Here is a 57,671-nt window from a genome sequence, read left to right as displayed (position 1 = left end):
ACTTAGGTGTCTCCTTGTTGGATGCGATGGAGGAAAAGATTACAGGCTTTTCCGTTCGACCTGATAATCTATGGTTAACTGATCAGAATAAGCTATCCGTCATCAACTATTGGGATGCAGATGAACTCCAAGAGCAGGGTGCCATTGGTCTTTGCCGCTTAATGATCCAGTTACTTACGGGGAGCGCATCGATATCCGATACGTTCGAGGTTATGCATACGAGCCTGGAGCGCGCTTCACTTCCAAGCGCAACTACAGAGCAAAAATTAGCTTTGATTCGCCTCATCAAATTTATTTGCCATGGGCAATCCTCGATCTCATCGCTCGTTTTCGGTCTTCGGAGCTTACCTCCCTCCGCACCAGGCAACAAAAGTGCGAAGGTAACAGCTCCGCCCGTAACAGAGTCAGAGTCAGAGTTAGAGGCAGTGCCTGTTGAGTCACAGCCGGATTCGCATCGTTCGCGTCTTGAAAATGATAACCTAACACGTTCCACGCGTTCAGCTAAACTAATTGCACTAAGTTCCGTTTCGGCGCTAGTTATAGGTGTCTTTGCCGTATGGTATCTATGGCCAGAGCCGAAAGTCGTAGAAACCGTCGTCATCATCTCCCCAACTCCTACGAGTACGCCAATTGTGAGTGTTAGTCCCAGCGCCACGGTCACTGCGAAGCTAACGAGTACAAACGAAACGCCAGAGAAGACCGTCGTACCGAACCTCGTTGGCCAAACGCAACAGGTAGCGGAGCAGATGGCCCTAGCTGCTGGACTCCACTACAACTTCGTCATTGAAACTAGCACACAGGCTAAAGGGACCGTAACAAAGCAGGAACCTAAAGCTGGTACGAACAGCTTGAAGGAGGATAATGTGACGTTTTGGGTGAGCAAGGGGGCACAGTAGTGAATGACACGTAGGTAAAACGGGGGCGCGTGAGTGACATGTGTCGCGGGCATGACGCGAGTGGCACGGTGCGTGGACGATTACCTCAAACCATACTCATCAGCACGCTCGAAAACTAGTTTCTTGCTCCCATGGGGCAGTCAGCTAGCTGCTAACTCTACTTCGGACTCCAAGTTCCGGTTTAACTGGAAAACATACAGTTAATTCTACTTATATCTACGCTTATTTACATTTAGATGGAAAAACTCCAGCTAATTTTCGGGTTTCTGCATATTTCGCAGGAGATGCCTGAAAATAACTGGAGTTTTTCCAGTTAATTCTCAAAAAGGTGGAGAATCGAAGGAAATAGATGGAGTTTTTCCATCTATTTCAACTTCGACGCAGCATGATGGCGCAGGCCCCCCCGTACCTCCACCTCTCACCTCATCATAACTACTCTTCCCACTCCTCACACTAACTCCACCATTCACCTCAACATAACTACTCTGCCATTCCTCACATTACCTCCATCTCTCACCTCATCATAACAACTCTTCTCACTCCTCACACTACCTCCACCATTCACCTCAACATAACTACTCTTATCACTCCTCACATTACCTCAGTCTCTCACCTCAACATAAACACTCTTCCCATTCCTCGCATTACCTCCACCATTCACCTCATCATAACTACTCTTCTCTCTCATCACATTACCTCCACCATTCACCTCAATATAACTACTTTTCTTATCCCTCACATTACCTCCACCATTCACCTCACTTTAATAAATTTCCCCATACCTCACCTTCTTCTTCATCTTACCCCCTATCCATCTACTACCGCTCATTCCACATCCAATCCCAAAGAAGATCATTCCGCCCCTTTTCGCATTCAAAATACTTTAACCACCACCCACATAAAAAAAGAGCAGTTCAAGTAGAAAACTACTTGAACTGCTCTTTCCTATTAAGCGTGGAAATCTTGACCTGAACGAACTTCTTTCACATAGCCTGCGCGAATAACGAAGTCACCGAAGTGCTCTTCACCTTGACGCTCTTTGGCGTAGTGAGGAATGATCGTTTGCAAAGAATCCAAGATCTCGGATTCACCGATGTTTTCTTTGTACAATTTATTCAAGCGGTTTCCTGCGAATCCGCCACCTAGGTACATGTTGTACTTCCCAGCCGCTTTACCGATGAAGGCAAGCTCAGCTAGCATAGGTCGTGCGCAACCATTCGGGCAACCCGTCATCCGGATTGTAATTTCTTGCTCACGAAGGCCTACACCTTCAAGAATAGCCTCGACTTTCGTAATCAAGGAAGGCAGGTAACGCTCCGATTCTGCCATAGCGAGTCCGCAAGTCGGGAACGCTACGCAAGCCATGGAGTTTCTGCGCAATGCGGAATAGTGAAGACCATCCGTAATGCCGTGCTCTTTGATCAGTTCTTCGATTTTCTTCTTTCTCTGAGCGCTTACGTTGCCGATGATCAAGTTCTGATTCGACGTGAGTCGGAAATCACCAGTGTGGATCTTAGCAATTTCACGAAGACCTGTCATCAAACGGTAATCCCCATCGTCCATGACCCGGCCGTTCTGAATGAACATCGTGAAATGCCATTTCCCGTTGCTGCCCTTCACCCATCCATAACGATCTCCGTTGGATTCAAAATGGAACGTACGAGCTGGTTCAAGGTTCCAACCTAGACGCGTTTGTAGTTCATTCACGAACCACTCAATACCACGATCATCGATGGTGTATTTGAAACGAGCATGCTTACGAACGGAACGATCACCGTAATCACGTTGAATCATGACCGTTTTCTCAGCTAGATCAACAGCTTGCTCTGGCTTAATGAAGCCGATCACTTGACCAACCTGCGGATACGTCTTGACATCGCCGTGAGACATCCCCATACCGCCACCGACGGATACGTTAAAGCCTACCAAGCGGCCTTCTTCAATAATCGCAATGTAGCCAAGATCCTGCGAGTAGACGTCTACATCGTTGGATGGCGGAACTGCGATACCGATTTTGAACTTCCGTGGCAAATAGACCGGCCCGTAAATCGGCTCTTGCTCTTCAGCGTCACGGATATCCACGATCTTCTCACCATCAAGCCAAATTTCATGATAAGCTCTCGTACGCGGATCCAAGTGATTGGAGATGCGATTCGCCCACTCATAAACCTCGCCATGAACCTCGGATTGGTATGGATTCGGGTTACACATCACGTTACGATTCACGTCGCCGCATGCAGCAAGCGTGCTTAGCATGGAGGCATTAACTTCTTGAATCGTTTTCTTCATGTTCCATTTGATTACACCATGCAATTGGAAGGATTGACGCGTCGTAAGACGAATCGTCCCATTCGCATACTTCTGAGCTACACGATCCATCATCAACCATTGGTCTGATGTCACAATTCCACCTGCAGCACGAACGCGCAGCATGAACTGGTACGCAGGCTCTAGCTTCTGTTTCGCACGTTCGTTACGAAGGTCACGGTCATCCTGCATGTAACTGCCATGGAATTTCATCAAACGGTTATCATCCTCGGGGATGGAACCAGTGATGCGATTCTCAAGCGTTTCTTCTAAACTTCCGCGCAGGTAGTTACTGCGAATTTTTATTTGTTCAACATCACTATGCGGTGCACTATTCTTCGATAGTAAATTATTTTCTGACATCTTGAGCTTTCTCCTCTCGCGATCGCGGGGATCCCGGTTTAATAAACATCCCGTTGATAACGTTTTTGCTGTTGCATGTTAGCCAAATATTGCACGGCTTCTTCGTTGTTTAATCCGCCCTCTTGCTCAAGAATCGTAAGCAAAGCAGCATTCACATCGTGAGCCATTTTCTTCTCGTCACCGCAAATGTACACAACAGCACCTTCTTGCAGCCATTGATAAACCTCGCGACTGTTCTCTAGCATGCGGTTCTGTACGTATACTTTTTGATCCGTATCACGGGAGAAGGCTACGTCTAATTTCGTAAGAACGCCATCTTTCAACCAACGCTGCCATTCAACTTGATACAAGAAGTCTGTAGCGAAGTGCTGATCCCCATAGAATAACCATGTTTTTCCTTCTGCACCCGTCTCTTCTCTCTCTGCAAGGAAAGAACGGAATGGCGCTACGCCAGTACCAGGTCCAATCATGATAATTGGTGTTTCTGGGTTCTCAGGCAGCTTGAAGTTCGGGTTGCTTTGGATGTAGACTGGCAACGCTGCGCCCGATTGTGCGCGCTCAGCAAGGTGAACGGAGCAAACACCATAACGGTTGCGTCCATTGGCTTCATAGCGAACAGCACGTACTGTGATATGCACTTCATCCGGTGAAGCTTTGGATGAGCTCGCAATCGAGTACAAACGTGCAGGCAATTTACGAAGCACGGCTACGAATTGGCTAGCAGACACACCTTGTAAGGAGAAATCTTGCACCAAATCAAGTAAGTCCCGACCTGCAAGGTATGATTTCAATTCGGATTCATTACCTGCAGCAACTAAAGCATGTAATTTATCGTTTGAAGTAAGCTTTGCAACTTGCTCTAACAAAGGCTTCGTCAATGTAGTGATTTCGTAGTAACGCGTAAGCGCTTCTTGTAACGGACGCTCTTCACCATTCTTGTTAACGGCAACCGGCGTGCTTGCATTCCAATCCATCGCTTGAATCAATTCAGTGACAAGACGCGGATGATTCTCTGGGAATACGCCTAAGCTATCGCCTGGTTCGTATTGAAGATTGGAGCCCTCTAAGGAGATTTCCACATGACGCGTTTCACGATCGGAGCCGCGGCCATTCAAGTTCAAGTTCTCAAGCACTTCTGCTTGGAACGGGTTCGTTCTAGAGTATTCCGACTCGGAGGAAACTGCACTTCCTACTACGACTGCTGCGCCACCAACAGAGGCACTCGCGGATGAAACGTTTAAAGCATTAAGCACGCTAGACACCCAAGCTGCAGCAGGCTCATCAAAGTCAACATCGCAATCAACACGCTCTGTTAATGATTTACCGCCAAGCTCTTGCAAACGCTTATCAAAATCCTTGCCCGTTTGGCAGAAGAACTCATAAGACGTATCACCCAAGGAGAGAACAGAGTAACGAAGTTCTTCCAATTGAGGCGCTCTTTTGCTATGAAGGAATTCGTAGAATGAGATCGCATTATCAGGCGGATCTCCTTCACCATGTGTACTTACAATCATGAGTAGGTTTTGAACCTTTTTCAGATTGTTCGGTTTAAAGTCGCTCATCGAGGAAAGTGTTACTTGGAACGATTGTTCTTCTAGCTTTTTAGCCAGTTTTTTAGCTAATCCATGAGAATTACCTGTTTGTGATCCGAAAAGAACGGTTACTTCTTTAGAAATGGCAGGTTGACTAGCCACAGCCGTTGGTACGGAAGTCGCAGGCGCTGCCGAAGAATTTGTCGATCCTTGTTGAGCCGTTAGATAGCCACTCAGCCAAATACGTTGAGTATCCGTTAACGTTGGTAGGACGCGGTTGAGCAATTCAACTTGCTCTTGGTTAAAAGGACTGTTTAAGACTTGAAGTTCCAACAAAATCCACCTCATCAGCATGTATTGATAAGCTTTGCTATTTTTCGCACTATTTTTACTCTCCATTGAAACCTATCATACGTGCGCACCATAGGTCAATTAGAATCATCTTATGAGACTTATAAGGGTTATTGATATATGGTTAAATGAGCACTTTTCATGCAAAAAATGACCCCAAAATGGGGTCATTTCAACATTTCTGACAGATATTAACCTTTCACAGCTGACCCTACGGTCATCGCCTTCTCAACTTGCTCACTAAAGAGCACATAAACGAGTACCGTTGGCAAGCTGGCAATCGTCATCGCCGCCCCCATTGCGCCCCAGTTCGTTGTAAACTGGCCTTGGAAGAACAGCAAGCCAAGCGGTAAGGTTTTCAATGATTCTTTGGTTATCAAAATGAGTGCCATTGTGAATTCATTCCAGGAGGATAAGAATACGAAAATGACCATTGTCGCCATTGCCGGCTTAATAATTGGTAAAATAATGGTATAAAAAGTTCGATAAATGCTAGCACCATCCATACAGGCGGATTCTTCGAGCTCCACGGGGATGGAACGAAAGAAACCATAGAACACCATACTTGAGAACGAGATATTGAATGCAATGTATGGAACAATGAGTGCACCGTACGTGTTAGCTAAATGGAAATCGCGAACAAGAATCGCTAGAGGGATCATGATGACTTGGACCGGAATGAACATCCCGATGACCACATAGATGCGCGCCACTTCCTTGAAGCGCCATTGCATACGAGCAACCGCATAAGAAAACGTTACGGAAAGGACAATCGTACCAACGACCGTACAAGCTGCCACGAGCAAGCTGTTGCTGAAGTACTGCGGTACATTAAATTTGGACCAAGCATCCACATAATTTTCGAAGCGAAAATGCGTTGGAATCCCGAAAGGATTCGTAACGAAAATTTCATTGTTATTTTTTAGCGAATAAAAAATCATCCACAATAAAGGATACACCGACAACCCCGCATACACCCATAAAAGGATGCCAAGGAGCGGATTTTTTTTGCGTAATTTGAGTAGGCCGTTCATTTGTCATCCTCCTTAAAGTTTTCGTAAGAAAACTGGCTTCGTAATCATTAGCTTAAAAGGTAATACGTTCACGTGCGATGAGTTTGTTAATAGCTAATGTTACGATCAAACATTCAATCACAAGGAACGCTGCAGCTGCACTGCCATAGCCAAACTCACCTACACGGAAAGCTGAACGGTACATGAGGTATGTCAATGTGTATGTCGAGTTACCTGGCCCGCCGCCCGTCATGATAAACATGTTAGCAAAAGCATTTAGACCTCCTGTGATCGCGAGGACTAGACAAAATTTGTAAGTCTCAGCCAGCATCGGAATCGTGATCTTCATATGTGCTTTGAATTTGGAAGCGCCGTCGATACGAGCAGCCTCTAAGTACTGTTCTGGCACGGACTTCACAGCTGCTAGTAGTAGAGCGAACTGGTAGCCCATGTACTGCCAAGCGTTCACGAAGGCAATGGCGAAGATAGCTGTTTTGCTGTTGGTCAACCAATCTTGTCGATACGATATACCGAGTGCTTCGAACACCTTGTTGATTAAGCCATACTCGCTGTTATACATCGCCAGCCAAAGCTGACAAACAACGGTAATGGAGAGTACGACTGGTATAAAGTAGGAAATACGTAGAATCTTACTCCCTTTGAAGCCCTCTGCTACGGCAAACGCGAGTACGGTCCCGATCCCAATTTGCACAAAGGCTAGGATGCCTGCAAACACTAGTCCGTTATAGAGGGACGTATAAAAAATACTGTCTTGAAACAATCGCGTGTAGTTGTCTAGAAAAATAAACGTGCCCTCGCTCAAGCCATCCCATTCGAAGGTACTGCGGTAAAAGGTTTGTAAAATCGGATAAAACACGATCACTGTATACAAAAGGAGTGCCGGCAGCGTGAACAGCATAATCGCTACTTTATTTCCCATGAATTTGCGCATGTCATCACTTCCCTTGTAGAGTAGAAGACTCACCTTAGGACGAGACGTTCCACGGTGAGTCTTCCATGTCATAGAATCATATTTACTTCGCTGTTACTGCTGCTTTATTTAAATCTTTCACGAATTGATCGGACGTATAATTACCTGTCATTAGGTTTTGTGTTGCATCTTCTAGCGCTGCTTTGAACTTCGGATTGGACAAGCCCCATGAGAAAGCGGTTGTGCTTGTGATTTTTGGAATATCCTTGGAAAGCTGATCCATCATCGGTGGGAACTGCTTCACAATCGGTTTGTCTACCTTCGTTGCTACGATCGGATTGCTGCGGTTCGTGAACTTGTACTCCGCATATTTCAAGGAAATGAACGATGCTACTTTTGCTGCTAGCTCTTTATCCTTCGTGTTTGCGGAAACGGCGTATCCACCAGGACCACCACTTCCACTGAACGCTGTTTTACCTTTTTCATAAGCGGCTGCATCGGCTGCTGGCAAGTACATGTAGCCGGCTTTGTCGCCAAGCGCTTTTGTTGCTGCTTCAATTTCCCATTGACCATTGATGAACATCGCTGCTTTACCTTCATGGTAAAGAGCCGCTGCCTGATCATAGTTCAAGTTCGTTGCGCCTTTTGGAAGCATGCCTGCTTTTACAAGCTCGATGATTTTGTCAGCAGCTGTTTTGTAAGCTGCGTCTTCTGCTTTCGCCGTGCCTTTATCCAACTTGTTGATACCGCCTGGTTCAGCACGAGTAACGAACATGTCATACAACGCCACGCAAGGCCATTTCTCTTTGGCGAAAATGGAGAGCGGTGTCACACCTTTCGCATTGAACGTTTTAACAGCCGTCATCATTTCTTCATAGGTTGTTGGCACTTTCACGCCGTTTTGTTGGAACAAATCCTTGTTGTAATACAACAAGGCGACTTCGTTCCCAGCATAAGGGAATGCGTAGGTGTGACCATCATCCGTAACCAGCGTATTCATGGCGCTTGGCTGCATTTTGTCCTTGAAGCCGAACTTCGTTACATACTCATCCAACATCAGGATGTTATTGGACTTTTTGAAGGTATCAATGATATCTAGTCCTGCTTGGAAAATATCTGGAAGGTTGCCAGTCGCTGCATACGTCTTCAACTTCTGACCATCATCTTGTGCTTGGATATCCAACTCAAGCTCTACATTTGGCATTTCCTTTTTCAATTCAGCCACAGCATAGTCATAAGGTGTTTTCGTATCTTCATCCGCATACTGCGCATAAATTCTTAGTTTTACTGGTTTCGCATCTGCCTTAGCCGGTGCTGTCGTTGCTGCAGCTGGTGCCGCGCTGGTTGTTTCTTTTGGTGTGTCTGTGGAACCGCAAGCTGCAAGGCTAGTCGCAGCGAGTAAGCTTACGAGAGTAACTGCCATCTTTTTCATTTGTAGACCTCCCAGAAATTCTTGTGCGTTTCTCCTCTTTACATCCTCAGTATAGAAGGAAAAACCCTCAGTGATAATGGAATAACTGAGGGCTTCTTGTAAAATCCGCACATTCATGTGCAGTCGTTATAGGCGATTATTCTCATACTCACTGGGTGAATAGCCGAAAAATTTCTTAAAGATTTTGCTAAAATAACTAGGATCGTTGACCCCAATCTGCTCCGCAATATCCGCCAAGCGAATGTTTCCCTTGCCAAGTAATTCCTTCGCTTTATGCATGCGAACATGCGTCACGTAATCCGTTACGGTCATGCCGATCTCCTTTTTAAATACCGCACGCAAATAACTTGGGTTAATAAACACCTGTTGGGCAATCTGATCCAATTGGAGCTCTGAATCCATATATTGTCCCTCGATGTACTCTTTGGCTGATTGCGCAATTTTGGAGGATCTCGTCTTCTTGTGCCTGTTCGTATATTGAATCGCCTTAGCGAAAAGTTCCTTAATCCATGCCGATGTGCTCTCTATTGAACCCAAACGTTTGATTTCACTATACGGATAAAAGGCTTCGCCGAAGCAGTCCTCAATGGGATGCCCCATCTCCGTGACGTAGGACAAACAAACAGAAATGAGTCCCATGGAAATCACATAGGTATACTCCAAAGATAGCCTTTGCTCACGGATAGATTGGAAAACTTCTTCCAGTTTATCTTCTACCTTCTCCGCATTATGCATGCGTAAGAGCACGAGCAGCTCCTCATTGACTTCCGTCGGGTAGAGTGCCTGCTTGCCAGAATCAAGCACACTGGAACCGTAGGCGATCACACGGTCGTTACCTAATACGAACTTGTTTTGCAAAGCCTCTAACGCTTCTAAATAGGAAGTTCGAATGCCTGTATACCCAGCGTGACTGCGGCCGACGCCAATGGTGATCGTAAATTTCAAGTATTTTTTGATCAAAAAAATGAGCTTTTCATACCCCTCTAGCGCTGGAACCTCAAGATCCTTCCCGCCTTGGTGCTCAACCAGACAAATAATTCGCCCTTCTGGCCCGTTGAAAATGAGATGATGCCCCGTTTCCTCCAGAGCTTCATTCAAAATGTTCGTAACGGCGTATTTCCACAGTAAGCGTTCGCTCACTTGGTTCCATTTGACATCCATATGGTCGATCTCAATACACGCCACAACAAACAGTGAGGAGGCAAACGACTCCCCTAATTGCTGCAATTTCAGAGTCGTTTCCTCCGGGGAATGATGATATTCGCTGCTTAGCAAATGGTTCAAGTAACTTTCCTTCATCAATTGTTGATTTTCTTTCAGTGTGGATCTTTCTTCCCGTGCTTTTTCATGCTCCTTCTGCAGCTTAAGCAGTGTTAAGACGAGTTCATCCTTGGAGAAGGGCTTGAGGATATAATCCTCCACACCGAGTTTAAGCGCCTTTCGCGCATAATCGAATTCATTATGACCTGTAATGAGGACCACACTTGTAGCGGGATAGTGCTCCTTTAACTGCTCAGTGAGACTTAAACCATCCATAAAAGGCATTGTAATATCTACAAGCGCTATATCAGGATGATGCAATTGGGCTTGCTCCAGAGCTTCGATCCCGTTCTTGGCTTCGGCACAGAGCTCAAAGCCATAAGCCTCCCAATCTAACGCTGAACGCAAATATTCGCGGAAAATGGATTCATCATCCACGATTAATATTTTTTGCATGCTCTACTCCTCCTCACGTTCAAAAGGCAACCATAGCGTAACTTCTGTGCCTTGTCCCTGTTCACTTGTTATTTGCAAGCCATATTCGTCTCCATAATACAGCTGGATGCGGTCATTCACATTCTTGAAGCCATATCCCACTGCTTCCTGTGGAGATTCTGTCTTTTTCACAATAGCCATAAGCCGATCTGAATCCATGCCCACACCATCATCTGCGACAATGATTTTTATTTTGGAATCGACAATTTCGCCTGTTACCTTTAGAAGCCCAAGGCTTCCTTTCGTTTTGAGCCCATGATAAATGGCATTCTCGACTAGCGGTTGAATGGTCAGCTTCGGAATTTGACCGCTTAGCACATCGTTATGAATATCAAACTCATACGTAAATACATCGGAATAGCGAATTCGCTGGATGGATAAATAGTCTTTCACATTGCGAATTTCTTCTTCAATCGTGATCGTTTCACGGCCTTTACTAAGCGCTGCGCGATAGAAATCCGCCAATGCTTTCGTTGTCCGCTGCACATCACGGGTTCGTCCCATTTCAGACAGCGTATAGATGACGTCCAACGTATTATAGAGGAAATGAGGCTTAATCTGTGCTTGAATGAGGGCAAGCTCGTATTCACGCTTCTTCTTTTGCTCCCAATTAATATTGGTCAATAGCTCTTGAATCCGCCGGATCATGGCATTAAAGCCAGAGGACAGCATCCCGATCTCATCCTCCGAATTCACTTGGAATTCGATATCCAAGCTGCCTTCCTTGACCTTTTTCATATATTTCGTGAGCCCCATAATGGGCTTGGCGATTAGCTGGGAAAGCATGCCCGCTCCTAGTAGGGCAAAAAACAAACAGACGATTCCTAGCAGTACAATGAGGAATGTAATTTTGCGCGTATCTGCCGTTAACGAAGCTAGAGGTGCCATCGAGATTAATTTCCAACCAAAGCTAGGTACATCAGAGCTTACGACGAGTGTTTTCTCATATTCGAAGGAAGTAGGTACAGACGAATGCTTACTTGATGTGATCCAGCGCTTCATCTCAGGAATCGCTACTTCCTGAAGCACATCCTCTGGATGTTGAGAAGACGTAACGACACCTTCATCATCCACAATAAAGTAGCTTCCGGCTTGGATCGAACCTATTTTCTGATAGATCGCGGATAAGGAGCTTTCCTTGATATTAAGCACAAGCAGGCCTAGCTTCTGTCCCGTATAAATGTTCACGATTCGTTTCCCCAACGTCATCACTGTCTCCTGCGAACCATTGGTTAAATAATCCCTGCGCTGCATGGGGAACCAAATATTATTTCCGCTCGACGCATCAATTTGCTTTAACAAGGGACTTGAAGGTATCCATTCCCGATTCCGCTCCATGAGTAAATTAGAGCCATAAATCCGATTATTCGTATCTATGAATGCGGCTGACTGCACATCAGGAAAAACAAGCAAGGCAAAGCTAAGCTGATTCGTAATCTGCGTGTACATCTGCAGGCTCGTTTCTGGAGCGGCTAAGGATTGCGGGTCTTCCACGATCACCTTATTGAGATTGATCGTTAACATATTCGCACAGCTCTCCACATTCGTTAACATGCCGGTGATGCGGGTTATAATGAGGGAGGAGTTGTCCGACACATTTTTGATCGTTTTCTTGACGATAGCATTCGTATACACTTGGTTCGAAACGAAACCCAGCACAAACAAGGGCACGAAGATAAGCGGAAAATAAATGAGAATAATTTTATATCGGATGCGTTGGTTTCGAAACCAATTTGTAGGAATCAACTTCTGAAGTATCCTCATATAGATGTGGCCTCCCCTTTGCGAAAACAAAAAATCCCCTACACTGCAACGTCAGGAGCTCCCTGTCCGTTACATTGTAAAGGATTCATACCTTTTTTTAAACTCACCTCTCATGGTGAGCATTTAACTTGTGCTTTCTAAACTGTTATCGTGGAATAAGCTAATCTGTCTAGCTTGAATTTCTAACAGTAAAAACATGAGAAATTCCTTACTCAGCTTCATTCGGCTTGCATTTATATAGGCATCAACAAGCGTGTCATTGGAGATGGCTTTCAAATTATCGCGATCATTCATTATGCAACAACCATTTCGGGTTTTCTTCTAGCATCGACATCATTTTTTTCATCGATTGTTGGATTTGTTCATCGGAGGGCAAGCATATATTGCCATAAGATTGTTGTACAACATCCGTTAACACCGAATCAAAAATGCCATTAAACTGCTCTGATTTCACATGAACCCCTCCTAATTTTCATTTATTTGGAAATTTCTATTTCTATCTTATCTTGAAGCGCGCAAAAAAACAGCGCATTTATTTTTGCATCTCTTACATCTTTTTTTTCTATATTATGTAATTTTGCTTGCATTCTGGGGTATGTTCAGAAAGATTGACGTCGCGGGTTTGCGTGGGAAAGTGCGTGAGTAAGTGCGCGAGTTAGTCGAAATAATCGACTTACTCATCTCCAAGAGCCTTGCCGTGCTCGAGTTAGTCAATTGCATCGACTTACTCACCTCCAAGAGCCTTGCCGCGCTCGAGTTAGTCGAAATAATCGACTTACTCACCTCCAAGAGCCTATGTCCCGCTAGAGTTAGTCGAAATAATCGACTTACTCATCTCCACATTCCCTCGCTCGTACGCGAGCGCTCACCTCATTTTCGCCCAAATTAAAAACGCCGCCAGCCCCGTCAAAACGGAGATAGCGGCGTATGCCTACAAGTTAATTGGTGCTAAGTTCCTTACATTTACTCACGATGATGTTGATGATGCTCGACAATACTCGATGCTTCCATCAATTCACGCATTACGTCTGAACGCAACTGTTGATTCGTGAATTCACCTTTTACATATAGATGTCCCTTCTCACTGGAAGTATAACGTGGCGGAAGTTTGTTCAGTGCGATTGCCAATATATCTTCTTGGCACGTTAAACAAACACACTTCAATTCATAGTTTTTCCGAAATTCTTCGAACAACTGCGTGACCACGGTTTCCATTGCATTGACGACAGCCATGTTGTAACTCTCCCTTTTTGAACCTTCATTAAGTCTATTATACTCGATAAACTTAGAATGACAAAGATAGGGAAGTGGCAGATTCGACGCGAAGTTGGTAGATACCTGAGCCAAGCTCAATTGATACATCCCCATCTACTTCTTGGGCACCTTTGAGGCCCGTTATAGCTGTTAACTTTTGCCCCTGGCAGGTCACTGCCGTAAGTGTCGTCCCACGTAGGATCGCTTCCCCGCTAGTATTCGGTGGAAGCTGGAACGTGTAGCTGACGGCTCCATCATCTTCGATGCGCCATTCACTTCGAACCTCCCCGTAATTCGTGACGAGGGATGCCTTGGCATACGTGAGACCAGAATCTGTTCGAGGTCGGAAGATGACTCTTTTGTACCCTGGCTGCTGATCATCCGAGTCCAAGCCTGCTACTTTCCGATATAACCAGTCGCCAATAGAGCCGTAAGCATAATGATTATAGGAATTCATATTATCGCTCCAGAACGTACCATCCGGTTTGATGCCATCCCAGTGCTCCCAAATCGTGGTTGCGCCTTGATGGATCGGATACAACCAGGAAGGATAATCTTCTTGCAGAACAAGCTTGACTGCCACATCATGATAGCCATTCTCAGACAGCACATGACACAGATATGGTGTGCCAACAAAGCCTGTCGTCAGATGATAATTTTGCTCCTTTACATAAGCAGCTAAAGTCGCTGCTAAGCGCTCTTTGGTTTGCCCCTGCACAAGGCCGAACATCAACGGAAGCACATGCGCAGTCTGTGTGTGTCCAGCTAACCTGCCGCTTGGCGTCACAAACTCCGCTGTAAATGCCTCCACAATACGCGCAAAGAGTGTTGAATATTCAGCAACATCTGCTGTGTGTCCAAGTACTTCAGCCGTTTTGACCAAAAGCGAAGTGGAATATGCATAGAAGCATGTCGCAATTAAATCTTTTGGCGTTGCCCCGATATAACTGCCCTCTTTGGCATCAAGCCCTAACCAATCGCCGAAGTGGAAGCCCGTTTGCCACAAATATTCATTCTCACCCTGCTGACGGATGTAAGAAATCCACCCTTTCATACTGTCGTACTGCTCTTCTAGAACTCGCTTATCCCCATAAACTTGATAGAGTGTCCATGGACAAATCACCGCCGCGTCTCCCCATGCTGCAGATGAATGGTCACTCTCTTTCAAGACGTGCGGGATCACGAAAGGCACCCCTCCATCCTCGCGTTGGTCCGCTTTCAAATCTCGCAACCATTTACTAAAAAAGAGGGCGACATCATAATTAAAGGCAGCTGTACGAATGAACACCTGCGCATCCCCCGTCCAACCTAATCTCTCATCACGCTGCGGACAGTCAGTCGGCACATCGAGGAAATTGCCGCGCTGCCCCCACACGATATTACGCTGCAGTTGGTTCAAGAGCGAGTTCGAACATTCAAACGACCCCTTTGCTGCCATATCCGTATGGATAACCAGCCCTGTGAAACAAGTTGCATCAAAAGCCACGTCCTGTGGCCATCCAACTACTTTGACATAGCGGAAGCCTTGGAAGGAGAAATGTGGTGCATACGTTTCCTCCTCTCGCCCGCTGCACACATAGATGACCTGCTGCTTCGCCGAACGCAGATTTCCAATATAGAAATTACCTTGTGCATCAAGCACTTCCGCATGCAACAATTCAATGCGTGTACCCGCAGGTAAGCTTAACCGCAGCTGCACTTTCCCTACCATATTTTGCCCAAAATCAAGCACGGTTTCCCCTGCCGGGGTTTCTAGGACAGTGACAGGGTTTACCAGCTCCGTTACGCGAGATGGCTCATTCTCCTGCATGACAAGTGTTTCCTTACTTTCATTAAGTTCAACTACCGGAACCCAAGACGTGTCTTCATAACTCGGCAGACTCCAACCTGTAAGCTCTAATCCAGCATCGTAAATTTCGCCGTGATACAGTTCTGACATCCGGACAGCTCCGAGCGAAGCTCGCCAGGAGGAATCGCTGATTACAACTTCTTCAGATCCGTCCTCGTAGACAATATGCATTTGCATGAGCAGCGCTCTGACGCTTCCATAAATATTCCGCTGATGCGTCCACGCTAAATTGCCCTTGTACCACCCATTCGCCAAAACCGCGCCAATCGTATGCTGCGTCCCAATCGTCAGACTGTTTGTTACATCGTAGGTCTGTACCTGCAAGCGATGCTTATAACTGGTCCAGCCTGGTGTCATCTCCCAATCGCCAACTCTCGAACCATTGAGCTCCAGCTCATATACACCGTGACTTGTCGCATAGATTGTCGCTTTGCGAATCTGTCCACGTAAAGTAAAGGTTTTGCGAAGATAGTAAGCTTCTTCTGCATCTGGATCTAATCTCGTCGGATCAGGTGTAATCCACTCCGCTTGCCAATCTGAGATCTGAAGCTGCCCCATTTCCCAGAAAGCGATTTCACTCCAAGGCGATTCAACACCCGACTGATTCCATACTTTAACACGGTAGAAATAACGAGTCCTCGGGCGTAACACAGGTCCTTCATACCCAATAAGGACAGATTGATCCGAAGTAATCCTGCCTGTATCCCAGATCAAACATGCTGAATCGAAGTTACTTTCTTCCATGCTCACCTGCAGGTGATAAGCAGCTTGCAGGGTTGCGTTAACGTCAGTTTCAATTTGCCAAGTGAAGCGTGGTTTAGCGATGTCCAATCCGACTGGATTGACGCGGTATTCACAATGCAAGGTTGAAATTCGAATGGCATTCATGGGCTTATCCTCCTAGATATATGAACCATCTTGTTAGCTATTTGTGCCGTTTGGGGCACCTTTACATCTAATTGTAAAGTATCTAGTTGTTTGATTGTACGGTGTATCCAGACATCTATATAGGTTAAAGGCGACAATATCACTTTTATATTGCGATACCCTTAATTTCCATGTATAACTCGAATAGTATAAAGTTATATCGAACTCATTGATCAGATAGGAAGGCGATTATTATGCTGCAAAAAACACATAGTGTTGCTGGAATGATTGCTGCGGAGATCGTGCTCATTCATGGCGATATCAGCTTTTTCACCTGGGATGCCGCAGGCTCTTTATTACTCGGTTGTTTGGCGGGCACCTTAGCCGACGTAGATAAACCTGGCTCCACCATGGCCAAGGTTCTCTTCCCGTTATCTGCTTTGCTTCATGTTTTAAAAATTAAGCATCGAACGTTGACGCACTCTTTGCTTTTTATGGCGTTGCTTGCGGTGATCAGTTTACCTCTGAACCCTTTGTATTTCTGGGTATTCATCCTTTCCTATGCCTCACACGCTCTAATTGACCTTCTGAATGATCGTGGTGTCCAGCTTTTCTGGCCAATCCCGCTCAAAATACGTCTGCTACCCAAATGGATTGCCATCGACACGGGTTCAGCGAGTGAAACTGTATTTCGTTGGTTTCTACTGGTGGCTTGCCTTGCACTTCCGTTCTGGAACTATGTGCTGCCGTATCTGCCTTATTCACTTACATAAGAATCAAAAAAAATCGCTTATTTGGCTGACCAAATAGCGATTTTTCTTATTTAAACTATTGCATAGGTATCGATAGCTGAAAGTATATGAAGCCATCTTCTACCTTAACCTCGATCGTCCCCCGATAATACTCAACACGTTCCTTTACCACTGGCAGGCCAAGCCCTTGATGTCCACCCTCTAATTTGGTGCTATAGCCGATCGCGAATATATCCGTATCATCCTCAAGATGAAATCCGGGATTCACCCGATTTTTCACGGAAATCTTCACATGATTCGATTCCTTCCAGCCGGTTACAGATACCTCTCGCTCTTCGATTGGAAATTTACTCGCTTCGTCAAATGCATTATCAATCAGATTCCCGATAATTTTCACGAGATCTACTGATTTCACCCCGAGTGATAACCCATCAAGACCCTTGAATTCATAGCTAAAGGCAACTTTGGTTCGCATCGCTAATGTAATTTTGGATTGAATTAATGCGGCAATAGCAGGCTGTCCAATTTTTATAATGTCATTGACCTCATTGATTTCCTCAATTAATTCCTCCATGTAACGCATTTGATCTTCTTTTTTCCCATTCGATAATAACGCATACAGGGTTTGTACGTGATTGAGAAAATCGTGTCGCTGACTGCGAATCGTCGCAAACATGAGATCCACATTTTGAATATACATCTCTTGTGTGTTCTGAACAGCTGTTTCGCGTGATTTTGAAAAGAATCCAAATACCAAAATAACCAGAATACAGCTACATACGGTAAAGAGCACGATAACTAGTAAGACACGTACAAGCTGGCTAGATAAGGTCTTTTGAATGGATTGATAGTCCGAAACGATTGTGATCACGTAGGGGATTTCTCGCTGGACTTCCGTTACTTTCTCTTTAATTGGCACATATACAAATGTCTTTAAAATCGGCTTTCCATTGTAGCTTTCAACTACACTTATAGGCTCTTTATTCGCAATGGAAAGCTGATAATTGGCGAAATCATTCACATTGATAATGTTATAAGTACCGAACATCAGCGGACGATCATAGACAGAGACGAAAGTTTCACCGTTCGCGCCTCTATATTCCTTTGGCCTTGTGCCAAAGGTTTTCCCATTAAGCCCTGAAATTTCTAAAATATCGGGGGTTGACGCAAGTATCTTTTTCACAATCGTATCCGAACCAACAATATCCTTGAATTTCTGAATTTTATCCGCATTCACAAACGCACAAATGATATAATTCGTCGTTCCATCGTAATAATAGCCAAATTTACTGACATCGCTGGAGCCAGAAGCTGGTACTTCATAAATACCTGTCCAGAAATTAGGCAGCTTATAGCCTTCAGGTATGGTTACGTTGTGGAATCTCAGTAGTTGATCAAATGCTGTATACCAATAGCCAAATGACTTTGTGCTAGTTATCGAAAGCTCCTTGGGTTCAGATGATTTGCCAACCATGATGTCATCGCCAATATCACTTCGCTTCATGAGTGAAAATCCATCTACATTTGTTTCTCCCGCAAGTGCAACTAACTGTTCATTCGTTACCTTGTCGATATCTGGATCAAGCTTGTTCAGAGCAATGAGAGCAGCAGAGCGCAATTGCTCCCCGATCAAATCCTCGACGAAGAAGGCCCCCGCTTCCGACTGCTCAATCGATGTTCGAATTTGGTCCGCCGTAGACGCCATCTGCTCGGATAGCGACTTGGTTAGCAGTGATTTCGTATACCAATAGTAGGACGTATTGTTCGTAACTAACAACAAAATAACAATAATAAAAGTGATATAAATAATTCTAGCGTTAATTCTCATGTATGTACTCACACTTTCCTTATTTTGTATGCTATAAATTACAAGTAAGCCGAAATTTTTTTTCTTACGATTTGTCGAATACCACAGAAACTGCTGTCACGCTATGTTAGTATAGTAGCTGAACAATATGTTGTCTATCAATTAAAAGTCAATAATTCTTTTATTTGGTTAAATTACTCAATCATTCACAAAAGACTAGAAAATGGGGGAACACTCATATGTCAGCAACTGCTTTAATTACCGGTGCTTCATCCGGAATTGGCGAAGCTTTCGCCCGGAGATTGGCTGCTCAAGGAAATCAACTCATTCTCGTAGCCCGCTCCAAAGACAAATTAGACGAACTAGCCAACGAACTTTCCCGTACATATGCTGTAGCAGTAGATGTCATTGCGATTGACTTAACGAGTACCGATGCTGCTGCTGAAGTGTACAAGATGACCCAGACGCTTGGCCGGCATGTGGATCTGCTTATCAACAATGCTGGTTTTGGTTTGAGCGGGGAGTTTCTAGCTCATTCCTCCGACAAATATCATCAACAGATCACATTAAATATTACTGCTCTTGTGGAGTTAACGCATCTCTATTTACCTGCCATGGTGCAAAAAGGGAATGGTGCCATCATCAATGTAGCCTCCTTATTAGCCTTCTTCCCGTTTCCGTATTGCTCCGTATACAGTGCAACCAAGGCTTTCGTCCTGTCTTTCACAGAATCCTTATGGGAAGAATATCGACATAAAGGCGTTAAGCTTCTGGCGTTGTGCCCAGGTCCTACGGATACGAAGTTTTTTGATACCGCGAAGGAAGTTGAAACGAAGAACAAGCGGACACCTGAACAAGTTGTCGAGACGGCGATGAAAGCGCTTGGCAAACAATCCTCTTACGTTCTTGATGGTGGCAACAATGCGTTCACCGCCCTGCTTGCACGGCTGCTTCCAAGGAAAACCATCCTCAAGATGTTCGGGTCTGCCATTCGCAAATCGATGCATCAGAAATCGTCCTAAGCTCGGTCATCACAAATAATTCCTTATGCCGATTGCTTTACTTGTCTCATAGACTTTAGTAGTATAGCTAATATCGAATGAAACGAGGTGCTTTTCTTTTGTCCAATGATGAAATCATTTTGACCCCTGAGGGTTTGCGCAGTTTAGAGCTAGAACTTGAAGATTTGAAAACAGTGAAGCGTAAGGAATTAGCAGAACGTATCAAATTGGCGATCTCCTACGGCGATCTGAAGGAAAACAGCGAATATCATTCTGCGAAGAATGACCAGTCTTTCATGGAAACTCGCGTTCTAACGATTGAACGGATGCTCAAAAAGGCGAAGGTCGTGAAGAATACCGGCACATCCAAAGTACAAGTGGGTTCCACCGTTGTATTGAATGATGTGGAATTTGCCGAGAAAATCGAGTACAAAATTGTTGGGTCTCAAGAAGCAAATGTCAACGAAAATAAAATTTCGTATGAAAGTCCGCTTGGCATCTCCCTCATGAATAAGTCGGTTGGTGATGTAATTAGCGTGAACGCACCCATGGGCATCATCAGCTACGAGCTTCTAGAGATTCGCATTTAACGACATAACGAAAAAAGCAGTCTGTAACTAGAAACTCTAGTTATAGACTGCTTTTTGTCATTTTTCAGCTTGAAGGACGGCTAGCGCCCTTTCCATCTTCGCTATGTACGCGGAATCCGAACTGGAGCACATCCATTTCACTTGTGCCTTGCCCGTGCCCAACAGCTGGTCGCTGTCCTGTAACACCTGCATTAAGTGATTCACAGTACCTTTGCTTCCATCTACAATTTGAATGTGGCTCGGTAGGATCTGACTTAAAATCCCGCTATAAAACGGATAATGTGTACAACCCAGTACGACGGTACCGTAAGCATTCAAATCGAAAGGCGCCAATTTGCCCTTAAAATAGTCGATAATCTGAGGCCCTTCCATGATGAGATTTTCACAAAATTCCACAAGCTCTGGAAGTGGAACTGAATCTACCATCCCCATATCATCAATGCGAGATACGAGCTCTCTGTATTTCGCTTGCTGCAGCGTAAGCTGCGTGGCGAATACAAGCACTCTTTTGCCTGATGAGCGATTCATCTCTAGGGCTGGCTTGACAGCAGGCTCCATCCCAATAATGGGGATCTTATAGAGGTTACGTAATTCGGCTATCGCAATGCTCGTCGCTGTATTACAAGCGATCACTAGCGCCTTAACATCTTCCTGAATAATCGCATCAACGGATTCCTTGACGAAGGCTAGAACCTCATCTTTCGATTTAACACCATAGGGAACATGCGCTGTATCTGCAAAATAAATAAAATCTTCATGAGGCATTCTCTTCATGGCTTCGTTCAGAACCGTGATTCCACCTAGACCTGAATCAAAAAAAGCAATTTTCATCCTATTCACCCTATTTATTAGCGTTCTGTCTTAAAGTAGTCCTGCTGTGATAAGGCCGTTACGCACGCCTTCTTCATCCACATGTGTTGTAACATGATCAGCAAATGGCAATAAATCTTTATGGGAATTGCCCATCGCAATGCCGAAGCCGACATAGGAAAGCATCTCCATATCATTCAAACCGTCTCCGAAAGCAACCGCGTCCTCCGGCTTCAAGCCGACCAACTCCAGCATCGCGGCGATGCCTTGCGCTTTGGAACCGCCAGCAGGCAACACATCCATCGCATGCTCGTGCCAACGAATAAGCTTAAACTCCGATAGCAGTCCTTCATACAAATGTTCGTCCTTCGCTTCACAGTGAAGGAAAATTTGATAAATATCGTTTGATTTCCAAAAATGCGGATCATAGCTTGGCAAATCAACCTTTAACGAGGATACAGAGCTATGTACAAATGGATGATCCTGCGCATCTGTCGCAAACGCATGCTCGCCCTCAAATACAAGAGAATGCTGGTGAGTGGCAGCTAGCTCAACTAAAGCTTCGATAGCACTCTTTGCGATGACACGGTGGTAAAGTGGCTCGCCTTTGTAAACGGCATATCCGCCATTTAAGCATACATAGGAATCAATGCCAAGCAGCTCAGCCAGTGGCTTGATGAAATAGGGAGCTCGTCCCGTTGCTATCACGGGTTCAATCCCGCTTGCCTTCAGTTCGTGAATAGCCTTAACGGTACTTGCAGGCACCTGCTTATCCTCGTTAATTAACGTACCATCAATATCAAAAAAAACAATTTTGTACACAGTAGGGTTCTCCTTCGCATTCGGAAGCAACAGCTGCCGCTTCTTCTCTCTTTCTCTCAATTAAACACCAAATGCCCGGAAAAAACAAAGAAAAAAGAGAATCCCTTGGGCTTCTCTCCCACTTTGCCTATACAATACTATCAATGATGCCATAGGTTAACGCCTCTTCTGGACTGATATACCAGTTCCGTTGATGCTCTTTCACCCGTGCCAATTCCTCGGCTTGCAGATTCGTTTTGGCCAAAATACATTCATCATAGATGTTCTGCAGCCTCTGCGTTTCATCCACTCGATTCTTCAAATGCTCCAAATGACCATCAATATGTGTGGAAACGGAATGATACATGAAGGTACTCAGCCTGCCTGCGTGTCTTTTGTGCCCGCTAACTGCGATCAACAGACTCATACTTGCGGCAAGTCCGTACACGTAGGTGTGAACGGGTGTTTTGCTGTTCTCGATCACATTGATAAGACCAAAGCCATCGTATACGCTGCCTCCGTTACTATTGATAATCAGGTCGATGGGCACGCGTTTAAAATCCTTTTCCTTCTTGTCTTTGTCATCGTCAAATTGATTAATTTTCATAATTTGTTCGACAATCAGCTTCACAGAGGTCTTATTGATGCCATCGAATAGATAAAGGGTTCTGTCACTCATAACATGCCTCCTGTCCGTATGGCCTTGTATTACAGTAGTCTATTCTCAGTCTGGAAACTTTGTAACTCTTTGCTCGCTGTTTTCAGATTTTTGGGCGAAAAGAGTTGGTGACGCGGCCGAAATATCCCTTCGGGCACTCAATGGAAAACAGACTACGCGATACGAACCCGGCTTGAACGAACTAGTTGATTGGCAACGAATCAGTAGCATTATCCGTAGCTCCGGAACGCTTTCCGTTAGACTGCCCCTTATATGCAAAGAAACTCGTATCCGTCCTCGTCAGCTGTTTCGTTCCGTCCCCCCCATTCAATGAATCCTTCCGACTCGTACACGCATTCCGAATAGGACATCCTCCTTCCCCTCAAACGACTGAAACTCCACCCTCCAATTCAGTTAAACCCTAGGCACTTAACTAGCTCCCCCTACCAAACACCAGCTACCGCTACTCCTCTCATAAAACTCTCCTCAGTCTCGCAAAGGGGAACGTGGATACGCTAATCGAGCATTTGGGGCCGATTCTGGACGTGAGAGGAACGTCGATGCGCTAATTCTGCTTTTTCGTCTGGTTTTGGCCATATTCGATTAGAATAGGACATCCTCGTTCCCCTTGACATCACATTTTGCAGCAATTGCGCCAAATAGAGCACCGTCGTTCCTCCTCCCATGCTACAAGAGGAGTTGATAGCTGCGTGCGCGTTCCTTACCGCTCGCTACAACTAAAAGTTGCCTATCACACAACTCATGTAACAAAGTTCTAGCGTGTCTTTTGCTTACTTTCAGGTGTTCGGATAGTTCTGGAGCTGTGAACGGACGGAGTTTCCTGCGAGCGAAACGTATAACTTCGCTTTCGAGCCAAGGGAGTGTCGGCGGTACATCGGTGGCAATGAACTTACCAATAAGAGAAAGAATGAGTTGTTGACACTGTTTTGGCGCTTCGACAATGGACGGGTATGCGATGGGGAGAACTAACCATCCATCTAGAGCAAGGTGAGCATGGCGGATGCATAAGTCTTTGAATCGCCATATTTCAAGATCTCGCGCATGTGAACTGTAGCCTTGGATTTCAATCGCAGCCCTAGCATCTCCTGGCATATAGGCAAAATCCAAATAGCGATAGCCATTCGCGAAATCACGAACCTCCCATTGGGGATATAGAGCGTTGAAGTTACCAACCTTCGGATACCAAATCGTACGCAAAAATTCCATTTCTGCATGTCCCAATCCTCGTTCTAAGCGTTCCCGTCTGCGCCGGTTCGTCTCCTCTGCAGTTTGTTTTGCCATAAATGCTTCGAATGCCTGTTCAAATTTCATCTCATCTTTCTCTCCTAATATGGACACAAAACAAAACACCGTTCCCACCATGATCACTGAAAGGACTAGCTTCTCAGTAACCATGAAAAAAACGGCGTGTGCTTCACGACCCATTTCATATTATTTGATTTAGTACACTAGGTTATGGCGGCAACATGCTAGTAATAAATGACGTAAGAAACCTTTATTCCTCTTCGGGAGGAACTTGATAATTTGCTAGAGAAACCCTAAGCTCGTCCGTAACATGGACACCCTCCGCCTCTAACAAAAACCGCTGTAACTGCGCACCCTCATCATCCTGGATCGCAATTTCGCCCCGAACGTTGAGGACTCTGTGCCAGGGGAGACGGTGTTTTTTACTCATAGCGTGCAAAATTCGCACAACTTGCCGTGCTGCCCTAGGACTCCCAGCATGCCGCGCGATCTGGCCGTATGTCATTACTTGGCCTTCGGGAATGGAGCGAATAACCTGGAGTACTCTCTCTGTAAATGGTGTCATTGTACCGGGAGGAACTTGATGCATACTGGCTGTGACATCTCAAGAACGCTACCGGTTGGAACTAACTTACCAGTCGCTTCATCCCGTGCAAAACTTACAATATTGTCGGAGTCTTTATTGGCTACAAGGACGAATCTTCCGTCCGGGGAAATCCCGAAGTTACGCGGGTGCTTCCCTAGCGTTGGTGCATGTTCAACGACAGATAGTTCGCCCGTTTGGTCGTTAATCGCATAAACAACGATGCTATCGTGGCCACGATTGGAACCATATAGGAAACGTCCGTCATGGGATATGTGGATGTCAGCGCAAGCATTTTCGCCATCGTAGGAGTCAGGTAGAGTTGTAATTGTTTGGATTTCAGTTAACTGGCCACGTTCCTCATCATAGTTGAAAGCAGTAACTGTGGAACCCAGTTCATTAATCACATAGCCATACTTGTAGGCCGGATGGAAAGCAAAATGACGTGGTCCAGATCCAGGCGTTATCGACACTTCCCCATGTGGAATGAGACGCTTCGCGGTGAGATCCAGCTTGTATAGAATAATTTTATCAAGACCTAAATCACAGGCACCTATGTAGCGATTATTACGATCTACGAAAACAGAATGCGCACGCGGCCGATCCTGTACGGGAAGCAGACTCGCACCATGATGCTGCTGAATATCGGCGGAAGTTCCTAATTGACCATCGACTAGAATTGGGGTTAATCCGACCATACCACCATGATAACTAGTCACCATCACCACTTCATTTGTGTTGTCCAACTGAATATGGCACGTTGTCGCGGGAAGGGTGATTTCTTTGTTAAGTAACATTAATTCGCCTGTCTCGAGATTAATCGTGTAGGCACTGGCTGCGCCACATTTCTGACCCTCCGTACCAACACCTTCACCAAGTGCGTATAGTCTTGAATTGACGGAATCGACAGCTAGAAAGGTTGGGTTTTGCAAGCCCGTTACGTTGTGCGTAAGCGTTAGACTCCCTGAGTCTACGTCATATTGTGCCGTATATACGCCTGGATTCTTCGCATCGGCGTAGGAACCGATAAAAGCTAAAGTTTGTTTCGTCTGATGCTGCTTGTCCACGGATGTCACTCCCATTCATCTAATTTCACTATGAGCATTATCTCAAATCCGCCACGTATGGGCAACTGTTTGGCGGACGATTGATTTGGTCAGCTTGATGCAGAACTGCGTCCGGATGAACAAAAGCTTCTTTCCCTGAGATTAGATTATCAATAACATGAACTTTGATGTCTTGTTTAATTAGAACCTTATAAACCCAGCTCCCCCAGTAACAATTGCCTTCACCGCTCAACCTCCTTTTAACAACGTGCTAATTCCTTTTTACATTTATACAGGCAGAATGCGTTAAAGCTGAGTTATTTTATGTGCACATTTTCTGTAAGTGATTAAGCCTACCATATGGACAAAATCCACCTGGAGTACTATCGAAAAGTACTAGTATTGAAAAAGCTGCGATCTCCTATATGTGGGATGATCGCAGCTTTACGTTATAACCCTATCCAAAAATGATTCTACTCATTTGCTCAATGCGCTGAGTATAGCTATGCTGCTCTAAAGTCTTTTTTCTTCCCCTCGCAGCGATCTTGTTTCTCTCAGCATCATGATTCAGATAATATCTTGCATGCTCTATAAGATCGTTTGCTGATGTAAAAACCTCGATTTCTCGACCGATTTCATAATGCTGATTCAAATCGGCTCTAATGTCTGTCAGTTGAAAAGTTTGGCAGGAGGCTATTTCAAAGGTTCGATTGTTAACAGACTCAGCGGGGCGGTTCATGGAATTGTTATTATGAGATACACCTGTATATCCTCGATGCATATTTAACACAATTTTAGCACCACAGTAGTAATTCGCTGTTTCTTGAGGGGAAAGCCATTGATCAAGCAATATTTTATCTTTAAGCAAGGAATAGTTTTTCAATCGATCCCACCATAATCCAACAAGTATGAATTTGGTTTGAACTAAATAGGAAGCAATACTGTCAATCAAGTCGATTCGATTCTCAAAGCCATTACCAATGAACGCGATGTCGGTTTGATACTTTTGAGAGACGATACGTGGATGGAACTTTTCAACATCAGCTGCTAACGGAAGGTGAAATACCTTCTTACAGCCCAACGATGAATAGAAAGCCACACAGCCATAGTCTTGTGTAAAGACGTAATCAAATGGCGGTGCAATGGTGCGAGTCCAGTCCGTATAATACGGGTCATCAGTAAACCAAATTGCCGTTGGAACTCCTCTATCTTTGAAGGCCTTCAATTGACTGCAAGGAAATGACAAGCCCTGAAATACTAAAACCAAATCCGGAGGATTTTCATTCACATAATTCGTCAGGTTGGGATCGTTGGGTCGCTTTATGGTCAGCTCTCCTGCTGCACTTGAGAGAGCGCGGCATACGCTATCCTCAAGCGGAGGGTAAGGAACATCGACTCCGGAAGTAATAAACAAGATCTTCTTATTCTTCATAAGTTTGCCACTCGCTTCCTAATATGAAGGAAAATATGAAAAGTGTAACCGTTTGTCCCTTCAAAGTAATTGAATTAACCAGCAATTCAACAATTTGTTGGCGAAGCTCGCTGCTGGAAAGCTGAATACGAAAGTTCCTCCGTTTCACTAAAATTCAACCATTATTAACTATATGAGCTCCCGGTTTGGTTGGTTCGGGCGAATGTTGATTGGAATCAACAATTCCTGATAGAGCCTCCTAGGACGGTAGAAAAGGCGCATCCCGATTGGGGTGCGCCTAATTTCATGTTTTTACAACCAAGAAAACAAGATATACAATCCTAAACCTTACGCGAAGTCAGCTTCGCTTGCGTCAACAGCATGAGGTAGTCATATCCGCCTGCTTTGGAATCAGTACCCGACATGTTGAAGCCGCCGAATGGATGCACGCCGACAAGGGCTCCCGTACATTTACGGTTGATGTACAAGTTACCGCAATGCACAGTTTCCAATGCTTCTGCGATGCGATCTTCGTCCGTTGAGAAATAAGATCCCGTCAAACCGAACTCAGTATCGTTGTACATCGCAATCGCTTCTTGCCAATCCTTCGCTTTCGCAATCGCGAGCACAGGTCCAAAAATCTCCTCCTGCATCAAACGCGCCTTGCCACTCACGTCTCCAAACACGGTTGGCTGGATGTAGTAGCCATTGCCTTCCGCTCTGCCACCGCCAACGAGCAGCGTGCCTTCCCCTTTACCAACTTCGATGTAGTCCAAAATCCGTTCATAAGACGTCTTATCAATAACCGGACCTGCCGCGAAGTTCAACTCAGGTAATCCGCTTTGCAATTTGTTCGTATAAGCAACAACCTTCTCTACCACTTCATCGTAGACAGATTCTACGATAATTGCGCGGGAGCCTGCAGAGCATTTTTGACCTTGGAAGCCAAAAGCAGAAGCCACAATCGCAGCTGCAGCTGCATCCAGGTCCGCCGTTTCGTCAACGACGATACCATCTTTCCCACCCATTTCAGCGATTACACGCTTGATCCAAATTTGTCCTGGCGCTACGTCAGCAGCAAGTCTATTGATACGTAAGCCAATCTCTTTGGAACCTGTGAAGGAAATAAAACGTGTTTTCGGATGAGTCGTCAAGTAGTCGCCAACCTCAGCACCACTGCCTGGAATGAAGTTGATAACGCCGGCTGGCAGACCTACTTCCTCCATCAACGCGACGAATTTATGAGCAATAACAGGTGTCGTGGAAGCTGGCTTAAGTAAAACAGTATTCCCAGAAACTACAGCAGAAACCGTCATCCCAACGCAGATCGCAAGCGGGAAATTCCACGGTGGAATTACAACGCCAACACCTAGCGGAATGTAAGAAATCTGATTGTTTTCGCCAGGAATTCTTACCAAAGGTTGTGTTTCATTGACTTGGCTCAGACGGATCATTTCACGGGCATAAAACTCGATGAAATCAATCGCTTCAGCTGTATCAACATCAGCTTCTACATAGTTTTTGCCTGACTCTAGAATCATCAGAGCTGAGAACTCATGCTTCCGTTCACGCATAAGTGCTGCTGCTTTGAACAAATATTCCGCACGCTCTCTAGCGGGAACCTTTTTCCAAGACTCGAAAGTTTCGAGTGCGACGTTCATCGCTTTTTCAGCCAGAGCCTGATCCGCTTTACTCACGTACCCGATAACTTCATCCACATTCCCAGGGTTAATTGACGTAATCTTCGCTTCTGTCATGACCTTCTCGGCACCGATGTAGAGCGGGTACTCGCGCCCAAGCTCACCTTTCACCTTTGCGATCGCAGCTTGCATGGCTTTGACATTGTCATCCTGAGCAAAATTCGTGAATGGTTCATTCGCATATGGACTTACCTTCGTTGTTAGTGTATTCATGTATAATGGCTCCTCTCCGAATAGAAAGCTTATTTTTATTTGAACATATTTTTAAGAACAAACCAGACATTGGCTGGACGTTCCGCTAACCTTCTCATGAAATAACCGAACCAATCCACGCCATACGGCACATAAATACGGACGCGGTAGCCCTCTTTCACTAGTTGCTTTTGCAAATCTTCACAGATCCCATAAAGCATTTGGAACTCGAACTGATCTTTCCCAATGTTATTCTCACTCACGAATTGTTTCGTAAAATTAATAATGGCCTCATCATGGCTGGCCACCGCTGTATAATGGCCATTTAGCAGATGCTTCTGAATAATGACTTTGTAATTCTCATCGACTGCACTTTTCTCTGGAAAAGCAACCTCTGGAGACTCTTTATAAGCGCCCTTCACCAATCGCAAATTCGCGCCTAACTCATGGAGATCATCCATATCCTGCAGGGTACGGAACAGATATGCCTGAATCACAATCCCGACATTGTCGTATTCTTGGCGCAGCTCGCGGTAAATATCAAGCGAAACCTGACAATGCGCATAATCCTCCATATCGATACGGACAAAATTCCCATGCAGACGAGCACGATCCAGAATCCGTTTCATACTGCTTACGCAAAGCTCTCTGCTAATATCCAATCCTAAGGAAGTCATCTTCAAGGATAAATTGGAGCGAACACCCGACTCGGCAATTGCGTCCAGCGTTTGGATACACATTGCAGCTGATTCTAACGCTTCTTCCACGCTAAAAACAAACTCGCCCAAATGATCTAATGTCGCTACGCGGCCATCTTGATTCAAGCCACGCACAGCATCAATCGATTGTTGGATCGTTTCTCCTGCTACAAAACGTGCAGCACCAAAACGAAGTCCATATTTCTTCGCTAAGCGATTGGCTGCGCGACTTTTACCTAGGGATTGAAACATATTACGCATCATGAGTTCCATCTGTGGTTGCCTCCAAGAAGAAATTGTACACTTATGTTTAATTTATAATTGGATTATACACTTAATTTTCGATTTTGAACACTACTTGTTCAAAAATATTTGACGACTTGTACAAAACCCCTTAATACCCATTCATATCTGTACAATATTCATCTGAGAGCTGAGATGTGTTGAATCGCCTACCTTTTCATGGTAAATTAAAACCAAATAAGGCGGATAAAAGAGGGTTAACATGTTCATTCCTGAACACTTTCCATTGAACACACAGTTTCAAACACTTCCTATAGATACAAAACTTACAGAGATTGCTTCTTATATTCAAAAAGGCGTAGCCATACTCATTCAACATGACGCTGGCATCGCCTTGTTTTTGCCGGAGGACATCGAACTCCTGACATCATTCACCGCAACGACTGCACAGTCTTTACTGGAATCCAACACTTTTTTCAACACGCACCAACTTGCCCTAACCAAACTACATGCGCAAGTACAATTACAAGAGATCCCTCAAGGCATGACGCGAGCTCTGTTGTGTACCAATGAACAAGGGATCATTCTAGGCTATGTCACCTTACTTGCCTATGTCGCCTACGCGATGAAAGAAGGACAGAAGTGGTACGCCTACTTTACCGCGCTAGCAGATACCGTGACCGATGCCGTAACCGTTGTTGATCGAGAAGGCGCCGTTATTTGCTGGAACCCCGTTGCAGAAGAGCTTTACGGTCTGTCACGGGCAGACATTGTGGGTAAGCGGATTGGAGAGCATTTTGACGTCGAAACCCTGATGGTTCTGAAAATGTTAGATGAAGGCCGGCTCATCCGCAATACGTATCACCGCCCAAGACCTGAAACGCATGTCCTCATTAATGCTTCACCGATCAAAGATGCCGCGGGTACGATCATTGGCGGTATTGCAACCGAACAAGATATTACCCAATTGGTGCGATTGAACGAACAATTAACAACCGTCGAGTCCGTAGGACTACCTTTTGAAGCGTCGCATGATGACCCTTTTGCCCTGATCAAAGGAAAGGGACCTGCCATCGGCAAGGTCATTCAATGGGCCAAAAAAGTCGCAGCCACTGAAACACCTGTCCTCCTAATTGGAGAATCCGGGGTAGGAAAAGAACAACTGGCACAAATCATACATCAGTCCAGTTCGCGCTCGGCGCAGCATTTTTTAACCGTACATTGCGGTGTCGTGCCTGCAGGGATTTTGGAGACTGAATTATTCGGATATCAAGGGGGCGCATTCAGCGGAAGCGAAAGCGGTCAACCCGGTAAATTAGAACTGGCCAAAGAGGGTACACTATTTATTAACGATATTGAGAAAATGTCTCTGGAGCTCCAAGCCAAGCTATACCGCTACATCAATCAGCAGACGCTTGTCCGCTCTGGCGGGAACCAACCGATCAATGTAAGGACGCGCATCATTATTGCGACGACACAAGATTTGGCTAGCAAGCTTGCTTCACATGAATTCCGAGCGGATCTTTATTATGCACTGAATGTCGTGTCCATCCGAATACCGCCTCTGCGCGAGCGCGTCGAGGATATTCCAGCGATGGTTCATATGTATCTCAAACAATTTTCGATGCACTATCAGAAACCAGCTCCAACACTAGCGCCAGAAGTCATTCTGGCCTTGACGCAATACGATTGGCCGGGCAATATCCAAGAATTGAAAAATGTGATCGAGCGGAGCATTATTTTGAATGAAGATGACGTCATCACATTAGACCAGCTGCCTTCCACACTGCAGGAGCAGCAGTCGAGTTTCGTTCAGGATGCAGAGCCATCGCCGATGAATTTAAAAGAAAAAGTCACCGAAGTGGATGAAATCACTTTAATTGAAGAGGCACTAGCCAAAACAGCAGGAAACAAGAGCGCAGCAGCTAAGCTTCTCGGGATTTCGCGTGGAACGCTTTATAATAAGATGAAGGAATTTGAGATGGAGTAAGTAATCTATTCATAGAAAGAGGGCTACCGAGTAGGGTATCCCTTTTTCTACTAGTAGTAGTTGAACTTGAAAACTCGCTGTGCAAAGGAGGCATATAATAGGGGTTAACTGAACACGATATTCGGATAGACAAGCACCTAGTGCTATATAACAAGATCACTCCTTGGTATCATGACATCATCAAGAACCAAAAGAAAACCAAAACCGAAGGATTTGAAGACTTATTTATTCAATTTTACAAGGATGAGCCTTACTTTGAGCAAGCCCTGCAATGGATTCGTTCGATTCGTGCAGGCACAAGTTAACGCACCTCCATTTTAAATAGTACACGAAAAGGCGCGTCCCAAATCCAAATGGGGCGCGCCAATTTCATTTATAGCAAAACTACATAGATTACGAAAAAGCTCAAGTTACTATCAGTCATACCCAGCAATCGTCATAGATAATGAATCATTGTAACATTGAGCTCCATTATGAATAAACTTTATTTAAATAAACATTAGTTAATTGTAATACCTGCACTTGCAAAGCCGACTACAGTTTCCAAAATGTCCAGACCGTCTGTATCGAGGGAGAATACCATTAAGAGGCGCTCTTCTGCTGCAACTGCTACTGCAAATGGAAGCATAGCATGCCTAGTTATGCCTATATTTACCGGTCCATTTAGAGAAGGGGTCAAAGGTACTACGGCAGCTGTCGGCGAGAAGATATTGCTGCCAGCAGGTGCTCTATACAAGGTTGCTTTAACAGTTACTGGGCTTACCAACGTGACGCCAAGCGTGACACTGAAGAATGCAGAAACGGACGTAACTGTTCCGGCGCGAGGCACTGAGAATGCAAAGTCGAGAAGTCCGCCGCTGGCTGCGAGATTAATTGTTAATCCACCTACAACAACATCATCGATTGAACTTCCGAAGCCGATAAGGCCACCTGTGCTGAGCAGCCCTCCTGTTACCGAAGCTAAAGCCACTGGAGTGCCTGAGGCAAATGGAATAATAGCACCTGGTCCAGGTGTTCCTGTTGCTCCTGTTGCTCCTGTTTCTCCTGCTGCTCCTGTTGCTCCCGTTGCTCCCGTTGCTCCCGTTGCTCCTGTTGCTCCTGTTGCTCCAGTTGCTCCTGCCGTTCCTGCTGTTCCTGTTACTCCCGTTGCTCCGGTTGCTCCTGCCGTTCCTGCCGTTCCTGCTGCTCCCGTTGCTCCCGTTGCTCCTGTTGCTCCTGTTGCTCCTACAGTTCCTGCTGCTCCCGTTACTCCTGTTGCTCCGGTTGCTCCTGCCGTTCCCGCTGCTCCCGTTGCTCCTGTTGCTCCTGTTGCTCCGGTTGCTCCTGCTGCTCCCGTTGCTCCAGTTGCTCCAGTTGCTCCTGTTTCACCTACTCCTGGTCCCGCTGGACCCATTGGACCCATTGGCCCCGTCACTCCTGCACCCATTGGTCCCATCGGCCCCATAGGTCCCATCGCTCCTACACCCGTCGGTCCCATTGGACCCATCGGACCCATTGGTCCCATAGGTCCCATCGTTCCTGCACCCGCCGGTCCCATTGGACCCATCGGACCCATTGGTCCCATTGTTCCTGCACCCGTTGGTCCCATCAGACCCATTGGCCCCATCGGACCCATTGGTCCGTGCGGTCCATGATCCCCTTTATCACCTTTATCACCTTTGTGACCTTTCTCACCTTTCTCACCTGTTGGTCCTGTTGGACCTGTAGGTCCATGGTGTCCGTGGTGTCCATGATCCCCTTTAGGACCCGTTGGACCTGTTGGTCCTGTATGGCCTCTTTTGCCTCTATCGCCATCTTCACCTTTTTTACCTTTTGGCCCTGTTGGACCTGTTGCTCCAGTTGCACCAGTCGTTCCTGTTGCACCGTGTGCTCCAGCTTCTCCGGTTGCACCTGTTGCACCTGTTGCACCTGTTGCACCAGCCGCTCCTGCTGCACCAGTGAAACCTCTGAAGCCTCTGAAACCACGTGGACCGCGATCTCCCTTGGGTCCCTTTTTACAGCATTTCCGCTTGATTTTCACAACAACAATTTTGTGACAGTGTTTCTTCACTCTTTTCTTGCGTTTATGACAGCCGCAACCACTTACTTTATGGAGCTTCGCCCCACTTTTTTTAATAATTACACGCTTTTTCACTGTCGTGGTACTTTTCTTTTTGCCAACTAAGAGACTCAATTACAACACCTCCTGTGATGCTTCATCATACGAGTGATCCCAGAGGTTTGTCTGTACTTTTTGGCAATAGATGGTTGTCCACTCCAAAATATGCATATGACTATATGTATGAGAGAAGTGTTTCTTCTATAGAAGCAATAAAAACAACTTTACATCGGTATGGGTTCCTATCTTGAAAAATCGATCATATAAAAAGCTCTTCTTACTTATATTCATTCAATCGATATACGAATGAAAGATTATAAGTAAAGAAGAGCCAAGTGGTTTAAACAATTCTCTCTACTATTTATTAATCCAATTAGTTAATTGATAATCCAGCACTAGCATAACCTTCAACCACTGTTCCAATGTCTACTCCAACTGTATTCGCAGTAAAGACCACTAATATTCGAGTTCCAGCAGTAACAGCAATATTTGGTAATGCTGCCGTTACGGCACTGATATCTCCTATTGATACAATACCTGTTAAACCAGGAGTCAACGCCACACTTGCTACCTGATTAAAATCATTATCTGGTGTTGGAGAAGTATACACTCTAGCTGTGATCGTAGTAGTTCCAGCTAAAACTAATGCTAATGTTACACTAAAGTAAGCTGAAATCGAAGTTAAAGTACCAGCACGTGGCATCGAAAATGCTAAGTTTTGTAACACTCCTGGACCACCAGCGATATCGATTGGTCCGCCTAGAAGTGTTGCAACTATTCCATTTTCACCAAATCCAACTAACGCTTGTGTTCCAGCTGTACCGAATAAAACTGATGTTAATGTTACTGGTAAGCCAGATGCAAAAGGAACTATAGCTGATGCTCCTGGTATTCCTGTTGCTCCTGTTACACCCGTTGCCCCTGTTGCTCCTGTTTCACCTGTTGCTCCTGTTGCTCCTGTTGCTCCTGTTGCTCCAGTTTCACCTGTTACTCCTGTTGCTCCTGTTACACCCGTTGCTCCTGTTTCACCTGTTGCTCCTGTTGCTCCTGTTTCACCTGTTGCTCCTGTTGCCCCCGTTGCTCCTGTTACCCCTGTTGCTCCAGTTTCACCTGTTGCTCCCGTTGCTCCTGTTGCTCCTGTTGCTCCTGTTGCTCCTGTTGCTCCTGTTGCTCCTGTTGCTCCAGTTTCACCCGTTACTCCTGTTGCTCCTGTTGCTCCCGTTGCTCCCGTTGCTCCTGTTTCACCCGTTGCTCCCGTTGCTCCTGTTGCTCCAGTTTCACCGGTTGCTCCTGTAGCTCCTGTCGCTCCTCCAGGTGCACCTTGTTCACCTACTGGCCCTGTTGCACCCGTAACTCCCGTTGCTCCTGTTGCTCCTGTTGCTCCTGTTGCTCCTGTTTCACCCGTTGCTCCTGTTGCTCCTGTTACCCCTGTTACTCCTGTTGCTCCTGTTTCACCCGTTGCTCCTGTTGCACCTGTCGCCCCAGTTGCTCCTGTTTCACCCGTTGCTCCTGTTGCTCCTGTTACACCGGTTGCTCCCGTTGCTCCTGTTGCACCTGTCGCCCCAGTTGCTCCTGTTTCACCAGTTGCTCCCGTTGCTCCTGTTGGACCGGTTGCTCCCCCTGCTGGCCCTGTTACTCCGGTTGCTCCGGTCGCTCCGGTTGCTCCTGTTACACCTGTCGCTCCGGTTGCCCCTGTCTCTCCGGTTACTCCTGTTGCTCCTGTTGCTCCTGTCGCACCTGTTGCTCCTGTTGCTCCTGTTGCTCCTGTCGCACCTGTTGCTCCCGTTGCTCCTGTCACACCTGTTGCTCCTGTCGCTCCTGTTGCTCCTGTTGCTCCTGCTGCTCCTGTTGCTCCTGTTGCTCCTGTAGACCCTGTCGCTCCTGTTGCTCCTGTCGCACCTGCTACTCCTGTTGCTCCTGTTGCTCCTGTTGCTCCTGTTGCTCCTGCTGCTCCTGTTGCTCCTGTTGCGCCCGTTGCTCCTGTTGCTCCTGTTGCTCCTGTCGCTCCTACGTAACCACCATCAGGAAACTCAATTTCAATTTCCCCATCGTTGTACAGTTCAATTTCAATTTCCTTGACCTGAATCCAATCAATGAGTGCTAAGAAATCCTCAAGTTCAGACATTCTTTGAGTGGTGCCATCGCCTTTTTGAAATTTCAAATTGAATTCAGTTTCATTAAAATACTCAATTTCAATTTTTTTGATATTCATAATTCCTACCATTGTAATTAGTTCCATTAATTGAGCTAGTTTACTCAAAGCCTTACACCTCCCTATGATGTTGAATACTAGTTACCTGCAACCGAGATACATTTTCTGTTAATAACACCAACCTCCCTTACTTAAAATGAAACTACTCTAGTTTCCTCGTATATTATATGTGTACAAACTTTCCGTGCATGGACGAATGAGAGAGGACATGCGCTGGAAAAAAACATTTTTTGTAAATAATTGATTGATTTAGGTGCTTAACTTCAGGACTAGAGCCTTCCATCGCGCTTCTAAACACATTTCGAACATGGATTAGTTGATAGATTTCAAGTCATATGTACCGTAAAAAGAAGCGGCTGCGCCCAAATTTTGGGGAGCAGCTGCTTCTTTTATAAACCTGAAGTATCAATGATATACGAAATGACCGTATCAACCTGTTTATCACTCGGTACAAGAATTCCTAATCCATTATTCGTGCTACAACGATGAACGCTAAGAGAAAACGATGAAACCTTTAGAAAATCTTCAATTGCCGTTAATACACCATTCTCTTCTCCATACTCCAACATAGCATTGAATTGAGTTTCATTAATACCTCCCGTTTCTACAAGCTCGTTGGAACCAGCTAACATCCCTTTTTTCGCATGTGGTTTGAGGTATTGATTGGGAATATTCTCGGGGAAGTAATAAGAATCCCGTCTTCCATATGGCCACTCCGTATCATGAAGAATAACAATCGGAAATTTGCCCGTTTTTGTTGCTATTTGCTCAACTGCCATTAATTCATGATACACGGTGTACCAATTATGGTCTCCGTCTATAAGAACCACATCAGCAGTTTCGATCTCCGATAATGCCTCTAAACTGTGCTTGGTATGAATGACGAATTCCTCTGAAAAAACAGCTTTATAAGCAAACGTATTAAATCCTGGTGCAGGATCAATGACTGTTAGCTTACTGTTCATCATTTTACAGAACTCAAGTAATTTAATAGTGGTACGACCACCTAGGAAAACGCCAATTTCTACAATGTGTGTTGCCTCGTATTTGATTAGAATGGGTTTAATTATTTTTTCAAAAAACCGCTCCATACTGCAACTCCTTTTTGATCACCATATTCCGTCAAAGGAATTTTGGTTCGATATAACCATCCTGCATACAAAAGTTCGTATGGTGAGGGGCGTAGCCTTCATACACATGCCGTGCCCTCTTATTGAAACTATGAATAGTTTAGAAAGACCACGTTGGTTTTTATCCTTATAAAGAAAGTGAGTGAACACGTTGATTACCATAAGTCTTTGCCTTATCGTTAAAAATGAGGAGAAAACACTTCGGCCTTGTTTAGCTTCCGTTGCCAAAGCGGTTGACGAGATCATCATTGTAGATACTGGTTCAACCGACCAAACGAAATCGATTGCTCAGTCCTTTACGGATCGCATCTACGATTTTAAATGGATAGATGACTTTTCGGCTGCGCGTAACTTTGCTTTCCGTCAAGCTACGAAGGAATACATTTTATGGTTGGATGCGGATGATATTTTGAAGGAAGAGGATTGTAACAAGCTCTTAGCGCTAAAAGCAGATCTGGAGCCTTCCGTCGATTCGGTAACGATGTTTTATAATTATGCGTTTGATGAATTTGGCAACCCGATTTCCAGGTTTAAGCGCAATCGGTTGGTGAAACGGGAGAATCAGTTCAAATGGATTGGAGCAATCCATGAATATTTGGAGGTCAGTGGGAATATTTTGGACTCTGACATTACCGTTACGCATTGCAGAATCCATACGAAGAGCGACAGGAATCTCAAAATATTTCAGAATAGACTGATGCGAGGAGAGCCGTTCACGCCCAGGGATCTCTATTATTACGCGAATGAATTAAAAGATCATAGTAAGTTTAGCAAAGCAATCATTTATTACAATAAATTCCTCACGACTGGAAAAGGCTGGATAGAAGATGAAATCTCCTCCTGCAGCAGGCTAGCCGATTGTTACCATGAACTAGGCAACAGTGAAATGGAACTGCAATCCGTATTCCGATCCTTTCAATATGATAGTCCACGTGCCGAGTTCTGCTGTCGTCTAGGTTATTATTTTCTAACCCGCAAGCAATTCGCACCAGCCGTGTTTTGGTATAACTTAGCTACAGAATTAAACGTACCTACACACAATTGGGGATTCTCTAATCCCAAATTTTCTACTTGGCTGCCACATCTACAACTCTGTGTTTGTTATGACAATCTAGGACAACACGCTAATGCTTATAAGCACAATGAAATTGCCCGCAGCTACAGACCCAAGGACCAGAGTATACTGCATAATAAAAAGTACCTTGAGTCCGTCCTGCATATTTCAGAAAGCTCTGATCAGTAGAATGAGAAAAACTTCAATCGAAGTAATTCGAGGAGGAGCGACCGCGTTTTAGAGGTTGTTTTTATCGCCAATAAGAATTTGTTCTTCCAAGCACCGGAAACTTATTAATTCTTATGTGGAGAGCAAACAGCGGCTGCGCCTTATGATACGAGGCGCAGCCGCTGCTTTTCGTTTAAGTCAACTTTCTTCCTCAATGATGGTTCGGTAAATTTCAAGATATTTATTTGTCATCCCACTTGTTGTAAAATGCTCAAGCACGTATTCGCGGAGCTCATAGGGATCGGGCAGCGTCTCATTAATCAATTTATTTGTCATCTCCTGGACAGAGCGGCATATCAATTGAGGAAACCCGCTCATTACCTCGGGAACAGATCCATTTGGCAAGGCCAATACAGGTGTTCCACATGCCATAGCTTCAGTCATGACAAGCCCAAACGGCTCCTCAACCAGTGTCGGAAATAACATGCATCTGGCATGCTTCAATAAATCTTGACGGGCTTGCCCTCCGACTTCACCGACATATTGAATAGATGGATTCGACATGGTTTTGGTGAGAATCTCCTTATGGAAATATTCATGATCATAGACGGGTCCAGCAATGATTAACTTCTGGTTGGCCCGTTCCGCCGCTTCTATCGCATGATGAACACCTTTGTAAGGAATAATTGCTCCAATGTAAAGCAGATAGTCTCCCTTTTGATCAGAAAATTGAAATTCATCTGGGTTTAACCCGTTATAAACTACGTTGTCTTGAGGGCTGCCGAACAAGTCTCGGTGTCTTTTACTCAAATATACGGCGTGTTTTACTGGATTCGTTAATGGGTTGTGGATCGTACAGACCGTTGGTACCGAGAGCTTCTTTTGGCCAACAACCGAAAGCTGAGTATGGTCATGAATGATGTCAACGCCTGGAGGCAATGTTAGCTTTACAAAACCAGGAATTTTCCACATGTCATGCCCCTCATGTAAGTAAGGCATCAGTTTTCCTCGTATCTGACTTCCAAAAGGTGCATATAAAATGACTTCATGTCCTCGATCTACAAGCTCCTCTGCCAACGTATAAACAACTCGCTCTATACCGCCGTATTTTACGGGTGGAACGGGAAGATAATCTGGACTTATTAGCGCAATCCTCATTCCTTTTCCCTCCTACATGTTATCCAATACGAAACTACTTCTTACTAATAGGTATATAATGTCGTTCGATTCGGAAAGGCTTTTCTCTTTCCACAAGCTCGGAAGGATTGTATCCAAATTGATCCAGTTCCAACCCCGTTATGCCCAACGACCACTTTTTGGAAAACCGTTCTGCATTCAAGTAGGCGCTTGCTGAATAATTGGTTTTGTTCGTTTGGAACGTACTTCCCCCATAATGATGAACATACACGTCATTCGCTACCCACAGAATCTGACCGCTTATACGAGCTCGCAAACAGAAATCATCATCTTCATAATTTCCTGGGAAAAACCTTTCGTCCAGCCCACCTATTTTGGCAATGAGATCTTTGTGAAAAAGCATGCAATGCCCGATTAATTTATGAGGGAAGAAGCCTTGATCTTTATGTTGGAGCGACCAATGGAGGGCGAAAACTTCCATCTCCGCAGAGGACTTATAGGGGACATTGTAGACGAGCTGCGACCAAGCGACATTATTAGAACGGGGACCTACTATAGCGATGTTAGGGTCCCTCTGAAGGCATCCCAGTAAACGAGTCAACCAACCTTCGGTAACAACGGTATCGTTGTTAAGCAAGCAAATGTAGTCACCATCAGCTTCTGCGATACCTTGGTTGTTACCAGCTGCAAACCCCTTGTTTTCCTGATTGCATATAAGCTTAGAGGAAGGAACTGTCCGTAAATACTCCACGGTTCCATCCGACGAGCCATTGTCTACAAACACAAACTGAATCTTTATGTTGTCATCAGCATGATGCAAAATACTTTCTACGCATTCTTTCGTAAATCTCAATCCATTCCAGGTAAGCATGACTATTGAAATAAGTGAAGCCATCCCATTTCCCCCTTTCAACTAGCCCCTTTATCATCTAAAATGACCATAATATAAGTATTCATTTGATTTTCATATGGTGCAGGCTCGTTGGAACAACCATTTCCAGAGAAATTGGCACATATGCTTCAAAAATTGCAAAAAAAGTCCCCTTTCCTAATATCGGAAAGAGGACTCCCTGCACCCTAGCATTCAGCTCCGCTCATCTCATTTGTAAAGAATCGTTTATACTCTTTCGGTGTCAGTTTCGTAGCAGATTCACCTACGTAATGGAACTGCAAGGCACGACGTTTCTTGGTTGATAGATTATTTGGTGTTCCGTGTTTGAGTAAACCGTGGAATATTAGAATGCCGCCAGGCAGTAAAGGTACCGCAACATCTCTCTCTACTTGTACGTGTGCATCGCAGAGCTGCCAGTCTCGAATGGCATAATGTGGCGTTGCCCCATCGGCATGGGAGCCAGGAATGACATGCATACAGCCATTATCCAACGCTGCTTCATCGAGCGCAATCCACACGCCGACCACGGGCTTATCATATGCCAAATTCCCATAGGCCATATCTTGATGCCACGGCTTCTCCCCTCCACCATGTGGAGGTTTAAGTAAAGCCATATCCTGAACTAGCCTCGGTGTTTCTCCCAGAATATCTTGAACGATGGCAAGGATCTCAGGATGCTCCGCAATCCCACGTAAGCGATCATCCACTTGAACGAACTCATGTACCTTTCTAACCGCTAGTTCCTTCTCTTCGTCTGTTTTCAACTCACTCTTCGGCTTCGCGTATTGGATTAGTGCCCCTTTATTGTCTTTAAAAATAAGCTCATACAAGGCTTCTTTCGAATTCTGAATTTCTTCTTCATTTAATACATGTTCGACAGCTGAGAAGCCATTTCTCCAATAATTGGCGAGATGAGTCTCATTCCAATTTTTGCTACCATCAATTTTGTCCGCGACACGCTCATAGCGATAAAGCCTTGCTGAAATTTCTTCAGGCGATTGATTTGTTGGTTCAGTATTAGGCATAATGGTAACCCCTCCGTTTAAATAATTTAACTATTCGTATCTTTATTATATGAATAGAAAATAGTAAAATAAATGCATTCATACACTGTATTATTTAAACTATTTTACATAGAGGAGCCATGAAACTTCATGATCAATTTCTCATCCCAAACGATTCAACTTACTCCCTACTTCGGTAAAGTTATCTGTGAAGTGAATTGGAAATGGACCAGCCGCGAGAATGAACCTTTCCAAGACTTCGACTTTTGGTATGTATGGGATGGAGAAGGAGAGGTCACCTTAAATAGCAAACGTTACCACGTAAGTGCTGGCGATTGTTTCCTGTTCAAACCAGGGGATCTGTCCAGTGCTAAGCATAATCCAGAACGCCCGCTTACCGTAACATTCATTCACTTCTCCGCAGAAGGGAATGACACGATTCCGATGTCACTGCCATCTTTCGTTCATTTTGATCCCGCCGAGTTCCACGAGAGCTATCTAGATCGTTTTGTACACGTACGACACACCGAGGCTCACGGACATGAAGAGGAAGCGAAGATGCTGCTTAAGCTGATTCTGTTGCTTTTTGAACGTCAAGCGCCTGACCATCAACCTCAAAGTGATCCGGTGCGAGGATCGATGAATCGTGTGATGATGGATATCGCGGCTCACATTCGGCAAGATCCCGGGCGACAGCATAGTATCCAAGATTTAGCCAAGAAAGCTCATCTATCTCCACGTTATTTCTCTTTAAAATTCAAAGAAATTATGGGCCAAACGATTGAATCGTATCTCATCCAGTCCAGAATTGAGCGCGCCACCTATTTGCTTAAACTAGGAATGAATGTCAGTGAAGTCGCTGAAGCGCTGGGGTATCGAAGCATTTATTTCTTTAGCCGCCAATTCAAAAAAGTAACAGGAACAAATCCCTCTCAGCTTCGCTCTTGATAAATATTTTTTGCAACTTTGGCTGGGCGTGATAGAATGTACCTTTACGACAGCATTGCGCTAGTTCATCAAGGAAGGTTAGGTCATCATGCATTCATCAAACTTATTACGATCATTTAACTTTATGTACTTTGCTTTACTTGCACTTTTTGTTTCATTTCTGCCTGTTTACTTAGACGCACAAGGACTTTCCACATCGCGTATAGGACTTATCATCGGGACAGGTGGCTTCATCGCTATCTTTTCACAGCCATTATGGGGCATGATAAGCGATCGGACGAAAACCATCAAGAAGATCATGTTGCTTCTCATTTTCTGTTCAACGATTATCGGCTACTTGCTGTATGACTCCAAGAACTTTATCGTTTTGCTTCTATTTACCATGCTGCTCTACTTTTTCTTAATGCCTTTAGATCCATTAACGGAAAGCCTTAATTTCCAAACCGCGGAACGCCTCGGCACGAGTTATGGTTCCATCCGTACATTCGGTGCTGTCGGCTATGCCGTGATGTCATTAATTGTCGGTTATGCCGCACAGTACTTAGGTATACATAGCTTAGCCTATCTTTTCGGCGGCATTGGGATTATCAGCCTCATCATATGTTTGGCTCTACCCGATGCGCCTGTTACAGGAAAGCCGATTTCCCTTCGCAGTCTTCGTAATTTCCTTGGAAATAGAGAAACCATATGGTTTATGGTACTCATCTTCATTTGTGCCGTTCCACAACGGATTAACGATACGTTTCTCGGGGTTTATATTCGGGAATTAGGCGGCAGCAACCATTTGGTCGGTATTGCTTTCTTCCTAGCAGCTGGGAGTGAAATTCTAGTATTTGCATTAAGCTTCTGGTGGCTGCGCAAAGGCAAAGAATTAGCGCTTATATCATTCGCAGCTTTCTTCTATTTCTTGCGCTTCCTCATCAGCGCTTGGGTAACCGACCCGCATGTGCTCGTTGCGATCCAGCTTCTCCAAACGTTCACATTCCCTATTTTCTATTCGGCGGCGATTCAATATTTATATCAGATTGTCCCAGAAGAATGGCGTGCTACGGGACAAACCGTGCTTGCGATTATCTTCTTCGGTATCTCGAGTATTGTCGCTTCTTACCTAGGTGGATGGTTCTATCAACAGTTCGGTGGACACACATTATTTATCTGGGTATCGGTCATGTCATTCTCCGGTTTCTTGTTTAGCTTAGCCCTGCGATCCGTGTATCGGAAACAGAAGCTGGCAACCTAAGCATTTTCTGCTAAAATGATAGGATAGAGATGAAACGGGGGCCCACAACATGGATTACATTATATTAGATATCGAATTTAACGGCCGCAAGTTTGCCAGTGATCTACCGATGGAGGTTATCGAGATTGGCGCTGTTCGTCTAGACGCTTCTCTTCAGCAAGTGGATGAATTCTCAGCTTTGATTAAACCGGTCTATTTCTCCAAATTAAATGCTTTTATTAAGAAGAAAACAGGAATTCCCCAAGAAGATATTGATGAAGCTGCTGGTTTCCGCAAGGTCATTACTGATTTCTTGGAATGGCTCAATCGGAGTGAGGAGCTGCTGCTGGTCACATGGGGCGGCGAAGATGTCAAACGAATCGTGTTTGATACCCGCATGCACAAGCTAGATGATGCTTATTGGATGGCTGTCGGCTATTTCGACTTACTGAAGGGGTTCACTCGCTTCAAAAAAGTAACGAATGACGTCAGCGTGGAAGCCGCGCTTCTCGATCTTAATATCGAGGCTGAGGGATCTGCCCATCGTGCCTTGGACGATGCCCGCATGACGGCGGAGGTGTTCCGCGCCATCTTCACCGAGCTCGACTTCGATCGCAAACAACAATACGTCGACATGTACACGAATGCGAAAGAACGGCGCCTGATCAAAACAGCCGTGAAGACCATTACAACTCAGAAAGTCGTTCCGACTTGGGAGCTATTCGTAGAAAAGTATTTCGCGGATAAAATCGAGGCGGCTGACGTCAAGAAGGTCACCGAAATGCAGACGCTATTCGCCGCGGAAGTCGCGAAAGGCGTGCCACCTGGGAAGCCGGCGGGGAATACCGCGACATCAAATTAACCAATGCACAACAACATTATCGTCTAAATAAGGGATCGTCGTTCCGTAACTAGGATGCAGCAGTTTCATTGCTGCTCATCCATGGATCGCCGTTCCCTTTTACATGCTGAAGACCTCTATTCGTCCCCTCCGACTCCCTGTAAAACAAAAAGCCAATCTACCGAATAAGCTTGCTAAGCAAGTTATCGTGTATATTGGCGGTCGCTCATCTATGAGTTCCATCGCTATAAGTTTACTCATGCCGAGATTACAGCTGATCCACACCTAAACGGTTCGAGTAGAAACCGTGGATCACTTTGTCTTTGGTCGTCTTGGATTCATTGGACTGCAAGGAAAGCAAGGTATCCGTTAGCTCCATAAACCACTGATGATCTTTGATTTCAAGGGCAATGTCGATCATACTGCGAACACTAGCCTCCGTATCCAGACCACTTACGGGTAATGCCTTCACACTGGAAAGCTTCACTTCAATTTGATGGCCAATGATTTCATCTTGATCAGAAGCAATGACATGTACGAAGGCGATACCATGCTGCAAAGCGATCGCTTCTACATACCCATGAACCAATTCATCTTCACTTGTTGTTGCGACAACCCAATCACTAATTGCAACGTTCAACATACGCCTCGCCACCTTCACTAGAAATGTTACTGCATACTGTAATTATAATTATTACAGTATAAAATGTCAAGTGAACGTTACACTTAGTTGAGGCATCCATTTGAAATGAAGTATGCAAAGTATAAATTGCTCTTGTAAAATTTACAAGTTGATCTCAACATTTTATAATAGAGACATGTGTTCCTATTGTAAGTATCCGAAGGAGTTTACTCATGTCTTCTACACCCGTTCTAAATGATGACCAATGGTCGAAATTACTCGAATATATCGCTGAAACGTATAACGAAGTTACGCTAAGTCGAGGCTTTCATTTCTATAAACAGCAGATGGTAACGTCTCTTATTATTTCTTCTGAAATGAAGAAGGTTAACGCCGTCGTGGAAGAGTTTGGCGAGAAGTGTATGGTTGGAATTGACCTCAATCAGTTGAAAGCCAGCTCCTGCACCTGCCCTGTTAAGACAGCTTGCAAACATGTGGCGGCAGCCTTGATGGAACTGGCAGATCGGCAAGGCTATCCAGCTTCCCAAATCATGAATGCCAAGATGGCATTGAAACGTGTAGCTGCTCAATCTTCATCGGTGTCAGCCTTGGAGCAATTACCAGGGATGACTGTGGATGATTGGCACAAATTCATGGAGCATTACACCTATCACCTCAAACCTTCTTTCGATCAATGGAATTATGTTGAATTGCTGCGAGGACAATTTGCTAATCTCAAACGAACAGCAATTCCGTTCTCCGAGACGGATCTGTACTATTTCGATTTGCATCAGAGACTATTTATCCTGCGCAAAATTGTCGAACAGAACGCGCAAGCTGGTGTCACGTTCTACACGGCCGCAACCATTTATCATTTGAGTGATGAACTCGATGATTGGTTGAAGGAACCTGCAAGTGGCTTGGATGGCGACCAGCATAGAGAAAGATTGACGCAGACATTCGCTTATCTTCGCGCACAAATGGCCATTGAATCACCGAAGAAATTGCACCACTTTCGGGTGTTTACGACATTTTGGGCTTTTAAGGCTCCACGTGATGATAGCCTAATCGCCACAGAGGTAGCTGCTTTCGAAGCGATGGAAGCCGCGGAACTCTCTCTTTCACTGTGCGCAGGACGAGCCTTCCTCTATCTTCGTCAATCGCAGTCTGATAAAGCTTGGAGTGCCATTACGTCACACGTTTCCTTCAAGGATGCGCCATCGCTTCTTTTTATCCCATTCCTTGCCTACTTGGAACATGTTCAGAAGTGGCATGAAATTGTGCATTGGCTGCGAAGATTAAGTTCATTCTATAGTGGCAAAAGGCATCATGACATCGAATCCTACGCTGCCTATTGGAAAGTCGCAATTGCTCACGTTCCTGATGCGGATGACCAGATGTGGGCGTCGTTAGTGGAACTACTACCTGCCTCCTATCGCATTATCGAGGCGTTCTATTATGAACAACGCAAATGGAAGTCATGGATCGAAATGCAAATCGCGCAGGGCTACGACCCGTTCACACATCGCGTGAATGTCCTGCAGCCCATTGAGAAGGAGTCGCCTGAGCTACTCCTCCCTTATTATCACCAAGCTGTGGAGCACTATATTCGGCTCAAAAACCGTCATGATTACAAATCAGCCGTACGTCTCTTGAAGCGTTTAGAGAAAGTATATAAAAAAATGAAGCAACCCGAACGATGGGAAGCATTCTTCACCCAATTCGTCAGTCGGTTTAGCAGGCTGCGCGCCTTGCAGGAAGAATTGAAGAAAGGGAAGCTGTTAGAATGAGTACCAAACTGCATGAAATGTCATTATGTATGTCCCTAACGGATGGTGGAGATGCCTTGCTATGGGGGTTCAAAGATGGAAGAGAAGTCTCTGGCGACCATTTTCGTAAGCTGCTGTTCACTTGGCATGCTCCATCTCTCTACGGCACTCTGCTTGAGACAAAACAAGCTGGAGAGCTAGCCGTGACGATTCTCCCTGTGGAGCAAGTGCTCCCTTTCTTTGCAGCTCCGAACTTCATCGACATAGTGAGCTGGGAGATGGGGACAGAATCCGCACAACATATGTTACGTGTAGCCCCGATTCTCTATGAAGCTGCTCAAAAAGGCCAGTATGTGCCAAGCTATGAGGATTTCCGCAATGGTCAGTTAATTTGGACGTGGGATCGCAGCTCAGAAGAACTTGCTGAAGTCGATTGGACCCTGTTAGAGAGCATGGATGACCTTGGCGAAGGCTTGAAGGGATTACGCGCGGCATTCTCAGCTGCGGTCGTTGACGCTCACTATGCGGATGAAGCCGCTATGGCGGATTTGCGCCGGGATTATCCGGCTTTGTTCACGGCTAACCGGAAGACAACCTTGGCTGACGATTCTCCCGCAGCTTTTACAGAAAATGAATGGCTCTCTGCCATGGGATGGCGTCCGGACCTAGCTCCGTTCCGACCAGCGCTGCAGCTGCTTGAGCCTGATGAACTTGAAGACGAGTGGCGACTGCGGCTCGTCCTCCAAGATAAACAAGACAGCACACTGCTCACGCCGATTCGCTTGCATGTGGATGGAACGGCTTCGGGCGCTTGGGCATCGGAATGGAGCCCATTCGTCGTTGAGCGTGCCCCCGGTTGGGTAACACGCTTACTCGAAGCCTTGCCTCGCATGGCGGACGATGGCGAACTGCTCGCACATCCAATGAGCGATGATTCGGCATGGACGTTCCTGACCAAGGATAGCCGCCTTTTGCTCGAAGATGGCTGGAACGTTATGCTTCCTGCTTGGTGGGAAGCGGCTGCCAAACGTAAGCCTCGACTAAGCGCTAAGGTTGCTGCTGAAGCTGGCGGAGGAGCTGGTGGCGGCGGTAAAAGCGAGTCTTTGTTCGGCATGAACTCCCTCGTCAACTTCGATTGGCGGATTGCCATCGGTGATTCCGAATTAAGCGAGACGGAATTCAACAATCTGCTTAGCCGTAATGAGCGGCTTATTCGTTTCCGTGGACAATGGATCTATTTGGATCCAGCCTTTCTCGATCAGATTCGCAGATTGATGGATAGCATTGATCCAGCTGAGGGATTGTCCCTGCAAGATATTTTCCAGCTCCATTTATTGAGTGAGTTGGAAAGAGATAAGATCAAGTCCTCATGGGATGGCGAAAGTCCTGAGGAGTTGGACTATGAAGAAGAGGCTCGCTTGCAGCTAGAGGTTGAGCTGAATGAGCATCTGATGGCTTTGATTCGGCAGCTCGGGCAGCCTTCCGATTTAGAGCTCATTCCTGTGCCGCAAGGGTTGCGCGCTGAGCTGCGGGGTTATCAGCACCAAGGGTTTACTTGGCTAAGTTACCTGCGGAAGTTCGGGCTTGGCGCTTGCTTGGCCGATGATATGGGACTTGGAAAAACCGTTCAATTCATTACCTATTTACTACATCACAAACCAGTTTCTGAGCAGCCTGCTCTACTGATTTGTCCAACTTCCGTGCTTGGCAACTGGCAAAAAGAGCTTGCACGCTTCGCTCCCGAGCTTAATGTCATGCTGCACTACGGGAAAGGCCGATTGAGTGGCGGCGCTTTGGATGATGCTTTGCAGGGTGTAGATATTGTCCTTACTTCCTACACGACTGCACTTATGGATCAAGAAACACTTCAGCCTTACAAATGGAGTTCCCTCTGTTTGGATGAAGCACAGAATATTAAGAACGCCCAAAACAAACAATCTGCTGCGATTCGTTCGTTGAACGCCGTTCATCGCATAGCTCTTACGGGTACGCCAATTGAGAATCGATTATCAGAGCTGTGGTCGATCTATGACTTCCTTAATCCCGGCTACCTCGGTAACCAGCGCGGCTTTCAAGTTCGCTTCGCGAACCCGATTGAGAAGCATCAGGATACGGAACGGACCGCGCAGCTTCAGCAATTGGTTAAACCTTTTATGCTGCGCCGCAAAAAGAAAGATCCTGCCATCCAGCTCGATTTGCCAGATAAGCTGGAAATGAAGGTCTACATCAATTTGACCGCAGAGCAAGGCGCGATGTACGAGCAGACCGTCAAGGATCTGATGGAGCGCATGAAGAAGCTCGAGGGCATGGAGCGCAAAGGCGCGATTCTTGGCGCTCTCACACAGCTAAAGCAGCTGTGTGATCATCCGATGCTGCTCACGAAGGAAGCGGAGCTGGCTGAGGAGATGCTGCAAAGCGAAAATGGACGCGAAGCGCTCGTGCAGCGCTCTGCGAAGCTGGAGCGGCTTGTTGCGATGGTCGATGAGCTCCGCGACGAGGGCGATTCGTGTTTGATCTTCACCCAGTATGTAGGCATGGGCCGCATGCTGGCGGATGTGCTCTCCAAGCAGCGCGGAGAGCCGGTGTTCTACCTCAACGGGAGCACGCCGAAGCAGGAGCGCGACCGCATGATTGACCGGTTCCAAGCCGCTGATGGCGATGGACCGAATATTTTTGTGCTGTCGCTGAAAGCCGGCGGCGTCGGGTTGAACTTGACCGCGGCGAACCACGTGTTCCACTTCGACCGCTGGTGGAATCCCGCGGTAGAGAACCAGGCGACCGACCGCGCTTATCGGATGGGCCAAACGAGGAACGTGCAGGTCCACAAATTCATCTCGCTCGGCACACTCGAGGAACGGATTGACGAGATGCTCGAGAGCAAAATGAGCCTCAGCGACAACGTCATCTCCTCTTCCGAAGGCTGGATTACCGAGCTTTCGAATGATGAGCTGCAGGATTTATTTACCCTGCGGAAGTCTTGGTAGTATAGGGTGCAGCTGTGCACCCATAGGGGCAGTCTCCGTGTAGATTCTTCTACGCGGGGATTGCCCTTTTTGCATTGTTTTGGGGGGCAGGCCGTTGGGGCTACAAGGTCCGTGAAGGGCGCTACCGCTCGCGCGGCGATTAGCGGGCGGACTTTAGCGCCCGAAAGGGGCGTTAAAGTCTTCGGAGCGCTGGCTTTTCGGCGGTTTCGGGCACTTAAGGCCCGATAAGGGTCTTATTTCTCTCACAACAGCCCGCGCACAGGACTTTAGCGCCCAAAAGGGCGTTAAAGTCCTCGGTTCGCTGGATTTTCGGCGGCTACATGTAAGTCATATGCCTCCAGCCCCACCTTTTCACGCGTCTTAAACTAGACACGCTCGATCCTCATGCGTCTTAAATACCACAGCTCATCCGAATGGTATGATAGACTGTATATATTTCATCACGTTTCGACATTCACTTTACTAAAGGAGACCCTGCTTATGTTTTATAGGAAACTTTTCATTCCCACTACTTCCCTACTTCTGAGTGCAGCACTTGTCGCCGGAGGTGCACCAGCATCTGCCGCATACTCCCCTTCCGTTAATGCCGTTACGAAATTAGTTTACGCTGCAGGCAAAAACTTCAATGTTCCTGTGGTTACAGTAGATCTCACCGATCCAACGCTGGAGCTCGTTCCTGCCTTAGCTGATGGCGGGATTGGACATGACGAAGCCATGCAATCCATCGTTGAGCGTGAGAACGGTGTCGCTGCGATTAACGGAACTTTTTTCAACGCGTATGAGTCTAATCCTTATATCCGCTACCCCAACGGGACGCTGCTGAAATCTGGCGAGCCCATGCATTCTGGGGAAAATCAGACGCTATTCCTGAACAAAGATAAGGTGCCGGACATTCAGTTCGTCAACCTCGACATTGCGATTCGCACAAGCGAAGGTGGCGGTACTTACACGATTAATCCTTGGGGGATTAACAAATATTACGGCGATACGAGCACCGACCAGATTGTCTGGTATACGCCGGATTTTGGCCGCTGGATCGGCTTTCCCAATGGGACCAAAGTAGTGATCAGCGATGGACTTGTCACTCGCATTACGCAAGATTCCGTATCGGTACCGGCAGGCGGATATGTGTTATTTGTCGGTAACAGTGCCAACAATAAGCAAAATGTTCTGACCAAGCTGGATGTAGGTGATAGAATCACGAAGGATATTATTGCGAAGGGTGAGGGCGGAAGTAATCTTGATGCCAAAACCTGGCTGTCCGCGATCGGCGTTGGTCCTAAGCTCGTAACGAACGGTGCTTCGGATATCAATGTGAAACGAGATGGTTTCACGGACCCTAAAGTTACGCAATCTTCCGCTGCTAGAAGCTTCGTTGGGATCGACGGCTCGAATCGGCTCGTAATGGGGACAGTCCCGAGCGCCACCTTGTCAGAGCTTGCTTCAATTGCTATAGCACTTGGATTAAAAGAAGCGATGAATATGGATGGCGGCTCCAGCTCTGGTCTTTATGCGAATGGGACGATGATGAGTTATCCTGGTCGAAAACTCAGTAACGTGCTCGTCGTTCGCAAACTGGACAAGCCTAAAGTTCAAATTGATATTAACGGTCAATACATTTCGGATTTTGCCGGTTTCATCGATAAAGAAACAACGGTCGTGCCGATTCGTCCTTTTATCACGGCGATGAACGCTAGTTTTGCGTGGGATGCTGCTACTAGAACAGCCACCATCACTAATGCTGGCGTCACCTTGAAGCTGAAGGATGGCAGCTCCGTCGCTACGGTGAACGGAAAGTCCGTATCTGTGCCTGTCCCCTTGCAAATTATGAGTGACAGCCGGATGTATGTCCCGCTTCGCTTAGTTGCAGAATCGCTCAAAAGCACCGTCGAATGGAACAGCAAGCTGTACCGCGCATCAGTGAAACTACCCTAAGCAACAAATAAAAAAGGCAGCCACAAGTAAATCTTGCGGGCTGCCTTTTTTATTTTAGTGTAATCCTTCCAACGCTACGTCTGTACGCGTTTCTTGATATGCTTCCGTCTTGCCGCGGCGCAGGAAAAGACCAAGAACGACTCCGCACATTGCGATAATCATCATACATGTGAAGGTATACCCGAATGCATCAGGAGCTACGGATAGCATCGACTTTTGCATTTCTGCTGGGGAACCAACAGGTAGCTTCTGCTCCGTAATCAACGTTGTCACACGTGAAGTCAGAATCGTCACCACGATCGCAACACCGAACGAGCTAATAACTTGCTGCATGGCACTTGTCAACGAAGTAACCCGACTGACAAGGTCCTGCGGTGCTTTTTTGATTAAATGGGAGTTGATTGGCATCATCATGAGCCCCATACCCGCACCCGCCATCGCTAGCGGAAGAATGAGATCCGTTCTTTGGGTGCTCAAATCCATATGTGAATATTGGAAAATCGCCCCAGAGACCAGTGTAAGACCGATGACGACCAACCAACGAACGCCGATTTTATCAAACAAATAACCGCCAATTGGCATCATAAGTCCAGAAGCGATTGCTTGTGGGAACAGCGTCAAGCCTGTATCAAACGCACCGTAACCACGGGCTTGCTGTAGGAATTGTGGGAGAAGGAAGATCGCCCCAAACATACAGAATTGGATCACCCATTGAATGAATATACTAAATGAAAAATCGAATGATTTGAATACGCGAAGCTCAAGCAATGGAATTTTTGTTCTAAGCTCAACAATTACGAACGCTATAAGGGCAACTGCACCAACGATAATACCACCAAGCGCTTTATCGGAAGTCCAGCCTGACGCTCCCTGCGAGATCCCGTAGGATAATGATGCGAAAGCGATCGGACCTAGGATCATCCCTGGCAGGTCAAAGCCAGCAACTTTTTTGCGTGCAACAACAGGTAATTTCCATAAACCGAAAATAAAGCTGAAAATGCCAACAGGCAGATTAATGAGGAAAATCCAGTGCCAAGAATGGTATTCAACTAACCAACCCGATAAGATCGGTCCAATAGCTGGAGCTAATAAAATAGGTACACCTAGCATACCCATAACTTGCCCGATTTTGTTAGGGGGACTCAGTCTGTATACATAAGCCATCGCGACAGGCATTACAAAACCTCCGCCTAAACCTTGCAGAATGCGGAAAAAGATCAGCATTTCAGCGGAGTTTGGCGTCGCACATAAAAGGGAAGCAATCGTAAACAGCAGTACGGATGTCAAAAAGACATTCTTCGCTCCAAAACGGTCAGATAACCAACCTGCTAATGGAATTACCGCAGCGGATGCCAGCATATAGCCCGTAACCGCCCATTGAATTGTAGGCAGATCTGTTTTAAAGTCAACGACCAACTTTGACAAGGCAACGTTCATTGCTGTCGTGTCGAGGATAACCATGAAAATGCCCGTAATAATCGCAATTAGTGGCACTAAGATGCTCGTAATCTTAAATTCCGGCTCCGTTCCACCGGATACAGCAGTTTGACTCATTCCTAACTCCTCCTTAGACAATCTCTCTCTTCAGTGTTACAATAGTTACGGGACAATTGTCCGCTATCTCATATTACGGACAATTGTCCGCAAAGTCAAATGATTTTTTCATGGAGGATCTCTCGACCAGGAGGAACGAAGAAATGAAACATCCAGATGATCATCATCCCTTATTTTGTGAACCCGATAAAGAAGCCAACCCACCAATCAGCCGCCGTGGGGAACGCGATACAGAATATCGTCGTCGTATCCTTTCTGCTGCTCGTACGCTTCTGGAAACGAATGATATAGATAACGTAACCATGCATCAAATTGCTAAAGAATCCGGTGTGGGCCAAGGAACCTTGTATCGCCGCTATACGCATATTGGAGATGTATGCAGTGATTTGATCAAGTCCACAACGACACGGTTTATCGACTCACTTGAGGAGAAGTACACGATAACTGATCCCGCCGGATCAGGCATGGCTCGGTTATCCGATTGCATCCATGATGTCATTGATTTCGTCGATGAGAATGTCACACTTCTTTCCGTTATCTCATCTATGCATGCGGACAAACGGAGCGTCAGCATTCTCAAAAAGCCTTTCTTTGTCAGACTACACAATATCCTAGTTCCACTGATTCAACATGCGGTTCAGCATGGCGAGATTGACGAAATTGATGTCACGCTAACAGTCAATACCATTCTCGTTTCGCTTTTTCCAGAACAATATATGTTTCATAAAGACGTACTTGGCTATACAAAACAGCAATTTACTGAAGGCATATGTCGACTCTTTGTAAAAGGAATATAAATCTATGAAATCAGATATGAATGCTAGCCAGCGTACCTTTTGGAAGAAATATATTGCGAAAGCAAGAATTGATGTCGACTATGCGGCCTATACGAAAGTATCGAGAAGTTGGAATGATGAGAACCCCGCCTGTCCAGTAAATCGGCTATATTTCATTATGGAAGGTGAAGGTTTTGTTAAAATAGGCGATCAAACCTACTATCCGCGGCCCGGCGAGCTCTACCTTCTTCCTGCTGGCAGCGACCAAGCCTATGGGACGATCAGTGATCATACCTTTGGTAAGTATTGGTCCCATTTCACAGCGAAAATCGGGGATTTGGATCTCTTTCAGATTTTGCACACCAGCCCCATGATTGTCGTTAAGGATCCAGCAGCGCTTCAACAAACATTCGAGAAGCTGATCGCTTATCGTCGAAGTGATGCTTTATCAGCCGAATTCCGAGTCACGGGCATTCTCCATGAGCTTATCGCAGAATTTATCGATGGCAATGCTTCCGTAAAGCTGAATCTAGCAACGACGCCAACGCATGAGAAAATGAATGGGGTTCTGCGTTACATGGAACAGCATATGGCAGAGCAGGTTTCAATCGAAACGTTGGCCCAGCTCGCGCATTATCATCCGAATTATTTCATCAACGCGTTCAAACAGTTTACGGGGTACTCTCCGATTCAATATATGAACCATCTGCGCTCGGAAAAAGCAAAAGATCTGCTCCTGACGACAGAGCTGAATGTCTCCCAAATTGCCGATTCGTTCGGCATGGAATTGTCTTACTTCTCCCGTATGTTCAAAGAACAAACGGGGTTTAAGCCAACGGCGTTCCGCGATTTGCGGCCGCGATGAGTTTTGTTGCGTTTGTTTGCACTGCCCAATAATAGCAAATAGAGACCTACAGCAATCGGCGTGTGGTCTCTATTTATATGAAGGAGTCTATTCTGTTGTAATTTCTACTGAATTGTTTTCACCATTCCACCTTACTTTGGCTCCAAGGATTTCAGAAACAAACCTTACGGGGACGAACGTTCTTCCGTTTACAATGGTTGGAGGAACTTCAAGAAGCTTATGTTCTCCGTTTATCAAAGCTTCATTTTTGTCAATTTGTAGCATAATTACAGTTTCCCCTTTTGTAATCGTTACAGATTGAGTTATCTCATTCCACTTGACTTCCGCACCTAGCACTTCAAATACTGCCCTTAAAGGGACTAAAGTTGTATCCTTTATGATTGCGGGTACCACATCAAAGATGATTGGTCTTTCATTTATTTTTACTTTGATAATATCTAAGGGTACAGCTGTAATTCCTACTTCCAAGCTTACACTACCAACATATTGATATCCGTTCCAATGTAAATCATAGATATGCTGCTTAATCATTGAATCAACTTCATTCCATATCATCCCGTTTTCTGAAAATAACATCAGATCTGATCCAAGTGCTACAAATCGTTTCCCATCCCATATGACAGATTCAATGAACTTGTTGGTATGTGATTCTCTTGGTGTCCATACATGACCATCATCAGAAGTCAAAATCAATCCGTTATTCCCCACAGCCACATACATTACGCCATTCCAGGAAACACGATTCAACAAATGTGCTGGATTGATGTTTTGTTTGGACCAGTGATTCCCATCTTGCGATGTAATGATCTCTGACCCGATTGCTACAAATTGTTTCCCATCCCAGAGTATATCTGTCAGAGCGCCTTCCGCCTTATAAATTGCATCCTCCCATTTTGCCCCATCCAGAGAAGTAACAATACTGCCATCATAGCCAACAGCAACTGATCTGCTCCCATTGCTTTCTATCCCATAAAACCACCCCATATGTCCGGTCAATGCTTCTGTCCATTTAAGCCCATCCCGTGAGATCAGAATACTCTTGGCACCAACAACTACAAACTGCTTTCCATCCCATGCAGCCCCATGAAGTTGATTGGCATAACTACATACTTTTTCCCATGATTCCCCATCGGTTGACGTCCAGATTGATCCTTTATTCCCCTCACCTCTTGCTGCAATATATCGACTGCCATTCCATGCAAGAGCCCCAGAAACCGCCGTCTCCACACGATTAATAGGTTTACTAGACTTCCACACCAGGTCTCTTCCTTCAAAAGCAAATCCTTGAGTTACCATTACGGTAAAAAAACATATTAAGGCTAACCCTAGTGCCAAATAATACCTTTTCATTATTGCCTCCTAGTATAGTTGGTTATGTCACCAAGCTCTCAATTTATGACTATAGTTATTTTTTTCCACTACATACGATTCGTATGTATCTGACTGTTTGGGACTTAGTCCATTAAGTTCTTGCATCTCTTGCGGAGATGTGGAACTACATACAAAAAAAACGATCTATCCCATGTTATCCATGGGTATAGATCGTTTCTTTCGATCCTATCCGCGCGCTTACGGATAAAACGCATTCTTCGCTGTCGTTGTCGGACACCAACGCGTGCCTAGCAAGAACTTAATGAGTGTATCCTTCGCGCGCTCCGTTCCAACGTAGCGCAAGGATTCCGCCGCATGTGCACGGACATAGCGGTTCTCGTCGTCCAGTGCGATTTCCAATTGTGGAATCGCTGCCTCTGCACGTGCCCCTAAACGGGACAGGGCCAAGCTGGACATGAACCGTACCTGCGCACTTTCATCCTGCAGCGCATCCCCTAAGCAGTTCACCACTTGATCGTGTCCTGCTTCCATAAGGCCAAGAGCATCAACCACAGCGCAGCGAATCGTCTCTGACGGATGCTGCATCAAACTAACAAGTGCAGGTACTGCCTCGCTTGCAAGTCCTCTCAGTTCACCAAGCGCGAACACGGCGTGCGCGATGATCTCCTCGGAATTCGCTTCCGCTCCTTCATTCTTACCCGTCGCTATCGCAGCAATTAATCCGCCTACCGCTTCGCTTCCCGCTACGGATAAGCCATAAGCAGCAATTCGCGATACATTTTTATCATCGCTATGAAGTGCTTGAAGCAATGCGTCTACACCACGTTGACCGCTTGCTGCAAGCTCATAAGCCGCATTAATCGCATCTGGCTCGAAGCTGCTCAACCCCGCTGCCAATTCCTTGATCCGATCTGGATCGGAAACAACTGTATTGGCGATGCTGCCGACTTGTCCAGACAGCCAATTCCACGTCTCTTCCCACATCAAATCGTGCTCAGCGATCGGCAGTTGTAACCCCTCCGGTTTGCGCCATCCGCTCTCTTGATTGTTCCAGCTTGGTGATTGCGGCAGCTCGGTGCGCATGAATTCGAACTTCAACATATAACGTGGCTGACCCAGCACATTCGGAGTAGAACGGTGCCAAATATCATAATGAATTAGCGCAAAAGTCCCCGCTTCCCCACTCGCCAGAACCTCTGCCTCTGGTTCATTTCCTTCAAAAGTACGAGACTCATAGTTTTGCGTGCCTGGCAGTACGCCCGTCGGTCC

At 45.7% G+C, this 57,671-nt stretch carries 47 protein-coding genes (2 of these 47 running past the window's edge); 15 read left to right on the top strand and 32 right to left on the bottom strand.

Annotated elements, in window-relative coordinates:
* A protein-coding gene (locus AC58QG_RS23225) for a PASTA domain-containing protein (protein ID WP_497364501.1) crosses the window boundary here: on the top strand, window positions 1–896 show its 3' portion. Its footprint begins 331 nt before the window's first position; only the last 896 of its 1,227 coding nucleotides appear in the window; its start codon lies beyond the left edge, outside the window; its stop codon occupies window positions 894–896.
* Window positions 897–1,497: 601 nt separating this feature from the next.
* On the opposite strand, the gene AC58QG_RS23220 is transcribed toward AC58QG_RS23225, so the two are convergent.
* From AC58QG_RS23220 to AC58QG_RS23165, 12 genes are all read right to left on the bottom strand, one after another.
* Window positions 1,498–1,635: a hypothetical protein gene (locus AC58QG_RS23220; protein WP_497364500.1), complete on the bottom strand. Its 138-nt coding sequence runs from the start codon at window positions 1,633–1,635 to the stop codon at window positions 1,498–1,500.
* Between the two features lie 209 nt (window positions 1,636–1,844).
* Window positions 1,845–3,566 (bottom strand): assimilatory sulfite reductase (NADPH) hemoprotein subunit, encoded by a 1,722-nt coding sequence (gene cysI, locus AC58QG_RS23215; protein ID WP_497364499.1) that lies wholly within the window; start codon window positions 3,564–3,566, stop codon window positions 1,845–1,847.
* Between the two features lie 38 nt (window positions 3,567–3,604).
* Window positions 3,605–5,431: an assimilatory sulfite reductase (NADPH) flavoprotein subunit gene (locus AC58QG_RS23210; protein ID WP_497364675.1), complete on the bottom strand. Its 1,827-nt coding sequence runs from the start codon at window positions 5,429–5,431 to the stop codon at window positions 3,605–3,607.
* 209 nt (window positions 5,432–5,640) lie between these two features.
* The gene (locus AC58QG_RS23205; RefSeq protein ID WP_082595236.1) at window positions 5,641–6,483 is read right to left on the bottom strand and encodes a carbohydrate ABC transporter permease; all 843 of its coding nucleotides are present in this window, start codon (window positions 6,481–6,483) and stop codon (window positions 5,641–5,643) included.
* Window positions 6,484–6,535: 52 nt separating this feature from the next.
* The gene (locus AC58QG_RS23200; protein WP_497364498.1) at window positions 6,536–7,414 is read right to left on the bottom strand and encodes a carbohydrate ABC transporter permease; all 879 of its coding nucleotides are present in this window, start codon (window positions 7,412–7,414) and stop codon (window positions 6,536–6,538) included.
* A gap of 82 nt (window positions 7,415–7,496) precedes the next feature.
* Window positions 7,497–8,825: an ABC transporter substrate-binding protein gene (locus AC58QG_RS23195; protein WP_497364497.1), complete on the bottom strand. Its 1,329-nt coding sequence runs from the start codon at window positions 8,823–8,825 to the stop codon at window positions 7,497–7,499.
* 126 nt (window positions 8,826–8,951) lie between these two features.
* A complete protein-coding gene (locus AC58QG_RS23190) occupies window positions 8,952–10,541 on the bottom strand; it encodes a response regulator (protein ID WP_497364496.1) in 1,590 nt (529 codons plus the stop codon).
* Window positions 10,542–10,544: 3 nt separating this feature from the next.
* Window positions 10,545–12,344, bottom strand: a complete 1,800-nt coding sequence (locus AC58QG_RS23185; RefSeq protein WP_497364495.1) for a sensor histidine kinase — start codon at window positions 12,342–12,344, stop codon at window positions 10,545–10,547.
* A 123-nt stretch (window positions 12,345–12,467) separates the two neighbouring features.
* Window positions 12,468–12,638 (bottom strand): sporulation histidine kinase inhibitor Sda, encoded by a 171-nt coding sequence (gene sda / locus AC58QG_RS23180; protein ID WP_497364494.1) that lies wholly within the window; start codon window positions 12,636–12,638, stop codon window positions 12,468–12,470.
* Window positions 12,631–12,798, bottom strand: coding sequence for a hypothetical protein (locus tag AC58QG_RS23175; protein ID WP_157256816.1), 168 nt, complete (start codon window positions 12,796–12,798; stop codon window positions 12,631–12,633). The genes sda and AC58QG_RS23175 overlap by 8 nt, the downstream gene beginning before the upstream one ends.
* Before the next feature lie 509 nt (window positions 12,799–13,307).
* Window positions 13,308–13,577 carry a late competence development ComFB family protein gene (locus AC58QG_RS23170; RefSeq protein ID WP_497364493.1) on the bottom strand — a complete coding sequence of 90 codons (270 nt, stop codon included), beginning with the start codon at window positions 13,575–13,577 and terminating at the stop codon, window positions 13,308–13,310.
* 52 nt (window positions 13,578–13,629) lie between these two features.
* Window positions 13,630–16,335: an alpha-L-rhamnosidase gene (locus tag AC58QG_RS23165; RefSeq protein ID WP_497364492.1), complete on the bottom strand. Its 2,706-nt coding sequence runs from the start codon at window positions 16,333–16,335 to the stop codon at window positions 13,630–13,632.
* Between the two features lie 233 nt (window positions 16,336–16,568).
* Here AC58QG_RS23165 and AC58QG_RS23160 point away from each other — a divergent pair, with 233 nt between their 5' ends.
* Window positions 16,569–17,087 (top strand): metal-dependent hydrolase, encoded by a 519-nt coding sequence (locus tag AC58QG_RS23160; RefSeq protein ID WP_497364491.1) that lies wholly within the window; start codon window positions 16,569–16,571, stop codon window positions 17,085–17,087.
* Between the two features lie 55 nt (window positions 17,088–17,142).
* Here AC58QG_RS23160 and AC58QG_RS23155 read toward each other — a convergent pair whose 3' ends face one another.
* Window positions 17,143–18,894 carry a sensor histidine kinase gene (locus AC58QG_RS23155; RefSeq protein WP_497364490.1) on the bottom strand — a complete coding sequence of 584 codons (1,752 nt, stop codon included), beginning with the start codon at window positions 18,892–18,894 and terminating at the stop codon, window positions 17,143–17,145.
* A gap of 218 nt (window positions 18,895–19,112) precedes the next feature.
* On the opposite strand from AC58QG_RS23155, the gene AC58QG_RS23150 reads away from it, so the two are divergent.
* Window positions 19,113–19,895, top strand: a complete 783-nt coding sequence (locus AC58QG_RS23150; RefSeq protein WP_497364489.1) for an SDR family NAD(P)-dependent oxidoreductase — start codon at window positions 19,113–19,115, stop codon at window positions 19,893–19,895.
* A 98-nt stretch (window positions 19,896–19,993) separates the two neighbouring features.
* Complete coding sequence (gene greA / locus AC58QG_RS23145; RefSeq protein WP_171635061.1) at window positions 19,994–20,464, top strand: transcription elongation factor GreA; 471 nt, start codon at window positions 19,994–19,996, stop codon at window positions 20,462–20,464.
* Between the two features lie 57 nt (window positions 20,465–20,521).
* Here the strand turns inward: greA and murI are convergent, their stop codons facing one another.
* The 9 genes from murI to AC58QG_RS23100 all read right to left on the bottom strand — a co-directional run bounded on the left by murI (window position 20,522) and on the right by AC58QG_RS23100 (window position 29,902).
* On the bottom strand, window positions 20,522–21,295 hold the full coding sequence (gene murI / locus AC58QG_RS23140) for a glutamate racemase (RefSeq protein WP_497364488.1): 774 nt from the start codon (window positions 21,293–21,295) through the stop codon (window positions 20,522–20,524).
* A 30-nt stretch (window positions 21,296–21,325) separates the two neighbouring features.
* The gene (locus AC58QG_RS23135) at window positions 21,326–22,096 is read right to left on the bottom strand and encodes a Cof-type HAD-IIB family hydrolase (protein WP_497364487.1); all 771 of its coding nucleotides are present in this window, start codon (window positions 22,094–22,096) and stop codon (window positions 21,326–21,328) included.
* Between the two features lie 127 nt (window positions 22,097–22,223).
* Window positions 22,224–22,754: an ATP-dependent Clp protease proteolytic subunit gene (locus AC58QG_RS23130; RefSeq protein WP_497364486.1), complete on the bottom strand. Its 531-nt coding sequence runs from the start codon at window positions 22,752–22,754 to the stop codon at window positions 22,224–22,226.
* Between the two features lie 666 nt (window positions 22,755–23,420).
* Window positions 23,421–24,065: a transcriptional regulator gene (locus AC58QG_RS23125; protein WP_497364485.1), complete on the bottom strand. Its 645-nt coding sequence runs from the start codon at window positions 24,063–24,065 to the stop codon at window positions 23,421–23,423.
* 184 nt (window positions 24,066–24,249) lie between these two features.
* Window positions 24,250–24,564, bottom strand: coding sequence for an MGMT family protein (locus AC58QG_RS23120; protein ID WP_497364484.1), 315 nt, complete (start codon window positions 24,562–24,564; stop codon window positions 24,250–24,252).
* Window positions 24,561–25,649, bottom strand: coding sequence for a lactonase family protein (locus tag AC58QG_RS23115; protein WP_497364483.1), 1,089 nt, complete (start codon window positions 25,647–25,649; stop codon window positions 24,561–24,563). Before AC58QG_RS23115 ends, AC58QG_RS23120 begins: the two co-directional genes overlap by 4 nt.
* Before the next feature lie 436 nt (window positions 25,650–26,085).
* Complete coding sequence (locus AC58QG_RS23110) at window positions 26,086–27,060, bottom strand: CgeB family protein (RefSeq protein WP_497364482.1); 975 nt, start codon at window positions 27,058–27,060, stop codon at window positions 26,086–26,088.
* A gap of 320 nt (window positions 27,061–27,380) precedes the next feature.
* A complete protein-coding gene (gene pruA, locus AC58QG_RS23105; RefSeq protein ID WP_497364481.1) occupies window positions 27,381–28,952 on the bottom strand; it encodes an L-glutamate gamma-semialdehyde dehydrogenase in 1,572 nt (523 codons plus the stop codon).
* A gap of 35 nt (window positions 28,953–28,987) precedes the next feature.
* On the bottom strand, window positions 28,988–29,902 hold the full coding sequence (locus tag AC58QG_RS23100; protein WP_497364480.1) for a proline dehydrogenase family protein: 915 nt from the start codon (window positions 29,900–29,902) through the stop codon (window positions 28,988–28,990).
* Between the two features lie 232 nt (window positions 29,903–30,134).
* On the opposite strand from AC58QG_RS23100, the gene AC58QG_RS23095 reads away from it, so the two are divergent.
* Both AC58QG_RS23095 and AC58QG_RS23090 read left to right on the top strand, forming a co-directional pair.
* Window positions 30,135–31,862 (top strand): sigma-54 interaction domain-containing protein, encoded by a 1,728-nt coding sequence (locus AC58QG_RS23095; RefSeq protein ID WP_497364479.1) that lies wholly within the window; start codon window positions 30,135–30,137, stop codon window positions 31,860–31,862.
* A 140-nt stretch (window positions 31,863–32,002) separates the two neighbouring features.
* Window positions 32,003–32,167, top strand: a complete 165-nt coding sequence (locus tag AC58QG_RS23090) for a hypothetical protein (RefSeq protein WP_497364478.1) — start codon at window positions 32,003–32,005, stop codon at window positions 32,165–32,167.
* A gap of 194 nt (window positions 32,168–32,361) precedes the next feature.
* Here AC58QG_RS23090 and AC58QG_RS23085 read toward each other — a convergent pair whose 3' ends face one another.
* The 3 genes from AC58QG_RS23085 to AC58QG_RS23075 all read right to left on the bottom strand — a co-directional run bounded on the left by AC58QG_RS23085 (window position 32,362) and on the right by AC58QG_RS23075 (window position 37,263).
* The gene (locus AC58QG_RS23085) at window positions 32,362–34,035 is read right to left on the bottom strand and encodes an exosporium glycoprotein BclB-related protein (RefSeq protein WP_497364477.1); all 1,674 of its coding nucleotides are present in this window, start codon (window positions 34,033–34,035) and stop codon (window positions 32,362–32,364) included.
* Between the two features lie 298 nt (window positions 34,036–34,333).
* Window positions 34,334–36,220 carry an exosporium glycoprotein BclB-related protein gene (locus AC58QG_RS23080; RefSeq protein ID WP_497364476.1) on the bottom strand — a complete coding sequence of 629 codons (1,887 nt, stop codon included), beginning with the start codon at window positions 36,218–36,220 and terminating at the stop codon, window positions 34,334–34,336.
* A gap of 341 nt (window positions 36,221–36,561) precedes the next feature.
* Window positions 36,562–37,263 (bottom strand): class I SAM-dependent methyltransferase, encoded by a 702-nt coding sequence (locus AC58QG_RS23075; protein ID WP_497364475.1) that lies wholly within the window; start codon window positions 37,261–37,263, stop codon window positions 36,562–36,564.
* Between the two features lie 190 nt (window positions 37,264–37,453).
* On the opposite strand from AC58QG_RS23075, the gene AC58QG_RS23070 reads away from it, so the two are divergent.
* The gene (locus tag AC58QG_RS23070; protein WP_497364474.1) at window positions 37,454–38,545 is read left to right on the top strand and encodes a tetratricopeptide repeat-containing glycosyltransferase family 2 protein; all 1,092 of its coding nucleotides are present in this window, start codon (window positions 37,454–37,456) and stop codon (window positions 38,543–38,545) included.
* Between the two features lie 177 nt (window positions 38,546–38,722).
* On the opposite strand, the gene AC58QG_RS23065 is transcribed toward AC58QG_RS23070, so the two are convergent.
* The 3 genes from AC58QG_RS23065 to AC58QG_RS23055 all read right to left on the bottom strand — a co-directional run bounded on the left by AC58QG_RS23065 (window position 38,723) and on the right by AC58QG_RS23055 (window position 41,578).
* Window positions 38,723–39,682: a glycosyltransferase family 4 protein gene (locus AC58QG_RS23065; RefSeq protein WP_497364473.1), complete on the bottom strand. Its 960-nt coding sequence runs from the start codon at window positions 39,680–39,682 to the stop codon at window positions 38,723–38,725.
* 34 nt (window positions 39,683–39,716) lie between these two features.
* On the bottom strand, window positions 39,717–40,532 hold the full coding sequence (locus AC58QG_RS23060; RefSeq protein ID WP_497364472.1) for a glycosyltransferase family 2 protein: 816 nt from the start codon (window positions 40,530–40,532) through the stop codon (window positions 39,717–39,719).
* 206 nt (window positions 40,533–40,738) lie between these two features.
* On the bottom strand, window positions 40,739–41,578 hold the full coding sequence (locus AC58QG_RS23055) for a phytanoyl-CoA dioxygenase family protein (RefSeq protein WP_497364471.1): 840 nt from the start codon (window positions 41,576–41,578) through the stop codon (window positions 40,739–40,741).
* Window positions 41,579–41,707: 129 nt separating this feature from the next.
* Here AC58QG_RS23055 and AC58QG_RS23050 point away from each other — a divergent pair, with 129 nt between their 5' ends.
* From AC58QG_RS23050 to AC58QG_RS23040, 3 genes are all read left to right on the top strand, one after another.
* Entirely contained in the window at window positions 41,708–42,505 is a 798-nt protein-coding gene (locus AC58QG_RS23050; RefSeq protein ID WP_497364470.1) for a helix-turn-helix domain-containing protein, read from the top strand.
* A gap of 88 nt (window positions 42,506–42,593) precedes the next feature.
* Window positions 42,594–43,745, top strand: a complete 1,152-nt coding sequence (locus AC58QG_RS23045; protein WP_497364469.1) for an MFS transporter — start codon at window positions 42,594–42,596, stop codon at window positions 43,743–43,745.
* Between the two features lie 49 nt (window positions 43,746–43,794).
* Window positions 43,795–44,586, top strand: coding sequence for a 3'-5' exonuclease (locus AC58QG_RS23040; RefSeq protein WP_497364468.1), 792 nt, complete (start codon window positions 43,795–43,797; stop codon window positions 44,584–44,586).
* Between the two features lie 247 nt (window positions 44,587–44,833).
* Here AC58QG_RS23040 and AC58QG_RS23035 read toward each other — a convergent pair whose 3' ends face one another.
* Complete coding sequence (locus AC58QG_RS23035; RefSeq protein ID WP_497364467.1) at window positions 44,834–45,208, bottom strand: IDEAL domain-containing protein; 375 nt, start codon at window positions 45,206–45,208, stop codon at window positions 44,834–44,836.
* A 212-nt stretch (window positions 45,209–45,420) separates the two neighbouring features.
* Between AC58QG_RS23035 and AC58QG_RS23030 the strand changes: the two genes are divergently transcribed.
* The 3 genes from AC58QG_RS23030 to AC58QG_RS23020 all read left to right on the top strand — a co-directional run bounded on the left by AC58QG_RS23030 (window position 45,421) and on the right by AC58QG_RS23020 (window position 51,875).
* Window positions 45,421–46,977: an SWIM zinc finger family protein gene (locus AC58QG_RS23030; protein WP_497364466.1), complete on the top strand. Its 1,557-nt coding sequence runs from the start codon at window positions 45,421–45,423 to the stop codon at window positions 46,975–46,977.
* The gene (locus AC58QG_RS23025; protein WP_497364465.1) at window positions 46,974–49,940 is read left to right on the top strand and encodes a DEAD/DEAH box helicase; all 2,967 of its coding nucleotides are present in this window, start codon (window positions 46,974–46,976) and stop codon (window positions 49,938–49,940) included. The genes AC58QG_RS23030 and AC58QG_RS23025 overlap by 4 nt, the downstream gene beginning before the upstream one ends.
* Before the next feature lie 480 nt (window positions 49,941–50,420).
* Window positions 50,421–51,875 (top strand): stalk domain-containing protein, encoded by a 1,455-nt coding sequence (locus tag AC58QG_RS23020; RefSeq protein WP_497364464.1) that lies wholly within the window; start codon window positions 50,421–50,423, stop codon window positions 51,873–51,875.
* 54 nt (window positions 51,876–51,929) lie between these two features.
* On the opposite strand, the gene AC58QG_RS23015 is transcribed toward AC58QG_RS23020, so the two are convergent.
* Window positions 51,930–53,429: a DHA2 family efflux MFS transporter permease subunit gene (locus tag AC58QG_RS23015; RefSeq protein ID WP_497364463.1), complete on the bottom strand. Its 1,500-nt coding sequence runs from the start codon at window positions 53,427–53,429 to the stop codon at window positions 51,930–51,932.
* 143 nt (window positions 53,430–53,572) lie between these two features.
* Between AC58QG_RS23015 and AC58QG_RS23010 the strand changes: the two genes are divergently transcribed.
* Window positions 53,573–54,226 carry a TetR/AcrR family transcriptional regulator gene (locus AC58QG_RS23010; RefSeq protein WP_497364462.1) on the top strand — a complete coding sequence of 218 codons (654 nt, stop codon included), beginning with the start codon at window positions 53,573–53,575 and terminating at the stop codon, window positions 54,224–54,226.
* A gap of 4 nt (window positions 54,227–54,230) precedes the next feature.
* Window positions 54,231–55,070: a helix-turn-helix domain-containing protein gene (locus tag AC58QG_RS23005; protein WP_497364461.1), complete on the top strand. Its 840-nt coding sequence runs from the start codon at window positions 54,231–54,233 to the stop codon at window positions 55,068–55,070.
* An 87-nt stretch (window positions 55,071–55,157) separates the two neighbouring features.
* Here AC58QG_RS23005 and AC58QG_RS23000 read toward each other — a convergent pair whose 3' ends face one another.
* Window positions 55,158–56,420: a stalk domain-containing protein gene (locus AC58QG_RS23000; protein WP_497364460.1), complete on the bottom strand. Its 1,263-nt coding sequence runs from the start codon at window positions 56,418–56,420 to the stop codon at window positions 55,158–55,160.
* Between the two features lie 219 nt (window positions 56,421–56,639).
* Window positions 56,640–57,671: the 3' portion of a HEAT repeat domain-containing protein gene (locus AC58QG_RS22995; protein ID WP_497364459.1), read on the bottom strand. It continues 402 nt past the right edge of the window; only the last 1,032 of its 1,434 coding nucleotides appear in the window; its start codon lies off the right edge, out of view; the stop codon is at window positions 56,640–56,642.

It is taken from the genome of Paenibacillus sp. J22P169, from assembly GCF_059691995.1.
The sequence above is the reverse complement of the archived record's forward strand: the minus strand, read 5'-3'. Positions and strand labels throughout refer to the sequence as shown.

Excerpts from the sequence above, each read along its gene's own strand:
- AC58QG_RS23030 (WP_497364466.1), top strand. The coding sequence starts at position 45,421 with ATGTCTTCTACACCCGTTCTAAATGATGACCAATGGTCGAAATTACTC.
- AC58QG_RS23035 (WP_497364467.1), bottom strand. The coding sequence starts at position 45,208 with ATGTTGAACGTTGCAATTAGTGATTGGGTTGTCGCAACAACAAGTGAA.
- AC58QG_RS23015 (WP_497364463.1), bottom strand. The coding sequence starts at position 53,429 with ATGAGTCAAACTGCTGTATCCGGTGGAACGGAGCCGGAATTTAAGATT.
- AC58QG_RS23195 (WP_497364497.1), bottom strand. The coding sequence starts at position 8,825 with ATGAAAAAGATGGCAGTTACTCTCGTAAGCTTACTCGCTGCGACTAGC.
- AC58QG_RS23155 (WP_497364490.1), bottom strand. The coding sequence starts at position 18,894 with ATGAGAATTAACGCTAGAATTATTTATATCACTTTTATTATTGTTATT.
- AC58QG_RS23205 (WP_082595236.1), bottom strand. The coding sequence starts at position 6,483 with ATGAACGGCCTACTCAAATTACGCAAAAAAAATCCGCTCCTTGGCATC.
- AC58QG_RS23150 (WP_497364489.1), top strand. The coding sequence starts at position 19,113 with ATGTCAGCAACTGCTTTAATTACCGGTGCTTCATCCGGAATTGGCGAA.
- AC58QG_RS23100 (WP_497364480.1), bottom strand. The coding sequence starts at position 29,902 with ATGGAACTCATGATGCGTAATATGTTTCAATCCCTAGGTAAAAGTCGC.
- AC58QG_RS23065 (WP_497364473.1), bottom strand. The coding sequence starts at position 39,682 with ATGAGGATTGCGCTAATAAGTCCAGATTATCTTCCCGTTCCACCCGTA.
- AC58QG_RS23095 (WP_497364479.1), top strand. The coding sequence starts at position 30,135 with ATGTTCATTCCTGAACACTTTCCATTGAACACACAGTTTCAAACACTT.
- AC58QG_RS23055 (WP_497364471.1), bottom strand. The coding sequence starts at position 41,578 with ATGCCTAATACTGAACCAACAAATCAATCGCCTGAAGAAATTTCAGCA.
- AC58QG_RS23120 (WP_497364484.1), bottom strand. The coding sequence starts at position 24,564 with ATGACACCATTTACAGAGAGAGTACTCCAGGTTATTCGCTCCATTCCC.
- sda (WP_497364494.1), bottom strand. The coding sequence starts at position 12,638 with ATGAATGATCGCGATAATTTGAAAGCCATCTCCAATGACACGCTTGTT.
- AC58QG_RS23130 (WP_497364486.1), bottom strand. The coding sequence starts at position 22,754 with ATGAGTGACAGAACCCTTTATCTATTCGATGGCATCAATAAGACCTCT.
- cysI (WP_497364499.1), bottom strand. The coding sequence starts at position 3,566 with ATGTCAGAAAATAATTTACTATCGAAGAATAGTGCACCGCATAGTGAT.
- AC58QG_RS23045 (WP_497364469.1), top strand. The coding sequence starts at position 42,594 with ATGCATTCATCAAACTTATTACGATCATTTAACTTTATGTACTTTGCT.
- AC58QG_RS23020 (WP_497364464.1), top strand. The coding sequence starts at position 50,421 with ATGTTTTATAGGAAACTTTTCATTCCCACTACTTCCCTACTTCTGAGT.
- AC58QG_RS23110 (WP_497364482.1), bottom strand. The coding sequence starts at position 27,060 with ATGAAGAATAAGAAGATCTTGTTTATTACTTCCGGAGTCGATGTTCCT.
- AC58QG_RS23190 (WP_497364496.1), bottom strand. The coding sequence starts at position 10,541 with ATGCAAAAAATATTAATCGTGGATGATGAATCCATTTTCCGCGAATAT.
- AC58QG_RS23010 (WP_497364462.1), top strand. The coding sequence starts at position 53,573 with ATGAAACATCCAGATGATCATCATCCCTTATTTTGTGAACCCGATAAA.
- AC58QG_RS23005 (WP_497364461.1), top strand. The coding sequence starts at position 54,231 with ATGAAATCAGATATGAATGCTAGCCAGCGTACCTTTTGGAAGAAATAT.
- AC58QG_RS23050 (WP_497364470.1), top strand. The coding sequence starts at position 41,708 with ATGATCAATTTCTCATCCCAAACGATTCAACTTACTCCCTACTTCGGT.
- AC58QG_RS23125 (WP_497364485.1), bottom strand. The coding sequence starts at position 24,065 with ATGAAATTTGAACAGGCATTCGAAGCATTTATGGCAAAACAAACTGCA.
- AC58QG_RS23040 (WP_497364468.1), top strand. The coding sequence starts at position 43,795 with ATGGATTACATTATATTAGATATCGAATTTAACGGCCGCAAGTTTGCC.
- AC58QG_RS23160 (WP_497364491.1), top strand. The coding sequence starts at position 16,569 with ATGCTGCAAAAAACACATAGTGTTGCTGGAATGATTGCTGCGGAGATC.
- AC58QG_RS23165 (WP_497364492.1), bottom strand. The coding sequence starts at position 16,335 with ATGAATGCCATTCGAATTTCAACCTTGCATTGTGAATACCGCGTCAAT.
- pruA (WP_497364481.1), bottom strand. The coding sequence starts at position 28,952 with ATGAATACACTAACAACGAAGGTAAGTCCATATGCGAATGAACCATTC.
- AC58QG_RS23000 (WP_497364460.1), bottom strand. The coding sequence starts at position 56,420 with ATGAAAAGGTATTATTTGGCACTAGGGTTAGCCTTAATATGTTTTTTT.
- murI (WP_497364488.1), bottom strand. The coding sequence starts at position 21,295 with ATGAAAATTGCTTTTTTTGATTCAGGTCTAGGTGGAATCACGGTTCTG.
- AC58QG_RS23200 (WP_497364498.1), bottom strand. The coding sequence starts at position 7,414 with ATGCGCAAATTCATGGGAAATAAAGTAGCGATTATGCTGTTCACGCTG.
- AC58QG_RS23185 (WP_497364495.1), bottom strand. The coding sequence starts at position 12,344 with ATGAGGATACTTCAGAAGTTGATTCCTACAAATTGGTTTCGAAACCAA.
- AC58QG_RS23075 (WP_497364475.1), bottom strand. The coding sequence starts at position 37,263 with ATGGAGCGGTTTTTTGAAAAAATAATTAAACCCATTCTAATCAAATAC.
- AC58QG_RS23060 (WP_497364472.1), bottom strand. The coding sequence starts at position 40,532 with ATGCTTACCTGGAATGGATTGAGATTTACGAAAGAATGCGTAGAAAGT.
- AC58QG_RS23025 (WP_497364465.1), top strand. The coding sequence starts at position 46,974 with ATGAGTACCAAACTGCATGAAATGTCATTATGTATGTCCCTAACGGAT.
- AC58QG_RS23170 (WP_497364493.1), bottom strand. The coding sequence starts at position 13,577 with ATGGCTGTCGTCAATGCAATGGAAACCGTGGTCACGCAGTTGTTCGAA.